The sequence below is a fragment of the Pseudomonas sp. Lb2C2 genome, from assembly GCF_052112205.1.
GTDB classification, from domain to species: domain Bacteria; phylum Pseudomonadota; class Gammaproteobacteria; order Pseudomonadales; family Pseudomonadaceae; genus Aquipseudomonas; species Aquipseudomonas kilonensis.
Window position 1 is genome coordinate 1 of the sequence record NZ_JAUTYW010000006.1, and the last position, 57,671, is coordinate 57,671.

General features: G+C 62.4%; 44 protein-coding genes. 21 read left to right on the plus strand and 23 right to left on the minus strand.

The genetic code is table 11. The annotated features are described in order from the left end of the window. Positions 1-333: 333 nt before the first annotated feature. The 3 genes from Q7F16_RS18690 to Q7F16_RS18700 form a co-directional block, all read right to left on the minus strand. Positions 334-498: a hypothetical protein gene (locus Q7F16_RS18690; protein WP_217870594.1), complete on the minus strand. Its 165-nt coding sequence runs from the start codon at positions 496-498 to the stop codon at positions 334-336. A gap of 228 nt (positions 499-726) precedes the next feature. Further along, positions 727-1,620 carry a PA4780 family RIO1-like protein kinase gene (locus Q7F16_RS18695; protein ID WP_095974543.1) on the minus strand — a complete coding sequence of 298 codons (894 nt, stop codon included), beginning with the start codon at positions 1,618-1,620 and terminating at the stop codon, positions 727-729. A 239-nt stretch (positions 1,621-1,859) separates the two neighbouring features. Further along, complete coding sequence (locus Q7F16_RS18700; RefSeq protein ID WP_046064410.1) at positions 1,860-2,651, minus strand: AraC family transcriptional regulator; 792 nt, start codon at positions 2,649-2,651, stop codon at positions 1,860-1,862. A gap of 79 nt (positions 2,652-2,730) precedes the next feature. Between Q7F16_RS18700 and Q7F16_RS18705 the strand changes: the two genes are divergently transcribed. Next, complete coding sequence (locus Q7F16_RS18705; protein WP_409556744.1) at positions 2,731-3,759, plus strand: bile acid:sodium symporter family protein; 1,029 nt, start codon at positions 2,731-2,733, stop codon at positions 3,757-3,759. Here the strand turns inward: Q7F16_RS18705 and Q7F16_RS18710 are convergent. Further along, positions 3,746-5,023 carry an acetyl-CoA C-acetyltransferase gene (locus Q7F16_RS18710; RefSeq protein ID WP_014336403.1) on the minus strand — a complete coding sequence of 426 codons (1,278 nt, stop codon included), beginning with the start codon at positions 5,021-5,023 and terminating at the stop codon, positions 3,746-3,748. The genes Q7F16_RS18705 and Q7F16_RS18710 overlap by 14 nt on opposite strands. A 258-nt stretch (positions 5,024-5,281) precedes the next feature. On the opposite strand from Q7F16_RS18710, the gene Q7F16_RS18715 reads away from it, so the two are divergent. Both Q7F16_RS18715 and Q7F16_RS18720 read left to right on the plus strand, forming a co-directional pair. Then, entirely contained in the window at positions 5,282-6,634 is a 1,353-nt protein-coding gene (locus tag Q7F16_RS18715; protein WP_409556743.1) for a 3-oxoacyl-ACP reductase, read from the plus strand. Positions 6,635-6,636: 2 nt separating this feature from the next. Next, complete coding sequence (locus Q7F16_RS18720) at positions 6,637-7,491, plus strand: MaoC family dehydratase (protein ID WP_046064407.1); 855 nt, start codon at positions 6,637-6,639, stop codon at positions 7,489-7,491. 94 nt (positions 7,492-7,585) lie between these two features. Here Q7F16_RS18720 and Q7F16_RS18725 read toward each other — a convergent pair whose 3' ends face one another. From Q7F16_RS18725 to Q7F16_RS18740, 4 genes are read right to left on the minus strand one after another with little or no spacing between them, the layout of a single operon-like run. Further along, positions 7,586-8,143, minus strand: coding sequence for a DUF4136 domain-containing protein (locus Q7F16_RS18725; RefSeq protein WP_014336400.1), 558 nt, complete (start codon positions 8,141-8,143; stop codon positions 7,586-7,588). Between the two features lie 20 nt (positions 8,144-8,163). Beyond that, positions 8,164-8,781, minus strand: a complete 618-nt coding sequence (locus Q7F16_RS18730; protein WP_014336399.1) for a DUF4136 domain-containing protein — start codon at positions 8,779-8,781, stop codon at positions 8,164-8,166. A gap of 12 nt (positions 8,782-8,793) precedes the next feature. After that, positions 8,794-9,543: a methyltransferase gene (locus tag Q7F16_RS18735; protein ID WP_014336398.1), complete on the minus strand. Its 750-nt coding sequence runs from the start codon at positions 9,541-9,543 to the stop codon at positions 8,794-8,796. Then, on the minus strand, positions 9,540-9,845 hold the full coding sequence (locus Q7F16_RS18740) for a MazG-like family protein (RefSeq protein WP_003186192.1): 306 nt from the start codon (positions 9,843-9,845) through the stop codon (positions 9,540-9,542). The genes Q7F16_RS18735 and Q7F16_RS18740 overlap by 4 nt, the downstream gene beginning before the upstream one ends. Positions 9,846-10,009: 164 nt before the next feature. Here Q7F16_RS18740 and Q7F16_RS18745 point away from each other — a divergent pair, with 164 nt between their 5' ends. Beyond that, positions 10,010-10,303, plus strand: a complete 294-nt coding sequence (locus Q7F16_RS18745) for a hypothetical protein (RefSeq protein ID WP_003197447.1) — start codon at positions 10,010-10,012, stop codon at positions 10,301-10,303. A 213-nt stretch (positions 10,304-10,516) separates the two neighbouring features. Then, a complete protein-coding gene (locus tag Q7F16_RS18750; protein ID WP_409556742.1) occupies positions 10,517-11,866 on the plus strand; it encodes an MATE family efflux transporter in 1,350 nt (449 codons plus the stop codon). 3 nt (positions 11,867-11,869) lie between these two features. Here Q7F16_RS18750 and Q7F16_RS18755 read toward each other — a convergent pair whose 3' ends face one another. The 6 genes from Q7F16_RS18755 to Q7F16_RS18780 form a co-directional block, all read right to left on the minus strand. Next, positions 11,870-12,667: a DUF4123 domain-containing protein gene (locus tag Q7F16_RS18755; protein WP_409556741.1), complete on the minus strand. Its 798-nt coding sequence runs from the start codon at positions 12,665-12,667 to the stop codon at positions 11,870-11,872. After that, entirely contained in the window at positions 12,664-13,971 is a 1,308-nt protein-coding gene (locus Q7F16_RS18760) for a type VI secretion system Vgr family protein (protein WP_409556740.1), read from the minus strand. Before Q7F16_RS18760 ends, Q7F16_RS18755 begins: the two co-directional genes overlap by 4 nt. A gap of 428 nt (positions 13,972-14,399) precedes the next feature. Further along, positions 14,400-16,313, minus strand: coding sequence for an arginine decarboxylase (speA, locus tag Q7F16_RS18765; protein WP_014336393.1), 1,914 nt, complete (start codon positions 16,311-16,313; stop codon positions 14,400-14,402). 211 nt (positions 16,314-16,524) lie between these two features. Next, complete coding sequence (locus Q7F16_RS18770; RefSeq protein ID WP_003197435.1) at positions 16,525-16,896, minus strand: translation initiation factor Sui1; 372 nt, start codon at positions 16,894-16,896, stop codon at positions 16,525-16,527. 168 nt (positions 16,897-17,064) lie between these two features. Further along, positions 17,065-17,622 carry an NUDIX hydrolase gene (locus tag Q7F16_RS18775; RefSeq protein ID WP_024617882.1) on the minus strand — a complete coding sequence of 186 codons (558 nt, stop codon included), beginning with the start codon at positions 17,620-17,622 and terminating at the stop codon, positions 17,065-17,067. 3 nt (positions 17,623-17,625) lie between these two features. Continuing rightward, a complete protein-coding gene (locus Q7F16_RS18780; RefSeq protein WP_046064399.1) occupies positions 17,626-18,693 on the minus strand; it encodes a DUF2333 family protein in 1,068 nt (355 codons plus the stop codon). Positions 18,694-18,977: 284 nt separating this feature from the next. Here Q7F16_RS18780 and Q7F16_RS18785 point away from each other — a divergent pair, with 284 nt between their 5' ends. The 5 genes from Q7F16_RS18785 to accC all read left to right on the plus strand — a co-directional run bounded on the left by Q7F16_RS18785 (position 18,978) and on the right by accC (position 25,293). Further along, positions 18,978-20,648, plus strand: a complete 1,671-nt coding sequence (locus tag Q7F16_RS18785; protein ID WP_014336390.1) for a GGDEF domain-containing response regulator — start codon at positions 18,978-18,980, stop codon at positions 20,646-20,648. 955 nt (positions 20,649-21,603) lie between these two features. Further along, the gene (locus tag Q7F16_RS18790) at positions 21,604-22,647 is read left to right on the plus strand and encodes a methyl-accepting chemotaxis protein (protein WP_413211833.1); all 1,044 of its coding nucleotides are present in this window, start codon (positions 21,604-21,606) and stop codon (positions 22,645-22,647) included. A 308-nt stretch (positions 22,648-22,955) separates the two neighbouring features. Next, complete coding sequence (aroQ, locus tag Q7F16_RS18795; RefSeq protein ID WP_014336388.1) at positions 22,956-23,408, plus strand: type II 3-dehydroquinate dehydratase; 453 nt, start codon at positions 22,956-22,958, stop codon at positions 23,406-23,408. A gap of 47 nt (positions 23,409-23,455) precedes the next feature. Then, positions 23,456-23,920, plus strand: coding sequence for an acetyl-CoA carboxylase biotin carboxyl carrier protein (accB, locus tag Q7F16_RS18800; RefSeq protein WP_003197423.1), 465 nt, complete (start codon positions 23,456-23,458; stop codon positions 23,918-23,920). Positions 23,921-23,937: 17 nt separating this feature from the next. Further along, positions 23,938-25,293 (plus strand): acetyl-CoA carboxylase biotin carboxylase subunit, encoded by a 1,356-nt coding sequence (gene accC / locus Q7F16_RS18805; protein ID WP_003197421.1) that lies wholly within the window; start codon positions 23,938-23,940, stop codon positions 25,291-25,293. A gap of 81 nt (positions 25,294-25,374) precedes the next feature. Here the strand turns inward: accC and Q7F16_RS18810 are convergent, their stop codons facing one another. Then, positions 25,375-29,346, minus strand: coding sequence for a dermonecrotic toxin domain-containing protein (locus Q7F16_RS18810; RefSeq protein ID WP_409556738.1), 3,972 nt, complete (start codon positions 29,344-29,346; stop codon positions 25,375-25,377). 193 nt (positions 29,347-29,539) lie between these two features. Here Q7F16_RS18810 and prmA point away from each other — a divergent pair, with 193 nt between their 5' ends. The 7 genes from prmA (at position 29,540) to Q7F16_RS18845 (ending at position 39,268) form a co-directional block, all read left to right on the plus strand. Beyond that, positions 29,540-30,418 (plus strand): 50S ribosomal protein L11 methyltransferase, encoded by an 879-nt coding sequence (gene prmA, locus Q7F16_RS18815; RefSeq protein ID WP_409556737.1) that lies wholly within the window; start codon positions 29,540-29,542, stop codon positions 30,416-30,418. A gap of 30 nt (positions 30,419-30,448) precedes the next feature. Then, positions 30,449-31,675, plus strand: a complete 1,227-nt coding sequence (locus Q7F16_RS18820) for a DUF3426 domain-containing protein (protein ID WP_079301697.1) — start codon at positions 30,449-30,451, stop codon at positions 31,673-31,675. Between the two features lie 185 nt (positions 31,676-31,860). Continuing rightward, a complete protein-coding gene (dusB, locus tag Q7F16_RS18825) occupies positions 31,861-32,868 on the plus strand; it encodes a tRNA dihydrouridine synthase DusB (protein ID WP_014336385.1) in 1,008 nt (335 codons plus the stop codon). Then, positions 32,865-33,185 (plus strand): DNA-binding transcriptional regulator Fis, encoded by a 321-nt coding sequence (gene fis / locus Q7F16_RS18830; RefSeq protein ID WP_003186237.1) that lies wholly within the window; start codon positions 32,865-32,867, stop codon positions 33,183-33,185. The genes dusB and fis overlap by 4 nt, the downstream gene beginning before the upstream one ends. 83 nt (positions 33,186-33,268) lie before the next feature. Continuing rightward, positions 33,269-34,876 (plus strand): bifunctional phosphoribosylaminoimidazolecarboxamide formyltransferase/IMP cyclohydrolase, encoded by a 1,608-nt coding sequence (purH, locus tag Q7F16_RS18835; protein ID WP_116643254.1) that lies wholly within the window; start codon positions 33,269-33,271, stop codon positions 34,874-34,876. A 222-nt stretch (positions 34,877-35,098) separates the two neighbouring features. After that, entirely contained in the window at positions 35,099-36,394 is a 1,296-nt protein-coding gene (purD, locus tag Q7F16_RS18840) for a phosphoribosylamine--glycine ligase (protein WP_409556736.1), read from the plus strand. 99 nt (positions 36,395-36,493) lie between these two features. Further along, positions 36,494-39,268, plus strand: coding sequence for a hybrid sensor histidine kinase/response regulator (locus Q7F16_RS18845; RefSeq protein WP_409556735.1), 2,775 nt, complete (start codon positions 36,494-36,496; stop codon positions 39,266-39,268). Between the two features lie 29 nt (positions 39,269-39,297). Here Q7F16_RS18845 and Q7F16_RS18850 read toward each other — a convergent pair whose 3' ends face one another. The 3 genes from Q7F16_RS18850 to Q7F16_RS18860 are packed head-to-tail and all read right to left on the minus strand — an operon-like array spanning position 39,298 to position 41,494. Further along, positions 39,298-39,933 carry a hypothetical protein gene (locus Q7F16_RS18850; RefSeq protein WP_409556734.1) on the minus strand — a complete coding sequence of 212 codons (636 nt, stop codon included), beginning with the start codon at positions 39,931-39,933 and terminating at the stop codon, positions 39,298-39,300. Further along, entirely contained in the window at positions 39,930-40,658 is a 729-nt protein-coding gene (locus Q7F16_RS18855; RefSeq protein ID WP_046064391.1) for a hypothetical protein, read from the minus strand. The genes Q7F16_RS18850 and Q7F16_RS18855 overlap by 4 nt, the downstream gene beginning before the upstream one ends. Positions 40,659-40,717: 59 nt before the next feature. Further along, positions 40,718-41,494 carry a hypothetical protein gene (locus tag Q7F16_RS18860; protein WP_046064390.1) on the minus strand — a complete coding sequence of 259 codons (777 nt, stop codon included), beginning with the start codon at positions 41,492-41,494 and terminating at the stop codon, positions 40,718-40,720. Between the two features lie 247 nt (positions 41,495-41,741). Here Q7F16_RS18860 and Q7F16_RS18865 point away from each other — a divergent pair, with 247 nt between their 5' ends. Continuing rightward, entirely contained in the window at positions 41,742-42,338 is a 597-nt protein-coding gene (locus Q7F16_RS18865) for a MarC family protein (RefSeq protein ID WP_014336378.1), read from the plus strand. A gap of 11 nt (positions 42,339-42,349) precedes the next feature. On the opposite strand, the gene Q7F16_RS18870 is transcribed toward Q7F16_RS18865, so the two are convergent. The 5 genes from Q7F16_RS18870 to cobG all read right to left on the minus strand — a co-directional run bounded on the left by Q7F16_RS18870 (position 42,350) and on the right by cobG (position 54,180). Next, positions 42,350-49,405, minus strand: a complete 7,056-nt coding sequence (locus Q7F16_RS18870) for a TcdA/TcdB catalytic glycosyltransferase domain-containing protein (protein WP_409556733.1) — start codon at positions 49,403-49,405, stop codon at positions 42,350-42,352. Between the two features lie 405 nt (positions 49,406-49,810). After that, the gene (cobJ, locus tag Q7F16_RS18875) at positions 49,811-51,511 is read right to left on the minus strand and encodes a precorrin-3B C(17)-methyltransferase (protein ID WP_409556732.1); all 1,701 of its coding nucleotides are present in this window, start codon (positions 51,509-51,511) and stop codon (positions 49,811-49,813) included. After that, positions 51,511-52,242, minus strand: a complete 732-nt coding sequence (locus Q7F16_RS18880) for a precorrin-2 C(20)-methyltransferase (RefSeq protein WP_018608198.1) — start codon at positions 52,240-52,242, stop codon at positions 51,511-51,513. The genes cobJ and Q7F16_RS18880 overlap by 1 nt, the downstream gene beginning before the upstream one ends. Beyond that, a complete protein-coding gene (locus Q7F16_RS18885) occupies positions 52,242-52,868 on the minus strand; it encodes a precorrin-8X methylmutase (RefSeq protein ID WP_014336374.1) in 627 nt (208 codons plus the stop codon). The genes Q7F16_RS18880 and Q7F16_RS18885 overlap by 1 nt, the downstream gene beginning before the upstream one ends. Then, a complete protein-coding gene (gene cobG, locus Q7F16_RS18890; protein WP_409556750.1) occupies positions 52,861-54,180 on the minus strand; it encodes a precorrin-3B synthase in 1,320 nt (439 codons plus the stop codon). The genes Q7F16_RS18885 and cobG overlap by 8 nt, the downstream gene beginning before the upstream one ends. A 417-nt stretch (positions 54,181-54,597) precedes the next feature. Between cobG and cbiE the strand changes: the two genes are divergently transcribed. Genes cbiE through Q7F16_RS18905 form a run of 3 tightly spaced genes read left to right on the plus strand, consistent with a single transcriptional unit; the run spans position 54,598 to position 57,618 of the window. After that, the gene (gene cbiE, locus Q7F16_RS18895; RefSeq protein WP_409556731.1) at positions 54,598-55,809 is read left to right on the plus strand and encodes a precorrin-6y C5,15-methyltransferase (decarboxylating) subunit CbiE; all 1,212 of its coding nucleotides are present in this window, start codon (positions 54,598-54,600) and stop codon (positions 55,807-55,809) included. Next, the gene (locus tag Q7F16_RS18900; RefSeq protein WP_409556730.1) at positions 55,802-56,899 is read left to right on the plus strand and encodes a cobalt-precorrin-5B (C(1))-methyltransferase; all 1,098 of its coding nucleotides are present in this window, start codon (positions 55,802-55,804) and stop codon (positions 56,897-56,899) included. The genes cbiE and Q7F16_RS18900 overlap by 8 nt, the downstream gene beginning before the upstream one ends. Continuing rightward, positions 56,896-57,618 (plus strand): cobalt-precorrin-6A reductase, encoded by a 723-nt coding sequence (locus tag Q7F16_RS18905; protein WP_409556729.1) that lies wholly within the window; start codon positions 56,896-56,898, stop codon positions 57,616-57,618. The genes Q7F16_RS18900 and Q7F16_RS18905 overlap by 4 nt, the downstream gene beginning before the upstream one ends. Positions 57,619-57,671: the final 53 nt, after the last annotated feature.

Here is a 57,671-nt window from a genome sequence, read left to right on the forward strand (position 1 = left end):
TCGGGGAGCAAGGTAGTTTGACCTCGGTGTTCACCTTGGATGAAGCGTTTCATGGGCAGCCCTTGCGATGAAATCCTGGGGGAATCATAGCAAGGGTTGGCTTCGGTGTTTTTACACACTCTGGGCCCAGCGCGGCTATCCCGGCATCCATGCCGGGATGCCCACTCCACAATGCCTGCGTTCGGCCATCGTGGTTAACGGGGCGTCCAGATCAAGATCCAAAGCAAAGCAAAAGCGGGGGGCATGTCCAGCATCTATGTGGCTGAGCCACCGCATTCGCGAGCAAGCTCGCTCCCACAGGAGAAACGCAATCACCCAGAACCAGGTCGGCTATCAGGCCGCCTCGCGGTGGACGTTGATCTCGGGCGCCCCGTTAACCACGATGGCTGAACGAAGGTGTTGCGCAGTGGGCACCTCGGCATGGATGCCGAGGTAGCCGCGCTGGGCCATGGATGGCCCTTCGCGGCGGCCCACGGAGCAACGCCTTCGTTCAGGCATGCCGAGCCTAGGCGAGGCACCGAGTGGTGGGGCAGAAGCGTTTTGGTTACTTTTGCGCTTCTCAAAAGTGACCCGCCGTAAGGGCGGAACCCTAAGCCGCCGTTACCGCAGAAATGGATATACACACTCCCCCCCAAAAAAAACGGCGCCTTTCCATTTCTGAAAGAAGCGCCGTTTTTTCTAAGTTGAGCAGCATTACGGCCATTGGCCGGGTTTCTGTTCAACCGATCATTGCATCCATGGCGGAGGCGGTTCTTCGGCCTTGCCGGGCGGGGCATCGTCGGCGGCGCGGACAGCCTGGCGGCGTTCTTCGTCCAGGCGAGCAGCCTCGATTTCACGCATGATCCCGCCGACATCCGCCATTTCTTCCGGCTCGTCGAACTCGCCGGTCAGCATGCTGGCCGGGTGCAGGGTGCCGGCTTCGTACAGCGCCCACATTTCCTTCGCGTACTTGGTGCGCTTGAGCTCCGGGGCAAACCGACCGAAGTAGGACGCCATGTTGCCCACGTCCCGCTCCAGCATGCTGAAGGCATGGTTGTTACCCGCGGCATCCACGGCCTGTGGCAGGTCGATGATCACCGGCCCGGTTGGCGTGAGCAGGACGTTGAACTCCGACAGGTCGCCGTGCACCAGACCGGTACACAACATCAGCACGATCTGGGAAATCAGATAGGCGTGATATTCACGGGCCTGGTCCGGCTCCAGCACCACATCGTTCAGACGCGGTGCTGCATCGCCGTACTCGTCGGCCACCAGTTCCATCAGCAGCACGCCTTCAAGGAAGTCGTACGGCTTGGGCACGCGCACACCCGCGCTAGCCAAGCGGAACAAAGCCGCCACTTCAGCATTCTGCCAGGCGTCCTCGGTTTCCTTGCGCCCGAACTTCGAGCCCTTGGCCATGGCCCGGGCCTGACGGCTGTTGCGGACCTTGCGGCCTTCCTGATATTCGGCCGCCTGACGAAAGCTTCGCTTGTTCGCCTCCTTGTAGACCTTCGCGCAACGTAGCTCGTTACCGCAGCGCACCACATAAACAGCTGCTTCTTTACCACTCATGAGTGGGCGCAGCACCTCGTCGACCAGACCGTCCTCGATCAGGGGTTCAATGCGTTTTGGAGTCTTCATCAGCTTTTATTGTGGGTCCTTTATTACCAAACACGCGAATGACAGTCGTTATACGGCAATCCTTCCTCCACGGGGAGGGGTTGCCGACCTATGAACCTGTGATGCACACAATGTGCCGGATCAATCGACCGAACCGAATCATAGCCGAGACCGAACCTGGCATTGCTAACTGAATGCCCAGGCATTTGCGACAAGAGCTGACAGCCATGTCTATCATCGGCTGTAGGAAGTGCGACGACTCAATGCTTGAACAGTTCCCCCGGCGTAAACCCGAACATCCCCTTGAACGCCGCAATGAACGCGGACGTTGAATCATACCCACAGGACAACGCGGCACTGGTGACGCTGTCGCCCTGCTCCAGCGAACCCAGGGACGACAACAAGCGCATGCGCTGGCGCCAGGCGCGAAAGCTCAGGCCGGTCTCGCGCTGGAACAGGCGCATCAAGGTTTTTTCCGACGTGCCCAGGCGCTCAGCCCAGGCGTGCAAGGTGACGCTCTGCTCAGGCTGTTCGATCAACTCGTTACACAGCCCCAGCAGACGGGCATGTCGCGGCAGCGGCAGGGAGAATCCCACCTCCGGCAAAGTCGCCAACTGGTCCAGCAACACCTGCACCAACCGTTGTTCCTGGGTGTCGCCTTGCGGGTAATCGACCGGAAGCTGACAGAACACCTTGATCAACTCACGGGCCAGTGGCGTGACTTCCAGCACCCGACAGCGCTCATCGGCCCAGGGGCAGGCGTGACGATGCACATACAGGCTGCGCATTTCCGCTCGGGTGGAGGTCACCACATGGTGTTCCAGGTCGGCCGGGATCCAGATGCCCCGTTGTGGCGGGGCAAAGAAGCTGCCCGCTGCGGTGTGTACGCCGAGAACGCCACTGATGGCGTAGGAAAATTGCACCCAGTCATGACGATGGGCTTGCGTCCAGGAGCCGGCGCTCAAGCTTTCGACACGGGCGTACAGCGGCCTTGGCAATTGCGCCAGGTCGGGGATGCGGCGTTCGAGCTGTTGGTGTCCGTTAGGCGGCATTGATTGGCCTTATGTCGCAAGACGACTAGTAGGGACGACGTTAGGCTATGTCGACTTTTCTTACAACTTGCGGTGCCCTATGCATATCCTCAGACACCTCAAACGCATGGTGACCGACTGGTTCCTGTGCGGCATGTTGCTCGCCACGCTGCTGGCGTACTTCTTTCCAACCTTTGGCGCCACGGGCGGTGCCATGCATGCCGAATGGGTGGTCAACATCGGCATCTTCGTGGTGTTCTTCCTGCACGGGGTCAACCTGTCCGGCGAACAGATCCGCCACGGTTTGAAGAACATCCGCCTGCACGTGATGGTGCAGGGTTTCACCTTTGGCGTGTTTCCGTTGCTCTGGCTGATCAGCCACTGGCTAGTCGGCAGCCATGTGCCGGCGCTGCTGATGCTGGGCTTCTTCTACCTGTGCGCCCTGCCCTCGACCATTTCGTCCTCGGTGGCGCTGACCGGCAGTGCCGGCGGTAACGTGCCGGCGGCGATTCTCAACGCGAGCCTGTCCAGCGTACTGGGGATTTTCCTGACACCGCTGCTGGTCAGTTTCGTGGTCGGCAGCGGCGCCGGTGGCATCGACCTGGGGTCCACCTTGCTCGACCTGTGCATGATGTTGCTGCTGCCACTGGTGCTGGGGCAGTTCCTGCGGCGTTGGTTGGCTGGCTTTTTCGGCAGGTACAAGCGCTACACCAGCATCATCGACAAACTGGTGATCCTGCTGCTGGTCTATGCGGCGTTCTGCAACTCGATGGTGTCCGGCATCTGGCAACAGCAAGGCCACGGCGTGCTATTGAGTGCAGTGCTTGGCAGTGCCGTGCTGCTGGCGATCATCTTGTGGGCGACCACCCGCACCGCCCGCGCCCTGAAATTCAGCAGCGCCGATGAAGTTGCCGCGGTGTTCTGTGCCAGCAAGAAATCCCTCGCCGCCGGCGTGCCCATGGCGGCGTTGATTTTCAGCAACCATCCCGGCCTGGGACTGATCCTGCTGCCGATCATGATCTATCACCCGCTGCAGTTGATCGTCTGCTCGATCCTCGCCGAGCGCTACGCCAGCCATCACCGGGAACTGGCGTCCCGCCAGGACGGCGCCGTCCTCAGCGCTCGATAATCGCCGTCACGCCCTGGCCAGCGGCGGCGCAGATGGAAATCAACCCGCGACCTCGCCCGGCCGCATCGAGCAACTTGGCGAGGTTGGCGACAATGCGCCCGCCCGTGGCGGCAAACGGGTGCCCGGCGGCCAGGGAACTGCCCTTGACGTTCAACCGGCTGCGGTCGATGGCCCCCAGCGGCGCGTCGAGGCCCAGGCGGGTCTTGCAGTAGTCCGGGTCTTCCCAGGCCTTCAGTGTGCACAACACCTGGGCGGCGAACGCTTCGTGGATCTCGTAGTAATCAAAGTCCTGCAAGGTCAAGCCGTTGCGCGCCAGCAATCGCGGCACGGCGTACACCGGGGCCATCAACAGCCCTTCGGCGCCATTGACGAAATCCACCGCCGCCGTTTCGCCATCGCGCAGGTACGCCAGGATTGGCAGGCCTCGGGCCTTGGCCCACTCTTCGCTGCCCAGCAGCACCAACGAAGCGCCATCGGTCAGTGGCGTGGAATTGCCCGCGGTCATCGTGCCCTTGGCGCTTTTCTCGAAGGCCGGCTTGAGGGAGGCGAGTTTTTCCGGGGTCAGGTCCGGGCGCAGGTTGTTGTCCCGGGTCAGGCCAAGAAACGGTGTCATCAAGTCGTTCTGCCAACCTTCGGCATAGGACGCGGCCATTTTCTGATGGCTTTCCAGGGCCAACTGGTCTTGCGCCTCCCGGGGGATCTGCCAGGTCTGGGCCATCAATTCGCAATGCTCACCCATGTTCAGGCCGGTGCGCGGTTCGTTGATGCGCGGCAGGTCGGGGACGAGGTGCTGGGGACGCAGTTGCAGGAAGGTCTTGATCTTGTCGGCGGTGGTCTTGGCGCGATTGGCTTGCAGCAGGATCCTGCGCAGCCCTTCATTGACCGCGATCGGCGCGTCCGACGTGGTGTCCACGCCGCCGGCAATGCCGCTGTCGATCTGGCCTAGGGCAATCTTGTTGGCCACCAGCAGCACTGTCTCCAACCCGGTGCCACAGGCCTGTTGTACGTCATAGGCCGGCGTCATCGGTGACAGCCGCGAACCGAGCACGCATTCGCGGGTCATGTTCATATCCCGGGAGTGCTTGAGCACCGCACCGGCAGCCACCTCGCCAATGTGCAGGCCATGCAGGTTGTAGCGTTCGATCAGCCCCTCGAGGGCAGCCGTCAACATCGCCTGGTTGCTGGCAGTGGCATAGGGCCCGTTGGAGCGGGCGAACGGAATGCGGTTACCACCGATGATCGCGACGCGGCGTAGTTGTGTCATGAAGAACTCCCCTGTGTAGGTCTAGTGCCCTATGAAGACTCAACCGAACCCTGTGGGAGCAAAGCTTGCTCGCGATGAACGATGACGCGACCTACCTGAAAAACGCGGTGTCTGCATCGCGAGCAAGCTTTGCTCCCACAGGGATTCGGTGCCCTGGAAAAAGCGCTCCCGCTCAAGCTTAGGCTTTATCTCGCCGATCGAACGACTGATTGCCAATCATGGTCCACACTTGGAACCTCATCAGCCGGAGTGTGTTCCATGTCTGACCGTTATATCGACTTCGCCAATTCGCCCATTGGCCGGCGCATGGTCGGGTCCCTCGGCCTGCCATCGCCGGTGCGCCTGGAACGCTGGCAGGCCGGGCGCCTGCGGCCGATCGAAGGCGCACTGCTGCTGGGCGGCGGGCCGTTGACCGAACAGATCGGCACGTTTGCCAAGCGCCTGACCGACACCATCTTCATCTACGGCGGCGAGCCGACCCTGGCCACCGAGTGGATCCCCGGCCATGGCCCGAAAATCAAGGCGGTGGTGTACGACGCCAGCCATTTGGCGCAGGCCGACCAGCTCAAGCAGCTGCGGGAATTTTTCCAGCCGCTGATGAAAAACCTCGACCACAGCGCCCATGTCGTCATTCTCGGTCGCGCGCCGGAAAGTCTTGCCGACCCGTTCGCCGCCAGTGTCCAGCGAGCGTTGGAGGGTTTCAGCCGTTCCCTGGCCAAAGAACTGCGCCACGGTGGGACGCTGCAACTGTTGTACGTCGGCGACGGCGCCGAAGGCCAGCTGGAAGGTGCGCTGCGGTTTTTCCTGTCGCCCAAGAGTGCCTTCATCTCCGGGCAGGTCATTCGCCTCAACGCCTGTGACACTCAGGTCCAGGACTGGACCCGACCGCTCACGGGGCTCAAGGCGCTGGTCACTGGCGCAGCCCGCGGCATCGGCGCCTCCATCGCCGAAACCCTGGCCCGCGATGGCGCCGACGTGATCCTGCTGGACGTCCCGCAAGCCAAGACCGACCTCGACGCCCTGGCGGCACGCCTGAGCGGACGCAGCGTCACGCTGGATATCTGCGCCGAAGACGCCGCCACCCAGTTGATCGAACACCTTCCCGACGGCGTCGACATCGTGGTGCATAACGCCGGCATCACCCGGGACAAGACCCTCGCCAACATGACCCCGGAGCTCTGGGACGCGGTACTGGCCGTCAACCTCAACGCCCCGCAAGTGCTGACCAAGGCCCTGCTCGACAGCGGCACCCTGCGCGACAATGGCCGGGTGGTTCTGCTGGCGTCCATCAGCGGCATTGCCGGCAACCGTGGGCAGACCAACTATGCGGCGAGCAAGGCCGGGCTGATCGGCCTGGCCCAGGCCTGGGCGCCGCTGCTGCAGCCACGGGGCATCAGTATCAACGCCGTGGCGCCGGGCTTCATTGAAACCCGCATGACCGCCGACATCCCCTTCGCCTTGCGCGAAGCCGGGCGGCGCATGAGCTCCCTGGGCCAGGGCGGTCTGCCCCAGGATGTCGCCGAAGCCGTGGCCTGGCTCGCACAACCGGGCACGGGTGCCGTGACCGGGCAGGCGCTGCGGGTATGCGGGCAAAGCCTTCTGGGAGCGTGACCATGACGATCCAATGGCACGAAGTCAGCAGCCCGCCATCGATGTCCGGGCTTTATTCGAAAGCGGCGACACGGCGCAAGGTCACCGGAACAACCTTGCCCGAGGAAGGCCTGCGCCAGGTGCTTCAGGTCGACCCGCAACGCCTGGCGGCCTATCGCAAAGTCTGCGGTTTCGTCGATAACGGACTGCTGCCGCCGACCTATCCCCACGTCTTGGCGTTCGCCCTGCAAATGCAATTGCTCACCGCGCGGAATTTTCCGTTCCCGCTGCTGGGGCTGATCCACTTGAGCAACCGCATTCGTGTATTGCGGCCCATGGGCGGGGTTGGCCAGGTTCGGGCCAGCGTCAACGTCGAGAACCTGCAAGCCCACCCCAAGGGCGCGGTATTCGACCTGGTGACACGCCTCGATGATCAATTGGGGACGCTGTGGGAGGCCCAAAGCCAGATGCTTTGCAAAGGTGTCCAGCTCGACGGGGCACTCGTGGAGGACTCGCCGCAGACCAGCCAGCCCTTGATTGAAGTCGCGCACTGGACCGCACCGGCAGACATCGGTCGGCAATACGCCAAGGTGTCTGGCGACTACAACCCGATTCACCTGAGCGGCATCAGCGCCCGGTTGTTCGGCTTCCCCACCGCCATCGCCCATGGCCTGTGGAACAAGGCCCGGACCCTGGCGGCGCTGGATGACCACTTGCCCGACGCCAACGTCGAGATCGATGTGACCTTCAAGAAACCGGTGCGCCTGCCCAGTGAAGTCACGCTGCTGGCGAGTGCGGCAGGCTCCAGTGGGCAACTGCAACTGATGGGGGCTGGGGAGTTGGAGCATATGGTGGGAGAGTGGCGGCCGGTGGCCTGAGCAGAATAAATGGCCTCTACACCCATCCCCTGTGGGAGCGAGCTTGCTCGCGATGGCGGTGGGTCAGATTGCATCCATCTTGAATGCGCCGTGGTCAGTGCGGCGGGTAGTTGGACAGAATCCGCCCCACCGTCTCGCGCACGGCCGTGTTGCGATCAGTCGGGTTGGGCGAGTTGCTGAGCATTCGTTCATCACTGCCACGCCACACCAGCTTGCCGTCCTTGCCATCGAGCAGATCGATCTGCACGGTGGCGACCTTGTAGCTGATGTTGCGGGTTTCGTTGTACATCGGCCCGCCCCAATAGCCATTCCAAGGGCTGCCCCAACCGCCGCCATAGTTGGTGGTGACCTGCTGCTGGCGGTCCTCGACGATCAGATAGGCCTGGACCAGTACATCGCCGCGCCCGCCAGCCGGGGCCTGGCGCAGGCCGCGTTGGTCGAGTTGATCGGCCACCGCCTGGCGGATCCGCTGTTCGGTCAGGTCGCTCTTGATGCGAGGGTCATCAGGGCGATATTGCAGCGCCGGGTCTTTCCAGCTCCAACTGCGATACGCCGCGAAATCGCGGCTGGTGTCGAAATCATGGTTGACCTGGTTAGAGGTACAAGCGCCCAACAACAGGGTGAAGGCCAGTAGAGCAAGACGGCGAAACATGGTTTTTCTCCGTTGCGTAATCAACTTGGAGGATACGCCGACATGGCTTTTTCCACCGCTGCACGAATGGCATCGGTGCGCTCGCTCTGACTGCCCCGCTGGCCGGTCTCGGCGCTGGCGCTCCACACCGGTTGCCCCGTGCGGGCATCGAACAGATCCACCCGCACCACCACGACCTGCTCCTGATACGTGCGCACCATCGGCACCGGATGGTACATGCCATAACCCGGACCATAGCGGTCATAACGGTTATAGCCACCGTAGTAGCCGGCATCATAGTCGTCCCGGACCTGGCGCACGCGGGTCTCCAGGCGCAGGTCGGCGCTGACGAACAGGTCGGCGGGCCGGTTGTCATGCAGCGGGCGCAGGCCACGCTGGTCCAGGGCATTGCTCACCGCTTCGGCCACCTGGGCCGAATCCGCCCAGGCGGTACCCGACGGCAGGCGCCCGTCGCGCCAGGCCCAACTGCGGTAGCGCCCGTAGTCACGGGGCGGCGCAGGGTAAGCGCTGCGGTCGAACACCGTGGCGGCCTCGGGCGGCGCCGGCGGCAGCGGATTGGACGTGGCGACATAGGGGTTGCTGCCCTGGCAGGCCGCCAGTCCCAGGCACAGCATCAACAACCCTGAACGACCTTTCATTTCGCTCTCCGGTCACACTGGACGGCAGATCCAGTGCAGATAACGTCCCAACCCGGCAAACGCCGGATGGCGACGGTGGGCCAGTTCCATTTCCAGCAACTGCGCAAGCTCCACGCGGCCCTGGAACTCCACCGGCATGTAGTCATGGAAAACCCGCACGCCACTCTGGCTTTCGACCTGCCACAGGCCTTCAAGTTGCGCCGCCAATTCTCGCGGATCAAGGGGTTGTTGCGGTGTCAGGCTCTGTTTTTCACCGGCCATGTCGTTTTTGCGCAACTTGCGAAAATGCCCCTTGAGCAGGTTGCGATAGACCAGCGCGTCGCGGTTGTAGAACGCCAGGGACAGCCAACCGCCCGGGACCGTGAGCTGGTGCAACACCGGCAGGATCGCGTGGGGCTCGGCCAGCCATTCCAGCACCGCGTGACACAGCACCAAATCGTAGGGTTCAGTGAGCTGGCCGAGCAGGTCCTGCCAAGGCGCCTGGATGAACGTGGCGCTCTGGTCCGCCTCGGCAAAGCGCTGGCGGGCGCCTTCGAGCATGGGCTCGGCCGGCTCGGCCAGGGTCACCTGGTGGCCGCGCTCGGCCAGCCACAACGACATGTGGCCCAGCCCGGCTCCGATGTCCAGCACGCGCAGCGGACGCTGTGGCAAGCTTTCCAGCAAATCGGCCTGAAGCACCGCCAGGCGGATCGCGCCCTTGGCCCCGCCGTAGATTTTTTCCGCGAAGCGCGTGGCGAGCTGATCGAAATGACGGTCGCTCATTGGCCGAACCGCCGTTCACTGTCGGCCAGTTTGCTGCGCACCACGGCGTCCATGTCCAGACCCAGTTCGCTGCAAAGCAGCAACAGGTACAACACGATGTCACCGACCTCCTGCCCGGCGTGGGCCAGTTTGTCCGCCGGCAACTGGCGCGACTGGTCCTCGGTCAGCCACTGGAAAATCTCCACCAGTTCGGCCATTTCCACACTGGCGGCCATGGCGAGGTTTTTCGGGCTGTGGAATTGCCGCCAGTCGTTACGGTCACGAATGGCATGCAGGCGTTCGGTCAGTTCAACAAGGTTCATCGGGTTCTCCTGAATGCGCATAGCTTCAGGGGGATGACCAGGGAAGGCAAGAGTCTCGGTACGCAGCGACGGTTTGCCCCATAATCGAACCAACTCGGCCGCCACAGCTCCTACAATCAGGAGCCAACGGCTCAGCGCAGATTCCCTCCCATCAGGATGCACTTATGCAGGTAGAAAGCTTTTTCGAATGGCTCGGCCAGGCGCTCGGTTCGGTGATCCGTTTCATCGTCGACCTGCTCAGCGGTCTCTTCAACACCCTGGCCAATGCCGGCGGCAATTTTGTCGATGGGCTGTCACGCACCCTGGGCATGGACACCTCGATCATCAGCATCATCGCGCTGATCCTCGGGCTGATGCTGCTCTACTCGGCGATCCGCGCGTTCATGCGGGCCTCGATCGTCATGGGCATCATCTGGCTGGTGCTGGGGTTGTGGTTGTTGAGTTGGATCATTCACTAGTCTAGCCATCGCTCCAGCACCACAGGGCCCGCGCCGGACACGGCACCTGTGGCGAGGGAGCTTGCTCCCGCTGGACTGCGCAGCAGGCCCCGAAAAAACAGGGCCGCTACGCGACCCAACGGGAGCAAGCTCCCTCGCCACAAACAGGTCCGACTTACGCAAAGAACGATCAGGCGAGAACCCGCTACAATCGCGCTCCATCAAGGAGCCCGCATGTCCAACCTGACCACCGACTGGCGCGACCGCCTTACCCATCGCCGGGTCTGGGCGCTGGCTGCGCCAATGATTCTCTCGAACATTTCCGTACCGCTGGTGGCCTTGGTGGACAGCACCGTCATTGGCCATTTGCCCCATGCTCATCAGTTGGGCGCGGTGGCGGTCGGGGCGAGTTTGTATACGGTGCTGGCGTGGGCCATGGGTTTCCTGCGCATGGGTACCACCGGGTTCGCCGCCCAGGCTGCCGGGCGTGGTGATGGGGCGGCGTTGCGACAAGTGTTGCTGCAAGGACTGTTGTTGGCGATGGGGTTGGCGGTGCTGCTCGGTGCCATCGGCGTGCCGTTGAGCGACGTGGCGTTGCACTTCATGCAACCGTCCGCCGAGCTCAACCAGTTGACCCGGGACTTCTTCCACACCCGGCTCTTCGGCTTGCCGGCGGCGCTGGCCAGCTATGCGCTGGTAGGCTGGTTCCTCGGCGCCCAGAATGCCCGGGCCCCGCTGGCGATCCTGCTGGTGACCAACCTGATAAACATCGCCCTGAACCTGTGGTTCGTGATCGGCCTGGACTGGGGCGTGACCGGGTCGGCCCGGGCGTCGGTAATCGCCGAGTGGACCGGCGCGCTGGTCGGCCTGGCCCTGGCCCGCAACACACTGCGCGCCTGGCCCGGGCAGATCGCCTGGGCCGCCCTGGGGCTGTGGCACAGTTGGCGCCCGCTGCTGGCGGTGAACCGAGACATTTTCATCCGCAGCCTGGTGCTGCAAGCGGTGTTTTTCCTGATCACCGTGCAAGGCGCACGCCTGGGGGATGCGACCGTGGCGGCCAATGCTTTGCTGCTCAACGGCCTGCTGCTGACGGCCCACGCTCTGGACGGCCTGGCCCATGCCGTCGAAGCGCTGTGCGGCCATGCCATTGGCGCCCGCGATCGCCTGGCACTGCGCCGCTCATTGGTGGTGGCGTGCGGCTGGTCGTTGATTGCAAGCCTCGGCTTTGCCCTGCTGTTCCTGCTCGCCGGCCACCTGTTCATCGACATGCAGACCGACATACCCGACGTGCGCGCCACCGCTTATCACTACCTGCCTTACCTCGCCGCCTTGCCACTGATTGCCGTCTGGAGTTACTTGCTCGACGGGCTGTTCATTGGCGCCACCCGTGCCCGGGAAATGCGCAACGGCATGCTGCTGACCCTGCTGCTGGTGTTGCCCATCGCCTGGGCGCTGCAAGGGCTGGGCAACCATGGGCTGTGGATAACCTTCCTGCTGTTCATGGCCCTGCGCAGCCTGACCCTCGGTGCTTTCGCCTGGCACTTGCAGCGACACGATCGCTGGCTCGGCGCATCTGCCCACTAACGCTCAATCCTGGCTGCCCTGCCAGCGCCGCCGCAGTTGATCGAGTCTCTCGCGCTGCGAACCACCCACCAGGCCAGGCACTGGCCGGGCATCGGGGTGTTGCAGGCGCAGCCACAGCCAGTCATCGAGCACCGCACGCTCGGTAAACCCCAGCGTCAGGCCCTGTTGCAAATCCCCCCAGAGCCGCTGGTAATCACATCCGGTGGAACGGGACCATTGCCAAGCGTGACGCTCCAGCAGGCATCGTTGCAACTGGTCCTGCTGTCGGTCGCTGAGGCCGTGCTCTTTCTCCAGCGCCGCCACCGACAACCCCGGGTTGGACAATTGTTGCCAACCCTGGCTGCCGATCGCCCGATCAGCCCACGTGCCGCCAAACCAGCGCAACAGGCTGATCGGGCCCAGCCAGCAACTGAGTTCTTGAGGGTCGCAACCGTCGAAGAAATAGCTGGCGATGTGCGGGTTGTAGTAGCTCAACAAGGCTTTGTGATGCAGACCCAGGGTCACCGTCAGCATGCGTCGCAGATGCGCCAGCAATTGCGCAGCGGGCGATGGGCTGACCAACAACAACCCCGGCCACGAGCGTGGGTCCAGGCGACAGAGGCTGACCAGCGCAGGCGAATGGCGCAGATCCACCAGCAGCGGACCGTGCTCTCGCAGCCCATGCAGCTCGGTGTTTTCAAACAAGGCAAAGCATCGGGCCTTGGCGAACTGCGTGTGCACAAGCCACGCAGCACCAGGCGCACTCGGTACGTCGAGCAGCAGCCATTGCGGCGGTGATCCAGAGTGGGTCGCGGCGTTCATCGAGCAATGCCCGCGCCGCGCCGCATGAGCATACGGCAGGTGCATAGTGGCTGGGCGCAGGGGCTGAAAGGCCCGCCTTCGGGCAACAAGCACAACAAGACCAAAGGCTCCGCATCCCGGATTGCAGACAACAGGAGCGGATCGGCAACCGATGGCCCATGTGTTCCGCCTGTGGATAACTCATCCACAACCTCTACTGAGGCAGGCACATCCAGAAATGCACTGATCATTGGCCGATCCGGATCACCTTCGATAAAGCTCACCAGCACCTCGGTGCCGTCACTCAGGGCACCCGCCACGCCCGTGGCCAGTTCGGGCGCCAAGGGCAGCCAGCAATGACTGGGGCTGGAACCTTCGCCCTGGTAAAGCCAGTCAAACTGCACCGCTACGCGTCCCGCGCCCAGCTCCGACGGTTCGTCCACCGCCACGACCCAGCCACGTTGCCGGCTCACCATGCGCGGTTTTGCCGGGACCTCGTCTGGCATGAACAGCACGCCCCGGGGAATGGCCTTGAAATGATTGCCGTACACCCCCGCCTCTGCGCGGTGCTCGACCTTCGTCAGCAGCCAGCGCCGGTTCCAGCCGGCAAACGGATGGGCCGTCAACATCAACACCTGACCACCGTGCAGGTTCATCAAGTCGCTGCGGCCCTGGGCGACCTGCTCCCCCGACACATCGGTTTGCACACTGAAGGACCGCACCGCGGCAATCGGGTCGTCGTCCGCGTAGACCGCCTTACCGGCAGGGGGAAAACTGTGCGGATTGTCCGCGAACACCAGGCAATGCCCGTCCCGGGTATGTTCGAAATGAAAGTGGATACCCGCCTGGGCGCACACGCGCTGCAGGAACTGCAGGTCCGACTCTCGATACTGGGTACAGAAATCCTGCAGTGGATAATCGCCACTCAAATCCAGGCACAGGCTGCGACCGCTGATGCCATGAGCCTTGAGCACCTGGCGAATGATCTGCGGCACCGAACGGGCACTGAAGACCCGCTGACTGAAACGCTGCGCCAGACAGGCCAGCTTCGGCCCGATACGCACCCGGCAGCCGGCGCCATGACGGTGTTGGACCAACTCATGAAGCTGCCCATGAACGCCTCGGCCTGGGACCCCGAAACTCAACCAGACGCTGCGGTACAACAGGCCCGCCAGGTCCAGGTTCGCGTCGCGCAACAACAGCTGCGCTTCATAGACGAAGGGTTCGCTGATCGCTTCGCTACCCGTGAAGGCCACGACGTCTAAAGGCTCGGGCAGACCGGCTATCTCCAGACGAAAGGCTGGCGCGCTGGCTGGATCGGACATCGGCGTTTCTCTACAGGAGGGACGGTCGGGGATTCTCGCCGAGAGCCATGGCCGAGTAGAGGGGCCAAGTACAAGTTAGGAAAGGGACTACACGAAATAAGGACATCGCCGGTTAAATGCACCGACGTTCAGAAATAACGACGGCACAAATAAAAACGCCCTCCGGGACTGTCCGAAAAAAACCGCAACACGCGGTGCATTTTCTGACAGCCCGGGAGGGCATTGCCGATCAGTTAAAAGGGTGAGCCCCGCTGTAATCCTGTGGCGAGGGGATTTATCCCCGCTGGGCTGCGCAGCAGCCCCTAAGCAGTCAACTCGAGCTGCCTGACACACCGGTTGTCGGCATTTAGGGCCGCTTCGCGCCCCAGCGGGGATAAATCCCCTCGCCACAAAGGGAGTTCTTTACTCAGCGAATACTCATGACCCCATCAAGAAGACAGATAAGACGAACGCGTCAGCCCCAGGCGCAAGGCATCGAGGAACTGGGTACGTTCGGCGGCGCTAATGCGGGCGCTGGCGCACTTGTCGCGGTAGTGAGTCATCAACTCCTCCGGCGACAGGTGCACGTAGCGCAGCATGTCCTCGATGGTGTCGTGGGTTTCGATACCGGCGTGGTACACGCTGCCATCGGCGTTCTGGTAGATGTTCACCGAGTCGGTGTCACCGAACAGGTTGTGCATGTCACCGAGGATTTCCTGGTAGGCGCCCACCAGGAAGATGCCCAGCAGATAGTCTTCATCCGGCTTGAGAGCGTGAACCGGCAGGCTGGTCTCGATGCTCTGCTCGTCGACGTATTGCTTGATCTTGCCGTCGGAGTCGCAGGTCAGGTCTTGCAGCACGGCGCGGCGCAGCGGCTCTTCGTCCAGGCGATGCAGTGGCAGGATCGGCAACACCTGGCCGATGGCCCAGGTGTCCGGCAGGCTCTGGAACACCGAGAAGTTGCAAATGTATTTGTCGGCCAACTTGTCGTTGAGCTCATCCAGCACCTGCCGGTGCGAGCGCTGGCGCGCCTTCAACGAGTTGTGCAGGCGACGGCACACGGCGAAGTAGCACTGCTCGGCCAAGGCTTTTTCGGCCAGGGTCAGCTTGCCGTCGGCATATTGGGTCGCCACGTCGCTCATGTAGTGGGTGGCGCGCCAGTAAGTCTCGGTGACCATCTCGATGTCGGTCGGGCCCAGCAGGTCAACCAGCCATTGCACGGTTTCCGGCAGTTCCTGCTTGTTGTCGATCACCGGTACGTCGTCGTTGTGTTTCTCGACGTCGGTCACCTGCACCACCAGCATGGCGTGGTGAGCGGTCAGCGAGCGGCCGCTTTCGGAGAAGATGTTCGGATGCGGCAGGCTTTGGGCATCGCAGAACTCCTTGAGCATGCCGACCACGACACCGGCGTAATCGTCCATGTCGTAGTTGATCGAACTGGCATTGCGCGAGTGCGTGCCGTCGTAGTCCACGCCCAGACCACCGCCGACGTCGATGTGATCCACCGGCAGGCCGAGGTTGCGCAGCTCACCGTAGTAACGGATCGCTTCCTTGAAGCCGTGCTGGTAGTCCGCCAGGTTGGCGATCTGCGAGCCCATGTGGAAGTGCAGCAGGCGGATGCCCTGGTCCAGGCCGGCCGCGCGGAAGCGCTCGACCACCGACAGCAGTTGCGCGGCAGACAAGCCGAACTTGGACTTTTCGCCACCGGTATCGGCCCACTTGCTCGACGCCAGGGACGACAGGCGCACGCGCAAGCCGACCTGGGGCTTGACCTTGAGCGTTGCGGCCTCTTCGATCACCAGGCCGACTTCGGACTCTTTCTCGATGACGATGAAGACGTTGTGACCGAGCTTCTGGCCCATCAGCGCCAGGCGGATGAATTCGCGGTCCTTGTAGCCGTTGCAGACGATGGTGCCGCCCTTCGGCGCCAGGGCCAGGACCGCCAGCAGCTCCGGCTTGGAACCGGCTTCCAGGCCGATGGAGACGTTCTGGGTGGCGATGATGTTCTCGATCACCGCTTCCTGCTGGTTGACCTTGATCGGATAGAGCGCGGTGTACTTGCTCTGGTATTCCAGGCGCGCGATGTTGCTGTCGAAGGCGCCGGTGAGCTGGCGCACACGGTCTTGCAGGATGTCGGGGAAGCGCACCAGCAAGGGCAGCGACAGCCCGCTCTGGCGCAACTGGTCGACTTGCTCGAACAGGTCGATGGGCGAGCTGTCGGGACCGTTCGGACGGACTTCGACGCGACCGGCTTCATTGATCGCGAAATACCCGGCCCCCCAATGGCGAATCCCGTAAACACTGCGGCTGTCCGCAACTGTCCATTGGCTGCCATCGTCTTTGCGTGTGCGTCGTACGGACATCGAAGTCCCCTATAAAGAAGTCAAAATGCACCATCCGGTCGGAGGCTGGGGCAGTCTAGAGAGTGAAAATGACGAATTGCCTGTTAGCAAGGTAGACCCTGCTCCCAGCGATGAGTTTAGAAACCCGTTCAGAACAGGCTCTGTGAAAACCATGCGGGCGACCTCGAACGTCGGGTTCGGGTCAAGCCGAGGGTGGTTTTCACAGAAGCTGCTAGCCGCCGGATTTCTTTGCCTTGAAGCCGTGCTTGACCAGTTCCGCCAGCAGCAGCTCGACGTGATCGCCCTGGATCTCGATGATGCCGTCTTTCAACGCACCACCGGTGCCACAGCGTTTCTTCAACGTGGTGGCCAGTTCCTTGAGCGCGTCTTCGGCCAACGGCACGCCGGTGATCGTGGTCACCGTCTTGCCGCCGCGACCTTTGCTTTCACGGCGCACGCGCGCAATGCCATCACCGGCAGGGATGGCGGTCTGCTTGCAGATACAGGCATCCACCGGCTGACGGCAATCAGGGCAATGACGACCGGCGTCGGTAGAAAATACCAAGCCGCCCAGGGCGGCGAAGGATGCGGCTTTTTTGGCCACCGGCAATCCTCTTGGGAGGACAAAGACTGGTCGAGGGGGAACATGCCTCGACCGCGAAACCCCACTCAGGCAGGGGCAGCGCTACTGGACCGCAGACACGGTTCAGCTTGAAAAGTCGCGCAGTGTAACGGCAAAAAGCCGACTTGCTAAGGGCCAATCAGCGCCAATTTATAGCTTCTTTGCGACGCTGCCGCCATGGACGCGCAAATAGCGTTCAAGCGCCGCCAGGGAGTCCGGGCAGTAAGGCTTGCGCTGGATTTCATCGAGCACCTGCTCGAGGGGCAGGAAACGCGCTTCGAGGACTTCTTCGGGCTGCAGGACCAACGGGCCGTCCCACACCGCCGAGAACGCCGAGCACCAGAGGCGACTGCCAGGGTCTTCGAAATAGAAATGGTCATGGGCGGTCAGTTCCACGCCGCTCACGCCCAACTCTTCCGCCAGCTCACGGGCAGCCGATTCGGCGTAGGTCTCATCGGCCTGCACCATGCCGCCCGCCGCCACGTCCCAGAAACCAGGGTAGATAGCCTTGCTCAGGGTGCGCCGATGGACACACAGCTCACCGGACGAATTGAACAGCATGATGTAGGTGCCGCGTCCGATCAGGCCACGCTCACGCAGCTCTGAACGCACCAGGCTGCCGAGCAGGTTGTCGTGCTCATCGACCCACGCAATCAGCTCGGCATCCGAGGCCACTCGATGAGCGACCTCCCGGGGGCTTTCGCTCATGAATCAACCCTGGTTCAGCAGTTGTCGCAAGTCGATGACCGCTGCGTTGGCTCGGGAAATGTAGTTGGCCATGACCAGCGAGTGGTTCGCCAATACACCGAAGCCGCTGCCGTTGAGGATCATCGGGCTCCAGACCGGTTCCTGGGACGCTTCCAGTTCACGAATGATCTGCCGCACGCTGACCGTGGCGTTCTTTTTCGCCAGGACATCGGCGAAGTCCACTTCGATGGCACGCAGCAGGTGCGACAACGCCCACGCCTGGCCACGGGCCTCATAGAACACGTTATCGATTTGCAGCCACGGGGTCTCGACCACCTCTTCGTCCACCTGCGGCACCTGGCCCGGGGCCGGGACTTCGGTTTTCAGCGAGGTGTTGAGCTTGACCCGGCCAACGCTGGCCGACAGACGCTGGGACAACGAACCCAGGCGAGTGCCGACATCCCCCAGCCAGTTGTTCAGGTTGTCGGCGCGGGCGTAGAACAGTGCGCTTTTCTGGCTTGGGTCGGACAGGCGCGCCTGGTAGCGGCTCAGGGAATTGATGCCTTCCTGGTATTCCGACTCGCTGGAGGGCAGCACCCAACTGCGGTTGTCGAAGTTGAAGCGCGGCTCGGCCTTGGCCAGGTCGGCGTCCTCGGCGGACTGGGACTGGGAACGGGCGAAGTCCTTGCGCAAGGCGCGGCTCAGGTCGCGGACCTGCACCAGCACGCCGTATTCCCAGCTCGGCATGTTGTCCATCCACAGGCCAGGCGGGAAGCGGTCATTGGAGATGTAGCCGCCTTGCTTGGTCAGCAGGGTCCCGGCCACCGTCTTGAGCGTTTCGACCGTGGTGTAGCCCACCACCATCTGCCGGCCATCTTTCTCGGCCGCGGCCTGGGCGTTCTGCTGCACAGGGAACAGCGCAGGCTCCTGGCTCCAATACCAGCCGACGGCAATGGTCACCAGCAGGTAAAGGCCGATCAGCGTCGCCAGTGCGCGGCTGAAAAAAAGCCCACCCAGGTAGCTGCGGGTGGCCGATTTCGGCTCGGCGGCACGTTCAGGCGCGCTGCCCGCGCGGTTTTTCCAGTCCAGCATGGCGATATCCCTTCAATCACTTGAGTTCTCGGTTCGACCACAACCCTACGCCATCGTGCCTGATTTGAAACGCGATAATGCGGCGCCAATCATGCCGGGCGCGACAGGGCAATCGAACAGCACTATAAAGGAAGCGGTGCCATCGGCCTACGAGACTGGCCAGTCACGAACTGAATTTCGCGACTGGACAGAATATTGACGTATGACACTCATGCGAAGGAAAAGAGGTGCTAGCATAGAGCCACCAGTCGATCTCAGCATGCACCCTAACTAGTAGTCAGGATATGACCGAGCCAGAAGACCCCAGCCGTGAGCGCCTCAAGCACCACTTTGCCCAGCGGGTAATTCATCAGGCTCGTCAGATCCTGGAGATTTGGCAGCGCCTGCAACGCAGTGAGTGGTCCAGCACCGACCTTTCAGAGCTCAGTGAAGCCAATCTGCGCCTGCTGCGCTTTGCCGAGCGCTTCGAACAGCCCGAGCATTCCCAACTGGCCCAGGGCATCAGCCAGTCGCTGCAAGCGGTGGACGCCAATCGCGGGCGCCTGAGCAGCCACCTGATCACCGAAATCAACCGTTTGATGCAGCGTTTGTCTCGTACCGGCCTGCGCCACGGCGACCAGCTGGAACAAACCTTCCTGCCGCCGCTGCGCAAACCCATCTACGTGTTGCTGCAGGACCATGACCGCGCCGAGCGCCTGGCCAAGCAGTTGGAGTTCTTCGGCCTCAGCGCCCAGGCGCTGGACAGCGTCGCGGCGTTCCGCGCCTCGATGGTCGAGCGCCTGCCGGCGGCGATTGTCATGGATGTGGATTTCAGCGCCCCCGGCGCCGGCCTGAAACTGGCCGCCGAAGCCCAGGAAGGCCTGGAGCAACCGCTGCCGCTGTTGTTCTTCAGCTTGTTGGAAACCGACACGCCCACACGCCTGGCCGCGGTGCGCGCCGGTGGGCAGGAATTTCTCACCGGCACCCTCGAAGCCTCGAGCCTGCTGGAAAAGATCGAAGTGCTGACCTGCGTCGCCCAGTACGATCCGTACAAAGTGCTGATCATCGATGACTCCCGCGCCCAAGCCATGCACACCGAACGCCTGCTCAACAGCGCCGGCATCATCACCCGCACGCTGATCGAGCCGATCCAGGCCATGGCCGAGCTGGCGGACTTCCAGCCCGACCTGATCATCCTCGACATGTACATGCCGGCCTGCACCGGCACGGAACTGGCCAAGGTGATCCGCCACAACGACCGCTACGTGAGCGTGCCGATCATCTACCTGTCCGCCGAAGACGACCTGGACAAGCAACTCGACGCCATGAGCGAAGGCGGCGACGACTTCCTGACCAAACCGATCAAGCCCCGGCACCTGATCACCACGGTGCGCAACCGTGCCGCCCGGGCACGCAACCTCAAGGCGCGGATGGTGCGCGACAGCCTCACCGGCCTGTACAACCACACCCATATCCTGCAACTGCTCGAGGATTGCAGCTTTCGCGCTCGTCGCGAAGGCAAGCCCCTGAGCTTTGCCATGCTCGACATCGACCATTTCAAACGGGTCAATGACAGCCACGGCCATCCCATGGGCGACCGCGTGATCAAGAGCCTGGCGCTGTTTCTCAAGCAGCGCCTGCGCAAGACCGACTTCATCGGTCGTTACGGCGGCGAAGAGTTCGCCATCGTCATGCCCGACACCGATATCGACGCCGCCTGCAAAGTGCTGGATGAAATTCGCCAGCGCTTTGCCGAAATCCACTACCCGGCCCAGCCCCATGATTTGTGGTGCACCTTCAGCGCCGGCGTGGTGGAGATGAGCGATGACTCCGACAGCCTGATGATGGCCAGCCAGGCGGACGAAGCGCTGTACCGCGCCAAGCATGCCGGGCGCAACCGGGTACAGAGCGCCCGCCAATCAAAGCAAAGTGCCACCTTTTCATCGGAATCGACCGATTCGGTCATAAACCTGTAACGCAAACGCAATAACTTCAGGCACTTACGATTCTGCCCCTGGTAGACCTTTAATGCGCCTGAAGCTGCTGACCAATCTCAACACCCTTCTTTTAGTTGCCGTGTGCCTGGGCCTTGGGGCCACGCTGTGGTGGTCGCAGATCGCCCTGGAACGACCCTATCTGCTGATGGAGCGCTACCTGGGCCTGTCACGGCAATTCCAGGGCGAAGTGGCGCGCAACATCGAGGACTACCTGGCCAGCGGCGACGCCTTGCGCCTGAGTGCGGCCACCCAGGCCCTGGAGGCCCTGCAAAAGGACCTCGATCAGTTTCCCCCGGCACTGGCCACCCCCCTGCGCCCGAGCCTGTCGAACCTCGACGGCTTCAGCAAGACCGATCTGCTGGCCGCCGGCAAACTGGCCGGCGATCCGCAGGCCTTGCTGCTGCAGGCCGAGCGTGAACTGAGCGCCAGCCTCGACCAACTGGCCCAATACGCCAATGGCGCCCCAGCCTACTTGCCGGCGTTGTTTGCCGCTTCTCAGCACCTGGGCCGGTTGTCCCTCACGCGGGACAAACTGGTCAGCAGTGGCCGTAGCGAATTGGCCGCCGATGTCGAACGGGAACTGGCGAGCATCCGTGTCGAGGCCGAACGCCTCGACAGCCTGCCGCTGCTGGGCGTCACCGCCAGCAGCGAATCAGGCAGCGATGATTTCGCCGCGCTGATGGGTTTGGAAACCCAGGAAAAAACCGCCGCCGAAGATGCTGGCATCGCCCTCAAGCGCGAACTCAACAGCCTGCTCGGCCGTTACCCGGCGGAATTGGCCCGCACCCGTGAACTGATCCAGAAACGCACCGAACTGAGCAGCGCCACGCACCTGAAAATCGCCGATGTGCAACAGGCGATCGATGCCATGGAGCCGGCGGTGCGCGCCCAGCATGGGCAGATCCAGGGAGAGGTTCGCTTGATCCAAGGGGTAATGATTGGCCTGATCCTGCTGATCGCGCTGCTCATCGACACCTTGCAACGGCGCCTGGCCCGCACCTTGACGCACTTGGCTCCGGCCCTGTCGATCTGGGCCGAGGGCGACTTCAGCCGTGATATCCACGTGGGCGCCAGCAACCGCGAATTGCAAGACATCGAGGCCTCGCTCAATCGTCTGCGTGCTTATCTGGTGGACCTGGTGGGCACCATTCGGGTGAACGCCGAACAGGTCGCGGGTAGCAGCCGGACCCTGGCCGAGCTGAGCGGCGAGCTGCACAGTGGGGCCGAGCACCAGGCTGGCGACACGGCGCTGATCCGCGATTCCCTCAGCGAACTGGAAGCAACGATCCAGCAAGTGGCCGGCGATGCCAGCCAGGCCGCAGACGCCAGCCGCAGCGCCGGGCAGGCGGTGGAGCAAGGGCAGAAAGTCATCGGCCTGAGCCTCACAGGCCTGCATGCGCTGGTGGGAGAAGTGCAAGGCAACGCGCAAATGATCGAACAACTGGCCGAGGAGTCAGCCACCATCGGCGGCGTGCTGACGGTGATTCGCTCGATTGCCGACCAGACCAACCTGCTGGCCCTCAACGCCGCCATCGAAGCCGCCCGCGCCGGGGAAATGGGCCGGGGCTTCGCGGTAGTGGCCGAGGAAGTCCGCTCCCTGGCCCAACGCACGGCCGGCGCCACCGCCGAAATCCAGACGCTGATCGCCCGCCTGCAACAGGCTGCGCGCCAGTCAGTGGACGGCATGCGCGCCCAGGTCGAACACGCCGAAGCCACCGCCAACCAGGCGCAAGCGGCCGACGGCGCGCTGGATGAAATCGTCGGTGCCATCCAGACCATCTCCGACACGGCAGTACGCATCGCCGACGTCACCGCCCAACAAAGCGGCGCCGTCAGCGAAATACGCGATCACAGCGAGCGGATTCACCAACTGGGCGGCGACAACCTGCTGCGCATCGGCCAGGGGCGCGAACAAGGCGACCATCTCCTGGTACTCGGCGGACGCTTGCACACCGCCGTGCAGGCCTTTCGGGTTTAGCACCACCGACTGCATGAATCCCTGTGGGAGCGAACTTGTGGGAGCAAGGCTTGCCCGCGATGCAGACACCTCGGTGTAACTAATAGACCGAGGCGATGCCATCGCGGGCAAGCCTTGCTCCCACAAGCTCCCACAAGGTCCAGTGCAGGTTTTCCGAACGCGGGTGACCGGATCTTGGGGCATGGTCACAAATTTCGCGCAAACATCGGTCATCGTGCTGGCTATTGCAGAGAACTGGACAGTCACAAAGGCTTTGCGGCATAGTCTCCAGGTTCTGATACCTGCTCACAGATAACAAGGAACAGCAGATGGCGACCCTATTGGTCCTGCACGGACCCAACCTGAACCTGCTGGGCACCCGTGAACCGGGCGTCTACGGCGCCGTGACACTGGCGCAGATCAACCAGGACCTGGAGCAGCGGGCCCGCACCGCCGGCCATCATTTGCTCTATCTGCAAAGCAACGCCGAATATGAATTGATCGACCGTATCCATGCCGCGCGCGGCGAAGGCGTGGACTTCATTTTGATCAATCCAGCAGCTTTTACACACACAAGCGTCGCATTACGTGACGCGCTGCTGGCGGTGAGCATCCCATTCATCGAAGTGCATTTGTCCAACGTGCACAAACGCGAACCTTTCCGCCATCACTCCTACTTCTCGGATGTAGCAGTGGGAGTGATCTGCGGCCTTGGCGCCAGCGGTTACCGACTGGCCCTGGAGGCCGCCCTAGAGCAGCTTGATAAACAGGCACCAGCTTGAAAACAAGCGTTAAACGCCCCTGACCGACCCTTGGGAGTTGATGATTCATGGATATCCGTAAAGTTAAGAAATTGATCGAATTGCTGGAAGAGTCCGGCATCGACGAGCTTGAGATCAAGGAAGGCGAAGAGTCCGTACGCATCAGCCGCCACAGCAAGACCCCGGCCCAGCAGTTCTATGCACCGGCACCGATGCACGCTCCAGCCGCCGCGCCTGCTCCAGCAGCAGCGCCGGTTGCCGCAGCAGCGCCAGCCGCACCGGCTGCGCCAGCGCTCAACGGCACTGTCGCCCGTTCGCCAATGGTGGGCACGTTCTATCGCAAGTCTTCGCCATCCTCGCCGTCCTTCGTTGAAGTCGGCCAGACCGTGAAGAAAGGCGACACCCTGTGCATCGTCGAAGCCATGAAGATGATGAACCACATCGAAGCTGAAACCAGCGGCGTGATCGAATCCATCCTCGTCGAAGACGGCCAGCCGGTTGAGTACGACCAACCGCTGTTCACCATCGTTTGAACCGCGGAGAGCCTTTGATGACTGCGAAGTTGGAAAAAGTTCTGATCGCTAACCGCGGTGAGATCGCCCTGCGGATTCTGCGTGCCTGCAAAGAGATGGGCATCAAGACCGTCGCCGTTTACTCCAAGGCCGACAAAGAACTGATGCACCTGGGCCTGGCGGACGAATCCGTCTGCATCGGTCCGGCGTCGGCTGCGCACTCCTACCTGCACATCCCGGCGATCATCGCCGCTGCCGAAGTGACCGGCGCCACCGCCATTCACCCTGGCTACGGCTTCCTGGCAGAAAACGCCGACTTCGCCGAACAGGTCGAAAATTCCGGTTTTGCCTTCATTGGCCCGAAAGCCGACACCATCCGCCTGATGGGCGACAAGGTCTCGGCCAAGCACGCCATGATTGCTGCCGGTGTGCCGACCGTTCCGGGTTCCGACGGCCCGTTGCCTGAAGACGAAGAAACCGCTTTGCGCATCGGTCGCGAAGTCGGTTATCCGGTGATCATCAAGGCCGCTGGCGGCGGCGGTGGTCGCGGCATGCGCGTGGTACACAAGGAAGAAGACCTGATTTCCTCGGCGAAACTGACCCGTTCCGAAGCTGGCGCGGCGTTCGGCAACCCGATGGTCTACCTGGAAAAATTCCTGACCAACCCACGTCACGTCGAAGTCCAGGTGCTGTCCGACGGCCAGGGCCATGCGATCCATCTGGGCGACCGCGATTGCTCGCTGCAACGTCGTCACCAGAAAGTCCTCGAAGAAGCGCCGGCACCGGGCATCGACGAGCAGGCTCGCGAGGAAGTCCTGGCGCGTTGCGTCAAGGCCTGCATCGACATCGGCTATCGCGGCGCCGGTACCTTCGAGTTCCTGTACGAGAACGGTCGTTTCTACTTCATCGAAATGAACACCCGTGTTCAGGTGGAGCACCCGGTTTCGGAAATGGTCACCGGTATCGACATCGTCAAGGAGATGCTCAGCATCGCCGCCGGCAACAAGCTGTCGTTCACCCAGGATGACGTGGTCATCCGCGGTCACGCGCTGGAATGCCGGATCAACGCCGAAGACCCGAAAACCTTCATGCCAAGCCCAGGCACGGTCAAGCATTTCCATGCCCCGGGCGGCAATGGCGTTCGCGTCGATTCGCACCTGTACAGCGGTTATGCCGTTCCGCCGAACTACGATTCGTTGATCGGCAAGCTGATCACCTACGGGGCGACCCGTGACGAAGCCATGGCGCGCATGCGCAATGCGCTGGACGAAATCGTGGTAGACGGGATCAAGACCAACATCCCGCTGCACCGCGACCTCGTACGTGACGAAGGCTTCTGCAAAGGTGGCGTCAACATCCACTACCTGGAACACAAGCTGGGCAACCAGCACTGATGTTTCAAGCGGTGTAGAAAAGACCCCGGTCCATTGGCCGGGGTCTTTTTTTGCCTGTCGCTCAGGATGCAGGCAAGGGCATCAACTCAGCAGCACCGTAGAGAATTCCTGCAAGGCAAGTTGCCCCGCAGTCGCCGACCGGCCCTGATGGGTGCGAACGGCACCGTTGGCATTGGCCACCAGCGGTTCGCTGCGCAAGCGCGTCATGAACCCGCGCGCACGTACCGATACCGGATCAGAGCCCTGCTTCGCCCTCGCCAGTACCGGTATGTAATAGCGCTCGACTTGACCGCGGGAGGTCTTGAACACCGAAGTGACCCCATTGCGCAGATCCAGTGACACGCCATAGGTATTGCCGAGGCAGGAAGAATACGACCAGTGATCCCAGGTCGGTTGCAGCCCGTGTTGCCTCATCACCCTCCTGACCGGCTCGCCGATGTCGGCCCCCGTCAGCCAATCCCCGCCGACCAAGGTGGCGCGGATATCCTTGGCCGCGCCCCCCAGGCGCCGCGTCACATCTCGGACACTGCGCTCGATCAGCGTGCGGATGTTGTGATCGAAATGAATGACCGCCCCGACTTTGGTGGTCGGGTTGTACAACGAAGCAATCACGCACGTCTGCGCATTCAGCGAGAACAGATAGTTGTCCGCCGTCTCGCTGAACCTTGCCAGCACAGCCTCGCCCTGCAACGCCCCCCTGGTCGCGTCCGGGAAAACATGCCCGGGAAACGCCTCCCGCAACTCCCCCACTCGCCCAAGGTTGCGCACATGGTCATTACCGCCTCTCAAGCCGACCTTGTTATGGGTCCATTTACCATTCGCCAGCCTGCGGATGGGCAGCTTGTACAACGCACCGGGACGCCTGGCATCCACCAGGCACAACCCGCCGAAGTAGGGATCCTCCATCACCTGGTAGTACCGGCCCTTGCTCCGGATGTAGTGGGCGCCTAGCGGTTGCGTTGCGCTGGGCGGGCTGCGATAGGTGCCCAAAAAAATCCCCTCCTCAATCACCGGCTGCAAGTGCTCCGGTGTTCCGCTGACCGCCTGCTGCGGCTTCAGGCGTATGGGCGGGATCACCGGCCCAGCCTCTTTGGCGATGCCTGATGTCGCGCGCCTCAAGCGTTGAGCGGACAACGACAGAGGTTTCACCGCGAACTTCAGGTTCCTGGCCGCGCGCCCCAGCAGCGTGGCCATGCTTGCGGCACCGAGCGTGGCGAACAGCGTCCCCCAGGTCGCGGCCAGCCAGTGGCCAAGCGCGCCTTCCGTGTCGCCCTGCCCATGCGCCTCGACCGCCTGCCCGGCGCTGACAGCCACCAAGCCAATGTCCAGCAACAAGGCAAACGGGGGGTAGACCATGCACACAGGAGCCGCCGCGAAGATCAGGCCCTTGAACACCTGATCCCTGATCATTTCGGCACGACTTGTGGTGATGTCCTCCACATCGGTGACAGCGCGCTCGATGCAGGCATCGAATTCAGCGCTGATGTCCATGACCCGATTGAATTCGCGCACTGTATCGACGCGCGTGCTCCCGGTCGCCAGCGCCACCAGCGAACGCCCTGCAGCGGCACGCGCGCTCAGTGCGACCCGCTCCAGTACGTAATGATGCAGTTGCACGGCGATGCTCCCGGAGAAATCCAGGTACTTGCGAAACAGGATTCCGTCCGGAGCATCGGGTGTGTACAACCAGTAAAAAACCTTAGGATCGAAGTAAGTGAAAACGTAGACCCCTTGCACGACATGACCGCCGACGGTCAACTTGATCACGCCTTCACGCGTCACGGCAGCACTAGGATGCGTGGCGCTGTTCATCGGCCGCCCATCGCTCAGCAGCGTGACTTGCCGGGTGAGCCACTGGAATTCGTCGGTGCTCAACATCGACTTGCCATGGGCCACACGCAGGTCGCGATCCATCCGGGCCAACAGCATGTAGCGGTAGGCCTCGCGGCGTTTCGAATACTCAGGGCCCTTGGCATCGAGAAAGCTGGCGCGGATGTGCTTGGCATATCGTTCCCCCAGGTAAGCCACGCGAATGTATGACGCCAGTTCGGCGCTGCGAACCTGCTTCAAATCCTGGCCGACGGAAGAGCGCACGCCTCTTGTGGGATCGTCGATATCCGAGTTGTGCTCATATCCGAAGATGGCAAGGTCCAGCAGGCTGGCGGTTTTTTTCTCGGCTGCCAGCCCTGGGCTGTAGTCGATGAGCACAGTGGCCGGATCGACCGCTTCAAGCACCCCCTTGCTACGCAGGTACGGCGCAATCAAATGGGCGAAGGTACGCTTGGCGAAGTCGATGAAGACTTCATAGTCGGCCATCTGTTCATCGAACACCTGCCGCTGAACCAGAAACTCCTGGTTCAAGCCACTGATGTTGCGCCGGGACTCCAGCGGCAACGCCGAGTACCAGCGAGGCGACTCGTTCAGCTCCACTTGCGTCAGGTTATTGGCCAGGCCGGTCAAGACGGCGTTCTGAAGACAGGCCCTGAACCCCGTCACCGGGCCCCTGAGGTCTTTGCCCAAGTCCCATGAAGCCGGTTTCTCCGCCACGCTGGCAAAATACTCCCGGGCCCGTCCATGATCGGTCGCAGGGAGTTGCTGCAGCAGATACTCGCGACCGGCTTCGTTTTGGGTCCAGGCACCGACCTCCCCGCTCAGCGCCCGAAGCGAGGTCAACTCGACCCACTCCTGACCATCGGGTTTGCCGGGGGCATACAGCAGCAGGCCACTGACGTCGTCGCCCACGTCCTCGCGGTAGAACAGAAGAGAATCGGCACACTTCAGGCCATTGGGAAGCACAAGACCGGCGACACGCCACACGCTAGCGGTTGGCGTCGCAACGTCGCTCCCCCACAGAGCACTGAGCGAGTCATGGCCGGTCGCCGACAACTGGCCCGCACAACGCGCGATAAACGCACTGTGCTGCAGGCGCGCCAAAAACCAATCGAGCATGGCCGCTTTCAGGTCCGCCCGCTCATATCGATCGGCCAGTGCTTGCAGGTACCCGGCAGGCGCATCGACGTTTGCCAACAATCGGCCAATGAAGTCCGGCGAAAGGGACTGGTTACGCAGCATGCCGCCATTTTCCACCAGGAACACCGACACCGCGTCCGGCCGTACCGGGCCTGCCGCCACCAGCTCACTCAGGTTGTAGGTGTGCACCGGCTGCCCCATCACCGTTCGCCACTGTAACTGCACGCGAATGCTGTCAGGCTCGACCACCATGTCCAATTCATCCCTGGCATAGTCCCTGGCCAATTGCCGAGCGAAGGCCCGCAGCGAACCCAGGCCATCGACCAGCTCATCGACTTGTACCTGCGCCAGCGCGGCCTGGTTTTCAAACGCTCGCAGCCGTTCACGATCAGGATTGCTCAAACCCCGCAGCCAATGCGGCAATTGCAATCGCGCGACCGCTCCCAGATCCCGCCGCTCACGGTTTGTGGCCAACGCCGTCAAGCGACTCGTCTGGCGCCAGGCGTCCTGGAGTTCTTCGATCTGTTCTCGCAATTCATCGACGTCCAGGCCGGCCAGATGGTCAGGCTGGAAAAGCCCGTCGACCGCGACCCGATGCTCATCAAGTTTTTGCCTGACCAACGCCTCGAGCGAGGCATCCTGCGAAACGATTCGCCAATGCCGCCGCAGATAGTCCTTGTAGTGACCGACAAACCTCACCGCCGCGCTTTCCACCGCCCGGGCAACGAACTCACGACGCTCGGGGGCGAACCCCAGGTCTACCCCCTCGGGCCAGCGGTAGGGCAAGTCCTGCTCTTCGTCATAAACCACAGGCGCCTGGTCGATCATGCGCTGCAACACCGTGTCGAGCAGGGTGTCGATGAAGTGTGGATCGATGTTGCCTTGGTGATAATGGGTGCGCAGTTCGACCAGCAGGTACTCTTCCAGCACCTCCAGCAAGCTCATCTGGGTTTGCAGTCGCGCGTCGATAGCCACTTGCCAACGCGTCAATTTCTCCAGGGTCACGTGTGCAGTCGCCGCCTGCGGGGAAGAGACCAGCCCCGTGCGCGCCATGTTGCTGTGCCGTTCGGCAGTGATGTCCATACACATTCCTCCCTGCTGTGTGGACCGGCACCTTATCCGCCCGGCGATACGCCCATGGCATACATATATATATCGAAACACCCACCCTGACGGCGCAAGACTCGCTTATCCACTTTGCCCGCGACCTGGCGTACACTGCGCGCCTTTGCAGCCCAGCGCTGCCCCCTGTAGATTTTTTTCAAAGGTGCCCGCCATGCCTTGGCTGCAAGTACGTCTGGCCATCAGCCCGGAACAAGCCGAAACCTATGAAGACGCGTTTCTTGAAGTAGGCGCTGTATCGGTGACTTTCATGGACGCCGAAGACCAGCCGATCTTCGAGCCGGAGCTCAATACCACCCCACTGTGGTCCCACACCCACCTGCTGGCCCTGTTCGAAGGCGGCACCGAGGCGGCCAGCGTACTGGCCCATCTCGAGCTGCTGACCGGCAGCCCGCTGCCCGAGCATCACAGCGAAGTGATCGAGGACCAGGACTGGGAACGCAGCTGGATGGATAATTTCCAGCCGATGCGTTTCGGCCAGCGCCTGTGGATCGTCCCAAGCTGGCATGCCGCGCCAGAGCCGGACGCGGTCAACCTGCTGCTGGACCCGGGCCTGGCGTTCGGCACCGGCACCCACCCGACCACCGCACTGTGCCTGGAATGGCTCGACGGCCAGGACCTGAAGGGTTGCAACGTGCTCGACTTCGGCTGCGGCTCGGGGATCCTGGCGATTGCCGCGCTCCTGCTGGGCGCCCGGGAAGCAGTCGGCACCGACATCGACGTCCAGGCCCTGGAAGCCTCCCGCGACAACGCCGGGCGCAACAACATTGCCGAAGCCCTGTTCCCGCTGTACTTGCCGCAGGACTTGCCACAGGTCCAGGCCGACGTGCTGGTGGCCAACATCCTTGCCGGCCCGCTGGTGTCCCTGTCGCCGCAACTGTCGAGCCTGGTCAAGCCGGGCGGACGCCTGGCGCTGTCGGGCATCCTCGCCGAACAAGGTGAAGAAGTCGCCGCCGCTTATGCCGCGGACTTTGACCTGGACCCCATCGCCAATCGCGATGGCTGGGTGCGCATCACCGGACGTCGGCGCTAGAATGACCGCCTGTATCCACCGGATTGCCGCATGACTGACAGCTTCGTCACCCAGTGCCCGCATTGCCACACCCGTTTTCGCGTCAGCCATGCTCAATTGAGCGTGGCCCGCGGAGTGGTTCGTTGCGGCTCGTGCCTGCAAGTGTTCAATGCCGCACGACAGTTGCTGGAACAACGCACTGCCAAGCAAGCGGAGCCTGTCGTCGTGCCACCCTCCAAGCCTGCCGTCGAAGCACCGCCCCGGGCCATCAGCCAGAAACAATGGAGCGCCGCCGAGCTGGATCTGGATGACCTGGACAAGGAACTGGCGCGTCTGGAGCGGCGCGACAATCGCGCGCCGGGAAACACCGGCCGGCGCCGGGAAGACAATCTGAGCGCGCAACGCGACTCGCTCTCTGGCGAACAGCAGGCCTGGCCCGACAGCCTGTACAGCGAAACCTTGAGCGAACGCGCCGAAGCCATCCTCGATACCCCTGTCGAACCGTTCGAGCCCCACGAACCGGCCCGGCCGCCACGCACCGAGCCGTCCCTGTCCCTGGCCCTTGAACCCCTGGAACCGGACGACGAGCCTGTCGCCCCCCTCCACCTGGCGCCGGACGACGAGCCCGACGAACACCTCGAACGCCTGTCCGCCACCGACGACCACGACGACGAACCCGAGCCACCGGTGCCACTGCGCAAGTCACGGGAACGCCAGGAGCCCGGAATACGCGCCGAAGCCCTCCACGACCTGGACGACGACCCGCTGCAACTGGACTGGCGCAAACGCCGCTCGCCCTGGGGGCGACGCATGTTATGGGGCCTGCTGATATTGCTCGCCGCCGCGGCCTTGGGCGGCCAGTACATCGCCTACCATTTCGAGGAGCTGGCCCGTCAGGACCAGTACCGGCCATGGTTCCTGCAAATCTGCCCGACCATCGGCTGCGACGTACCGTCCAAGGTCGACATCGCCAAGATCAAGAGCAGCAACCTGGTGGTGCGCAGCCATCCGGAGTTCAGCGGTGCCCTGGTGGTGGACGCGATCATCTATAACCGTGCGCCCTTCTCCCAACCTTTTCCGCTGCTGGAACTGCGCTTTGCCGACCTCAACGGGCACCTGATCGCCAGCCGCCGCTTCAAGGCCGGGGAGTACCTGGGTGGCGACCTCCAGGACCGCGGCGAAATGCCGCCCCAGACGCCCATTCACATCGCACTGGATATCCTGGACCCTGGGCCCAAGGCGGTGAACTACAGCCTGAGCTTCCATTCCCCCGAATGAAACCGGCCAGGGTCGGCCGATTGACGGCAGCTTTCTGACTGACCCCACCCAGACCAAACCGCTGGCGATAACAAAATAGCTGTTCAGATTTTATCCAATTCGATCTTTATCCAGTCATCGAGAGCGGGTATCATGCCAACCCTTTTTCGAAGTCTCATGATCCGGCCCCACTTCAGGGAAGTCCTATGTCGGCGGTACGCATCGGCCCATATACATTGCAGAACGGCCTGGTTCTCGCCCCTATGGCGGGCGTCACCGACCAGCCCTTTCGTCAGCTGTGCAAGCGCTTGGGCGCAGGATTGGTGGTTTCGGAAATGGTCACCAGCGACATGAGTTTGTGGAACACCCGCAAATCGCGTCTGCGCATGATCCACGAAGGCGATCCCGAGCCCCGCTCGGTACAGATCGCCGGTGGCGACGCACAGATGCTGGCGGAGGCGGCCCGGGCGAACGTCGAGCTGGGGGCGCAGATCATCGACATCAACATGGGCTGCCCGGCGAAGAAGGTCTGCAACAAGGCCGCAGGCTCGGCACTGTTGAAAGATGAAGCGCTGGTCACCGAGATCCTGCAGGCGGTCGTCGCCGCGGTCGATGTGCCGGTGACCCTGAAGATCCGCACCGGGTGGGACCGGGAGAACAAGAATGGCCTGGTAGTGGCGAAGATCGCCGAACAGGCGGGCATCACGGCGCTGGCGGTCCACGGCCGCACCCGTGCCGACCTGTACACCGGTGAAGCCGAGTACGACACCATCGCCGCGATCAAGCAGGCGGTGTCGATTCCGGTCTTTGCCAACGGCGACGTCGATTCGCCCGAGAAGGCCCGGTACGTGCTGGACGCGACCGGTGCCGATGGCCTGTTGATCGGCCGGGCCGCCCAGGGGCGGCCATGGATTTTTCGTGAGATCGAACACTTCCTGCGCACGGGCGAAAAGCTCGCGGCGCCGCAGTTGTCCGAGGTGGAACGTATTCTGCTAGAGCATCTGGCCGCGCTACATGCCTTCTACGGAGAAGTCATGGGTGTACGCATCGCTCGCAAGCATGTGGGCTGGTATCTCGCAACCCTGCCGGGCGCCAGGGAGTTTCGCGCCCGTTTCAATCGTTTGGATGGTACACAAGCACAATGCGCCGACGTTCAGGCGTTCTTCGCTGAGCGTTACAAGAGCCTGACAGGGGACGAAGGGGTGGCCGCATGACGATGATGACCGAGACTTTAGTGAGTGGAACAACACCCGTGAGCGACAACGTGAATTTGAAACAGCACCTCAATACGCCCAGCGAAGAAGGCCAGACCCTTCGCGGGAGTGTCGAGAAGGCGCTGCACAATTATTTCGCCCACCTTGAGGGCGCTGCCGTCACGGATGTGTACAACCTGGTGCTTTCCGAAGTCGAGGCGCCGCTGCTCGAAAGCGTGATGAACTACGTCAAGGGTAACCAGACCAAGGCCAGTGAGCTGCTGGGCCTGAACCGCGGCACCCTGCGCAAGAAACTCAAGCAGTACGATCTGCTGTAAGCATTCAATCAAACCAGAAAGGCGCCCGCGTAAAAAACGGTCGCCTTTTTTGCTGACTTCCCTTGCTTTTGATGGAAATTGAAATGACCGACCAGACCACCCGCCTGCCGATCCGCCGCGCCTTGATCAGCGTCTCCGACAAGACCGGGATCCTCGAATTCGCCCGCGAGCTGCAACAGCTGGGCGTCGAGATTCTCTCCACCGGCGGGACCTTCAAGCTGCTGCAGGACAACGGCGTCGCCGCAGTGGAAGTCGCGGACTACACCGGTTTTGCAGAAATGATGGACGGTCGGGTCAAGACCCTGCACCCGAAAATCCACGGCGGGATCCTGGGTCGTCGCGGCATCGACGACGCCATCATGAACGAACACGGCATCAAGCCGATCGACCTGGTAGCGGTCAACCTCTACCCGTTCGAAGCCACCATCAACAAGCCCGGCTGCGACCTGCCGACTGCCATCGAGAACATCGACATCGGCGGCCCGACCATGGTCCGCTCGGCGGCCAAGAACCACAAAGACGTAGCCATCGTGGTCAACGCCAGCGACTACGCCAGCGTGCTGGAAAACCTCAAGGCCGGTGGCCTGACCTACGCCCAGCGTTTCGACCTGATGCTCAAGGCCTTCGAACACACCGCCGCCTACGACGGCATGATCGCCAACTACATGGGCACCGTGAACCAGGCAGCTGAAACCCTGTCGACCGAAGGCCGCAGCGAATTCCCGCGCACCTTCAACACCCAGTTCGTCAAGGCCCAGGAAATGCGCTACGGCGAGAACCCGCACCAGAGCGCGGCGTTCTACGTGGAAGCCAAGCCCGCCGAAGTCGGCATTGCCACCGCCACCCAGCTGCAAGGCAAGGAACTGTCGTTCAACAACGTGGCCGACACCGACGCCGCCCTGGAATGCGTGAAGAGCTTCGTCAAGCCTGCCTGCGTGATCGTCAAGCACGCCAACCCGTGCGGCGTGGCGGTGAGCCCGGACGCCGAGGGTGGCATCCGCCAGGCCTACGAACTGGCCTACGCCACCGACACCGAGTCGGCTTTCGGCGGCATCATCGCCTTCAACCGTGAACTGGACGCCGAGACCGCCAAGGCCATCGTCGAGCGTCAGTTCGTCGAAGTGATCATCGCCCCGTCGGTCACCGAAGAAGCCCGCGCCATCGTTGCCGCCAAGGCCAACGTCCGCCTGCTGGCCTGCGGCCAATGGTCGGCCGATCGTGCACCGGCCTGGGACTACAAGCGCGTCAATGGCGGCCTGCTGGTCCAGAGCCGCGACATCGGCATGATCGGCAGCGAAGACCTCAAGGTCGTGACCAAGCGCGCCCCGAGCGAGCAGGAAATCAACGACCTGATCTTCGCCTGGAAAGTCGCCAAGTACGTCAAGTCCAACGCCATCGTCTACGCCAAGAACCGCCAGACCATCGGTGTCGGCGCTGGCCAGATGAGCCGCGTGAACTCCGCCCGCATCGCCGCCATCAAGGCTGAACACGCCGGTTTGCAGGTACAAGGCGCGGTCATGGCTTCCGATGCGTTCTTCCCGTTCCGCGACGGCATCGACAACGCCGCCAAGGTCGGCATCACGGCCGTGATCCAGCCGGGTGGTTCGATGCGTGACAATGAAGTGATTGCGGCTGCCGATGAGGCTGGTATCGCAATGGTCTTTACGGGCATGCGCCACTTCCGTCACTGATACACCGACCCACTGTGGGAGCTGGGTTGGTGTGGGAGCAAGGCTCTGTGGGAGCAAGGCTTGCCCGCGATGCAGGCAACTCGGTCCATCAGGCAAACCGAGGTGATGCTATCGCGGGCAAGCCTTGCTCCCACACAAGACCAGCTCCCACACAAGCTCGCTCCCACAGAAAAGCATCTCTGCGATGCTCAACAGAATCAGCGTCATCCGAGGTTTTTTGAAATGAATGTTTTGATCATTGGCAGCGGTGGCCGCGAACACGCCCTGGCCTGGAAAGTGGCCCAGGATCCCCGTGTGCAGAAGGTTTTCGTGGCACCGGGCAATGCCGGCACCGCCATCGAAGCCAAATGCGAAAACGTCGCCATCGACGTGCTGGCCCTGGAGCAACTGGCCGACTTCGCCGAAAAGAACGTCTCGCTGACCATCGTCGGCCCGGAAGTGCCGCTGGTCGCCGGTGTGGTCGATCTGTTCCGCGCCCGTGGCCTGGACTGCTTCGGCCCGACTGCTGGTGCCGCGCAGTTGGAAGGCTCGAAAGCGTTCACCAAGGATTTCCTGGCGCGTCACAAGATCCCGACCGCCGACTACCAGAACTTCACCGAAATCGAACCAGCCCTGGCGTACCTGCGCGAGAAAGGCGCACCGATCGTGATCAAGGCCGACGGCCTCGCTGCCGGTAAAGGCGTGATCGTTGCCATGACCCTGGCCGAAGCCGAAGACGCCGTGCGCGACATGCTCGCCGGCAATGCCTTCGGTGACGCCGGTTCCCGCGTGGTGATCGAAGAGTTCCTCGACGGCGAGGAAGCCAGTTTCATCGTCATGGTCGATGGCAAGAACGTCCTGCCAATGGCCACCAGCCAGGACCACAAGCGTGTCGGCGACGGCGACAGCGGCCCGAACACCGGCGGCATGGGTGCCTACTCCCCAGCCCCGGTGGTGACCGCCCAGGTACACCAACGCGTCATGGACCTGGTGATCTGGCCGACCGTGCGCGGCATGGCCGAGGAAGGCAATGTCTACACCGGTTTCCTCTATGCTGGCCTGATGATCGACAAGGCTGGTAACCCAAAAGTCATCGAATTCAACTGCCGTTTCGGCGATCCTGAGACCCAACCGGTGATGCTGCGCCTGCAATCGAGCCTGGTCCTGCTGGTCGAGGCCGCACTGGCCCAGGCACTGGACAAGGTCGAAGCCCAGTGGGATCCGCGCCCAAGCGTCGGTGTCGTACTGGCGGCTGGCGGTTACCCGGGCGACTACGCCAAAGGTAGCGCGATCCAGGGCCTGGACGCCGCGGCCCGCCTGGAAGGCAAGGTCTTCCAGGCAGGCACGGCGTTGAAGGATGGGCAAGTGGTCACCGCTGGCGGTCGCGTGCTTTGCGCCACCGCCATGGGAGCCAGTGTCGACGAAGCTCAGCAGCAGGCCTACAAGCTTGCCGCCGAGATCGACTGGGAAGGTTGCTTCTACCGCAAGGACATTGGCTACCGTGCCATTGCCCGCGAGCGTGGCGAAAATCTGGAATAACCCAGCCATTCAGCCAGGCAAGGGTCTGCGGCCCTTGCCTGACTGTTCCGGCGCCGCGCATAGTTATAATCTGGCATCAACCTACGAAGGGATTTCGCCGTGCGCTGGCTCAGGATTGCCATAGGCCTTACCGTCACCCTGCTGACGCTGCTCTGCATGCTCCCGGCCCAGGCCGCGCCAGGCAGTGGCTGGGCGGTATTGCTCGACGAACAGGGCGACCTGACGCTGAGCGACATCCGTTCTGCCCGCTACACCAATCAATTCAGCCCCATCGACCTCGACCGCCTCAAGGCCGCCGAGCCCGGCGGGGCATTGTGGTTGCGTTTCCGCCTGGCCCCCGACCGGCATGAACAGATCCTGCGCATCTTCGCCCCCGACCTGTCACGCCTGAACCTCTATGTGCTGGACGGCGACGCCCTGGTTGACCAACAGGTCAACGGCAATGCCACGCCGCACACCGAACCGGTGGTACCGAGCAGCGATTTCATGCTGCCCCTGCCACGCAGCGATAAATCGCTGGATGTCTACCTGCGACTGGCCTCGCGCCACGAACTGCGCCCCTACGTCACCTTGCAATCGGCCGTCGTGGCGGCGGCCGATCAGAACCAGACGCTGATCTATGGGTTGCTGTTCGGCTGCATCGCCATGCTGATCCTGCACAACCTCACCCGCTATGCCTACACCCGCTCACGCAGTTGCCTGTGGCTGGCAGCCTGTGAAGGGCTGCTGATGCTCAGCCTCGCACTGTTGCTGAACCTGGCCGGGCCCTGGCTGCCCGACTGGCCTGCCGTCCAGACGCCCGGGGCCTACCTGGCCTTGCTGCTGACCGCGCCCTGCGGCCTGATGTTCGCCTACCGTTTCTTCGCGCCCCTGGGACCGCACCCGTTGAACCGGCTGCTGCTGGGGGACATCGTGTTCGTCATGCTGTGCAGCCTGTTGCTATTGTTCGTCAACACGCTGCCGCTCAATATCATGACCTATGCCCTGGTGGCCCTGGCCGGCCTGAGCATGCTGTTCGTCAGCGCCTGGCACTGGCAAAAGGGCTACCGCCCGGCCCGGTTGTTCGTCGCAGCCATGGTGGTCTTCAACCTTGGCACGCTGATCATCCTTCCGGCCCTGCAAGGGCTCACGGAAGTCCCTCCCCAGGGCTTGATCATCACCCTGCTGATCTTCATCTGCATCAGCGGCCTGTTGATGAGTGTCGCCCTGGGCGAGCGCCAGCGCTCGATCAACGAAAGCCGGTTCAGCATCAGCCGCGACCTGGCGGCGAGCAATGCCGAGATCAATGCCAAGGCCGAGTTCCTGGCCAAGATCAGCCACGAGATCCGCACCCCAATGAACGGTGTGCTGGGCATGACTGAGCTGCTGCTGGGTACCCCGTTGTCGGTCAAGCAGCGCGACTACGTGCAGACGATCCACAGCGCCGGCAATGAACTGCTGACCCTGATCAACGAGATCCTCGACATTTCCCGGCTCGAATCCGGGCAGATCGAACTGGACGACGTGCAGTTCGACCTCAATGCACTGATCGAGGATTGCCTGAGTATCTTCCGGGCCAAAGCCGAACAGCAGAATGTCGAGCTGATCAGTTTCATCCAGCCCCAGGTGCCACGAGTGATCAGCGGTGACCCGACGCGGCTGCGCCAGGCGCTGCTGAGCCTGCTGGAAAACGCCCTGAAGAAGACCGATGAGGGCGAAGTGCTGATCGTCGTCGCCCTCGACGAGCGCAGCAATCAGCCACGCCTGCGCATCGCCGTGCAGGACAGCGGGACGCCGATGGACGCCGAAGAGCGCGATACGCTGATGCACGCCGAGCTGCACAGCAAGAATTTCCTGTCGGCCACGCGCCTTGGGGGCAACCTGGGCCTGGTCATCGCCCGTCAGTTGATCGTGCTGATGCACGGGGAATTCGGTATCAAAAGCGGCAGCAACCAGGGCAGTACCCTGTGGCTGACCCTGCCGCTGGACCCGGATCGCCTCGAACATCCAACTTCCGACCTCGATGGCCCGCTGCAAGGGGCGCGGGTATTGATCGTCGACGACAACGACACCTGCCGCAAAGTACTGGTGCAACAGTGCAGCGCCTGGGGCCTGAACGTCAGTGCGGTGCCATCGGGCAAGGAAGCCCTGGCGCTGCTGCGCACCAAGGCCCACCTGCGCGACTATTTCGACGTGGTGTTGCTGGACCAGAACATGCCAGGCATGACCGGCATGCAACTGGCGGCCAAGATCAAGGAAGACCCGAGCCTGAACCACGACATCCTGTTGATCATGCTCACCGGTATCAGCAACGCGCCGAGCAAGATCGTGGCACGCAACAGCGGGGTCAAGCGCATCCTCGCCAAACCGGTGGCCGGCTATACCCTCAAGACCACCCTGGCGGACGAACTGAACCAGCGCAATCGGGGCCTGGCGACGAATGTGCAGGTGAACGCCGGCCCTCCCCTTCCGGTGAAGGTGCCGAGCGATTTCCGCATTCTGGTGGCCGAGGACAACAGCATTTCCACCAAGGTCATCCGCGGCATGCTCGGCAAGCTCAACCTGCAACCCGACACTGCCAGCAACGGCGAAGAAGCCCTCAAGGCCATGAAGGAGCAGCGCTACGACCTGGTCCTGATGGACTGCGAGATGCCAATCCTCGACGGGTTTTCCGCCACTCAGCAACTGCGCGCCTGGGAAATGGGCAACCAGAGGACTCGTACTCCCGTGGTGGCGCTCACCGCGCATATCCTGGCCGAGCACAAGGAGCGCGCGCGCCAGGCCGGGATGGACGGGCATATGGCCAAGCCGGTGGAGCTGTCGCAGTTGCGTGAGCTGATCGAACACTGGGTGGCCCAGCGCGATCAGCAAAAACCGACTGCATCGACTTATTGAACCAATCCAAGCCAGCGAGAGAGCACGCCTCAGAGTTCCAAGGCACTGAGGTAGGTGGATGTTTGGGACATCACCGAACGTTTTACCTTTTCCCTGAAGGTGGCGTAGTACAGCGTATTGAAGTTGATGACAATCATTTGCTCGACACTGCTGCGCACCCAGTCGCCGCGCTCGATGAACAAGAATCGAGACATCTGTCGACGCAGTTGGAACTGGCAGTGATACACGCCCATTGCAATTCTATGGGTGCCGTTCGGCACGCAGGGAATCATCTGGAAAATGCCGGTGTCGCGCGACAGGCTGGTTGATTCGAACAGCTCTAGCGCTTTGGGATTGCTCTCCAATGCCACCAACGCACCACTGGCCGGGGCGTGAAAAGCTTCGCCAAGACCGGCCTCGATATGTTGTGTCGCTCCCACCCCCATCGGACTTTCAATGGCTGGCAGCGTCTGCGGGCGCGGTACGTCCCATCCCAGGAATTTGAGTTGGTTGCAGTAATAGTCAAACCAGTTCCCTGACAGCCCGGCACGGTAGGCCGCCCAGGTGGCCCGTTGCGCATACAGCGTGCTCAAGTACACGTCTTCGCGCTGGGACGCGGGCAAACCGGCCGCGAACGAAACGACACTGCCGCCAACGACCGCAGCGGATGGAATCGGCCCGGTCATCGCCCGACCTCCTCGGCAGGACGAACAACCGAATCCTCGATAACCCCGGTGATATCCACCACGTTGTCGTCCACGACAGTCCCTACCTTACGAGCGATAACCTCGCGGGCCGGCGCGAACAATGTTTCGCTCAGTTGCATGCGCAAATAACGCGCCGACACACAACCGTCGATGTCCTTGCCATCAAAGCATTGCCCCCAAGGGTTGGCATTGATCGCTTTCCCTGTGCTGAATTGCAAACAGATACCGGTCATCGAAACGGGGCTGTGCGCCACGATCACCAACAAGCGCACGGGGCTGGACGTTGAAGGGCTCTGCGTCGGCTCAGGTTCGTTTGGTTTTTGCATATGCTTGCGCAGGATACTCAGCGCCGGCAGCGAGCCGGGTAATGCGGCGACACGGTCCAACACCGCCATGATCTGCTGTTGCTGGTCCGGCCGATCGTCCAAGGGTATTGCTGTAACCCACTCCAATGGCGAGCTGGCAGCGTCTTGTTTCGGTAGCAGGTCCTTTCGGCGTTTGGCACCCGCTATCCAGGCGACACTCAGGACGTCCATATAACTAGCGTACCAATCAGCGCTTGGTATGCGCTGCAGGTTCTTGTTAGCCACCAATTGCGCGAGCAAGACCGAATTCATCAAGTCTTCAACCCCTGTTCCTCGAACAGTGGAGGAAACTAAAACAATCGCCGCCGCGTTAACAAAAACCGAATATTCCTTATCCATGCTTTATTCTTCCTAAAAATAAGGCAACCGATCATCCGGCTGCCTTATTGAAATGAAACTTAGATTTCGTACTCTTCGATCTTGCTGACGGCATGATTACCCAGTCGACCAATAATGATGCCTCGGGTTCGCTCGACAATACTCGGCACTTTCCTGAAAACCGACTCACCTTTATACAACTTCACTTCACGACTGTTCCAATCTGCAAACAAGACCTGGGTCGCGCTGTTGCGCCGGATAAAGCGCACAGTGCCAAGCAGCATGCTGACTTCACCGTCGATTTCGACACAGGTACCGGCCGCCATTCCGCCCACCCCATGTTCCAGCAGGTTTCGCTCGAAAAGGGTCAGGGTCTTTTCCTTTTTCTGCAAGGCAGTGATTGCACTGTCGGCAACCCTCAACAGCAACGCCGAAGTCGCGCTTCCGAGGGCAATACCCGACACTACGGAAGCGAGGATGTCCAACACCAGTTTGTCCATCCGCACGGTGTTACCGGCGACGCTCAGGTCATCATAGAAGCGCTGCGTGGCGACCCAACCGGCGTTCGTCATGACTTCTACAAACTTGTAGTACCACTCTCGCCCCTGGGATTCGAGAGGGTATTGCCTGTTGGCGACCAGAGACGCAAAGAGAAAGGCATGCTGCGCATCTTCCTGGTGTTGCGAAGAAAGACCACCGGCGAAGGCCAGGATACCTTCACCGACAACCGATCCCTTCGCCGGAGGCTCGATATCACCCGAATACAACGAGCGGGGACTGATATCTGGATAGATATCATAACTTTCCAGACGCGCCACACAGGCGGCCACGCTGCTGTCACACACTTCAAAACTCATAAGTTACTCCTTAAGTTATCAAGCAAGTCACTCCATGACCTGCAGCCCCACACTAATCAACTTAACCAAATACAACAACTCTCAACTTGTAACCTCAAAATAAAAGCCTCCCAACTAATATTATTCAAACAAAAGCAGACACACCCCATCGAATAAAAAACACCCTTTCACTACATCCAATCAAATGCCGACAGTCGATTCAGAGGCTGATAGACTCCGGCGATGTCTTTCGCAATGAGTCCGAACCATGCTCCACGTACTATTCAGCGTGTACCTGAAGATGCTGGTGCTCTATAGCCCCTTCTTCGTGCTGTCGTGTTTTATCGGGTTGACTCGCGGCTATTCGCGCAAGGAACAACGCCGCCTGGCCTGGAAGGTCGCGACCGCGACGCTGGTCTCCAGCGTGTTGCTGTATTTGTTCGGGCGGGTGATTTTCAGCGTGTTCGGCATCACCGTGGATGCCTTCCGTATCGGCGCCGGCAGTGTGCTGTTCATTTCGGCACTGGGCATGGCCCAGGGCAAGTCGGCCGTACAGACCGACAACGTGCAGCAGGACGTGACCATCGTCCCGCTGACCATTCCGTTGACCGTCGGCCCCGGCACCATCGGCGCCCTGCTGGTGATGGGCGTGAGCCAGCCGCACTGGGATGACAAACTCATGGCCATCATCAGCATCGCCCTGGCGAGTTTCACCGTCGGTGTCGTGCTCTACCTGTCCAGCCGTATCGAACGAATCCTGGGCGACCAGGGCTTGCAGATCGTCAGCCGCCTGATGGGGCTGTTTGTCTGCGCCTTGGCGGCGCAGATCATTTTTACCGGGGTGAGGGGCTACCTGGTCCCCTGAAGGTGGACCGCCTAGCCTTCGACCGGCGCCGGCGCCAGCAGCTCCTTCAGGGTTGCACTGCCGACCCCACCCAGGTCCCGTAACCGTGCCACGAACGTCGACACCGGGCGGGCCTGCGCAGCGTTGAAGCCCAGGCATAGTTCACCGCGCAAGTCCGGGTCGGCGGAACACACATCACGCAAGATCAGGCAGTGTTCACTGTCCGGATCGACAATGACCAGATGCGCCTGGACGATCTCGAACACGAGTTTTCCAGGCTCATCGAATGCCCAGATCAATGTGCTTGCCGTGGCGGGTGGTTCACCCAGGGCATGTCGACAGTCGACAATGACCGAGTCCAGTTTCAGCCACTCCGTCTTCGTCAAATGACACGTCACCGCGCCTTGGCCCAAGCGCAGGATCAACGTGTTGACCTCATCGGGAATCAGCGGCAAGAGATCGCGGCCGACCTTCGCCCCTTCGACGACCAGCACCTGGGCGTTGCGCTGGACATAATCGAACGGCCCGATGCTGCGCTTGTCCGGATAGATGAGCACTCGTCCATCCTGATGCTTGTGCAGCAGCACGTTAACCTGAGCCTGAGTGCCGAGCAGGGTAAAGTTCCTGGGCAGGTTTTTGCCGGTCACCCGCAGCAGCCGGGCACTTTGCACGTCATACCATTGCAGGCTTCCAGGCTCCGATTCCACCGACACGAACTCCGCATGCTGCGCTTGCTCCAGCAGGCGCTGGAGGGCTTCGACCAGGTGTTCGCCCTGGGCGCTCACCCAGTCGTGGTTGACCCCGGTGATGGTCCCCGCTTCCTGATAACGCAGCGCCAGCGCCACGCCGTCCACGCTGGTCCCGCGCAAGCCGCTGCCCTCAAGCGTGACCTCGGCAAACCGCCAGCTCGCCCACTCCCGTTGATACGCCGGCAGGCTGTCGCCCGGCAACAATTGCGAGCCAGTGCCGAATGCCTGGTCAAGCCGCTGCGGGTCGAAGAATGCCTGGTTCAATACTTCACCGCTCGACTGATCGAACAGCCAGACCGACTGATTGTCGGGCGTCACGCCAAGCAAACGAACTTCCTTGTCGAGTCCCGGATCGCACAACAACAATCGGCTGTTCACATACCAGGCACACAGGTTGCCGTCACCGGCGACGTTGCGCAGACCGGCAATGGCAAAATCCTTGCCCGGGTAGCGCGTGGCCAACGGCTCCAGAGCCTGCCACCATCGGGCGCGCCCCTTGAGCCACTGTTCGCTCACGCCAGCAAACTGCAATGTTTCTTGCGCGCCCAGGTTGAAAAACAACCCGTTTTCATCGAGCGCCACATACCCCCCGTCGACGGCCAGGATTTGCTTGAGCCCCTCAGGCTGCACCCATTGCAGGGTCCACATCGCCCGACCGTCATACACGCTGCGTTGCAGTCGGCAGAGCGTCTGGTTGGGGGTGATGCGCTGGTAAACGAAGAACACATCGCTGTCGTCGGCCATCGGCAATAACATCAGCCCGTCCAGGTTCTTGATCGAGTCATCCCAGCCACGGGGATGAGGCCTGGCGGGTTGCGCAAGGATCAGCCGTCGATCGCTGCTGCGTACCCACGCCAGGTCTCGGGAATCGGGCGCAATCGTCCAGCAGATCGAAACGTACGAAGCCGGCTGCCAATCGACAGTCGTCGCCCCGTTATTCGAAGGCCCGGGGGGCAGCCGCAGAAAGTTGCCGAGTACGGACGACCACTCGGTCAGGGTATCGCTGGTCAACAGCAGTGCCTGCAGTTGCGGCGCCGTGTCGTAAGTAACAGAACTCAACAGCAATTGCCCGTCATGAATCAGGTAGCGGTATTGCCGGACGGTTTGATCATCGAGGAGGTATTCCTGCACCACATGAATCACCCCTTGCGCATCCGCTTCCAGGCTGCGAATGGTGCTTTGCCCCTCCTGGAGCAACAACAGGTAGCGACACTTGAGCAAACCCGTGGCGCAATCCGTCTGCCAGATCTGGAACCCGTCGGGATCGTAGAAATACGCCGACGTGCCCATGACGACTGACAGCTGAGGGTCGCCGAGCACCGCCATGTCGTCGCGAATATAGAGAAAGCGGTCTTCGCCTGCGTCATACCAGGCCGTGGTGTAGCGCGGTTGCCGGGGATCCTCGAACGGGATCAGATAGTGATGGACCGGCGTATAGGGCAGCGTCAATCGATGCTCGCGCGCCAGGCCCTTGTAGTGGTCAAGCAGCGCCTGTTCATCGAGCCCTTCAGGCACCGTCTGCTCGAGGAGGTCCAGTTGACGTTTACCCTGGGTGACACTGAACAGTTGGTCGGCCGTGCGAATCAGCACTTCCTGCCGGCCGATTCGGGTGACACGGACGTTGCCGATGTACAGCTCGTCGGAAGACGAAACCTGGATATCTCGGTCATTGGCCCAGGTGGCCTGCAATACCCAGCGGCAATACGTCTGGTTCGGTGCGACAAGGCTGATATCGACCCCGGGATTGAGCGTCACGGTACAGCGCGCACCCGCGCCCCTGAGCCGATAGGACAACTTTCCGTGCCAGGCTTCTGGCAGCACGGGAATCACCAGTGTCCGCTCCAGCGCATCCAGGTTCACCCGGATGACCGTTTCGCCATACACCGGACTCAGGCGATTGAGAATGTAGTCGGACGGAAACGAATAGAACGAGAACAAGAACAGCCAGGTGCCGTCCGCTTGCTTCTTCTCCAGCCGCCGGGCCGTGTCGAAGCCAGGATCATGGCGCCAGCGGGCGAAGGGCAGCGCCTTGTATTCATAGCCGTAAGTGGTTTGCGGCGTACAGGGCAACACGATGGGTTGTCCTGCGGGCGGGGCGAACCCGATCCGTCCGGGCAGCCCCAGTTCTCGACGGATGTCGATCGCCCGCGCCTCATCGGGATCGAAGCCCGGCACCCCGAAATGATCATGCAGGGGATACAGCTTCGGACTGTCGAGCTGTAATGTCCCCTCCGTCAAGTCGATGCTTCTGACGATCAGTGAAGGCCGTGCCACCCACGCGGACAGCGTGTGATCGTAGTGGTAGGCGTCACCGCGATAGGCCTGTTCCAGGTCGTCGAAAAACTGACCGACTTGCCGTGCCTCGCGAGCGATGGTGGCAAAGCCCTGGGCCAGGGCGGCCACCCCTACCGCCACCCCACCCAGAATCACGCCCGCACCACCGAGCACCGCCGCAGCGGTCGATGCCCCGGCCAACCCCGCCCCGACACCGCCCGCCGTCAAGGCCAGGCTGGCAGAGTCGAATGTCAGTTGGGTACCGAATTGCGCTTTTTCGATGCCGGTTTGCGCCGTCTTCAGTTGATAGATATCAAAGCCGACATTGGCCAGCCCCAACACCGCGCCGACGCCTTCGTTGGCCGCATGCCCCAGCGCCTGGCCAACGACCGGCGCACACGTGCCGGCAATGAGCCGTTCTTCCGCCAGGGCGGTGCGAGCCAACTGCACCAGGCCCGCCACGTCCATGACATTGCCATGCACCAACTGCGCATAGTTGACGTAGGCATGCAGGCGCACGGCAGTGGTCAACGTTCGGTCATTCCCTTCCCGCCCGCGCAAGGCGTTCATCAAGGCCTGGATGGTGAAGCCTGCGTTGAGGGTATGGACACTGCCGGCCTCGGTCGGATCCACGACGCCACCGGTCTGCACAGGTTGGCGCGCCAGGGTCGAGAACTGTTCCGACAGCCAGGTCTTGATCCGCAGCAGGCGCTGATCGTCACTGAGCACGCGGACCTGCTGTTGCGGTTGCGCGGGATCGATCAAGCTCACTCGGTATTGGCCTTCGGGCGTGATCTCCAGCGTTTCGAACAAGGGCACCAGCGGCGTCGGCGAGTCATGCAGCGCCTGCAAACCAACCGTTGCCTGGGCGATCTGCTGTCCCCACCAATGGCTGTCCAGCGCCAGCAAACTGCTGCCCAGGTGCGAATTGTCGACCAGGGATTTTCCATAGGCCCTGTTCAAGCGCTGGCGAATCTCAAGCGCCGGTTTTCCTGGCAAGGGATCGGGCTTGAGCAGGTGTTCCACCGTGAAACCGTCAGACAGCTCCAAGGCCGAGATCTTTGCGCTGTGCAGGTCGATCAGATCGAATTGCGGTCGAGTTTCAGAACCATAGGCGGCGTAATAGCGAGCCATGCCCTCGGTCTGGAAAAAGTGTTCCAGCGCACGTTGCAGCCCGTCCACATGGTCGAATTTGCACAGGCCAAAATTGGGGTCGAAAAAATGATAGCTGGCGCGTTCTCCGCTGGCGGTCTTGGCCACCAGCATCGAATGGTTGTCCGAGTTGAGCATCAGCGTACGGGGCGCGACGTGTCTTTCGAGTGCGGCAGTGACCTGGTCCAGGTCGGCCTGGCCAAGCCGCGTGCCCACCTCGCCCAGCGACACGTCCCGCAGGGCTTCCAGGCTTTGCACAAAGGCCTGGGAGTCGGCTTGTCCGGGTTCGAGTACTGCCAGGAAGAAGCGCTCGCGCAAGTGCCCGGAGGCGACGTCACCCTGGGCAAGCGCCGCGCTCATCACCAACGCCAGGGGATAGCAACGCCCACCAATCGTCTCGCCATCGCTGCCGAGCAGCAAATCCTGGGGGACCATCTGGACGCCGTTGTGGCCGAAGCCGTCCAGCACCTGCGCCGAGCGTTCGACGACCTGGATACGATGTTCAAGGGTCGCCGTTTTCTGGATCCGTGCGATATGACGCCCCCACTGGAACAGCGTCTTTGCCTCTTTCAAGGCGGTTTTCTTCAGGTCCAGCGCGCTGTCGGAAGGCAACGGCGCATACGCCGGTTCGCTCGACATGCCGTCCATGAATCCGGCCGCCTTGCGCTTGAACAATTGCCGCTCGATAACCGCATAACGGCCAGACACGCCCTGTTCAACAACGCTGTTGGCGAGGTTCTCCAGCTCACTGGTGGCCGCGCTGAAACGCTGGTTATCCAGGGCATCCAAGCCAAGCAACACGCCCAGCGACAGCCTTTGCACAGGGCTGGCCTCAATGAGACGACGGGCGCCACTGGCGATATCGCCCAGCACCTCATCGATCCCCAGGCTTTGCATGTGCGCGTCGCTGAGGAACACCGGAACCAGCGCATCGGCCGGCTGGCGCCGGATGAGTTGGCGATCATCGAAACTCAGCGGCAGCGGTTTCTCGAAGCGGATTTCACCGTCATGTCCCTGGCTCATCGCCTCGATGAACGGTTCGCCAAGCCCCTCGACCAGTCGCTCCAGCACATCGGTCAGCAGTACCGCGCGCCCTTCGATCAGCGGCCAGCCCTGTTGGAACTCGATGGTCGAGTGCCTGAGCAACTGCGCCATATCACCGCTGTAACGGGTGCTGTACAGCCCCTCACGCCAACTCGTCTGCTCGTTGCTGACCCATTTCTCGTGATCGGTTTCATTTTCTTTCCAGGAGTGATCCTGCTCCTCTTCGGTGGCACCATTCACCGTCCAGTTGGGCGCAATGGCCGCCTCTTTGCGCAGGGTCTCGGCCACGGCGGCGCTCAAGTGCGCTTTCGCATAGTCGACCATGCCATCGCGCATGGCGCCGGGCCCCGTCAGGTAGATGGTGCCCTCGCTGTCGAACCGAATGCCATCGCCGAAGTGGGTCGCGATGGCCGAGATCAGCGCTATCGCGCTCGGCACGTCTGCCATCGACAGTCCGGTCAGCGGTCCATTGGTTTTTTCGAACACCTCCTCCACCAGCCTCAACATGCCAGCAACATCACTCAATGGGATATCGCGCTGAGTGGCCAATTGGGTCGAGGCATCGATCAACGCGTAGTTGGCGCGCAAACGCTCGATCACACTATTGAGGACCGCAGAACCCGGATGGGCCATCAGAAACGCATTGGATAACGATTGCTCCATGGCCAAGGCCCGCAGCGCGAAGGGACGGGCAAGCCGATCCGTCGGTTGCCCGAAGACCTGGCTCAGGCCTGGCCGGCTCTGCGCGAAGGCTTGCAGCGCCGGAAAATGCTCGTTGCCAATGTGCGTGTAATAGCGGGAAGACGCCTGGCGACCCGGCATCCATTCGGGGTTGTTGTTCAGCAGCAGTTGCAGGACACCGAGGCGGGCATCACGGTCAAAACCGCTGATATCGACTGGGCCCAGGGTTTGCGACAGCGGCGGAAGATGATCGACATCGGTATAACTGCCGCCTTCGGCATACAGGACCTCAACGCGCACCACATCAGAGGCCGCCGCCATATTGCCGCGCAAACACATCTCCCGGTCATAGACATCCTGCAACTGCAGCGAAACTTCGCCCGTGGCAAGATCACGCAACTTGAAGCCGTTCATGTCCAGGACACTGCGACGATTGTGTTCCAACTGTTTGCGCAGTACTTGCATATCCTGGCCGTAGGCGCGGGACAGTAGGTCTATCCGGGCCTCGTCGGCTGATCCGCCGTTAGCCACGGCTGCACTGATATGGGCATGCATCTGGTGTCTTAGAACAATAGCCCGCTCGTTGTACAAGGCACCGAGTTCAACTTCGGAAATACGTTCATCCACCCCTTGTAGAAAAACATCGGCCTTGGCCGCTTCGACAATCAGTTTGTTGGTTTGCCAGGCCAGCAGCGCATCGCTGTCATACCAAAGATTCAGGGTATAGCCCTGCTTGGCCAAAACCTCTCTCCACACATTTAGATAATCGCGCTGAATGTTGCCAAGTCCGCCGCCGAGCCAGACAAAGTGCAACGTCTTGGGAACCTCCGTTGGCACCTGTTTCATCTGCTCGGTACTGAACTGAAGGCGCGCTTCATGACGTTCGACTTTGTCGTAGATGCGCGGCAAGTCCACCGCGGCTCCGACCGGGCCCGACGCACGCGCGCCCTGGCTGCGCTTGACCCTGCGATTGCCCAGGAGCTGGGCGAGGGTCTGCTTCAAGAGCCCCAGTGGCTCGAGCAGCCGATGGGAATCCGGCATACCGATACAGGCAAAGTAATAACGAATGACCGCATCGTATTGTTCAGTGTTTTTGTAGGGCAACAGTGCCCTTTCGAGGTCGGCCAATTTGAAAAGGCTGATGAAACCGAGCGCACTGTCACCCGTATTGATGTTTGCTTCCTGCATGAAAAAGACACTCCCTGGCCTGTCCGCTAGAAAAAGAACAGGCGTATAAAAGCATTGTCGCCAGATAGTGCTCTGGCGAACGTTCACTCCATTGATATTTTTTAACTTGGCGACAACTAAACCTATGCCAAGCACTGACAAGTGCACACCGAAAACCTATCAGGCACGCAAACTAACGCTTAAAACCCAGCAGTTCAAACGGGAAGGCTTTCAATGCATTTCAAAGAAGCATCAGGACAACAACTTGCTCTTTTATTTATACGGGCGACAAATAAAAAAAAGCCCCGTTCAGGAAGTGAATGCCGTTCACTTCAAGTCTGCATGACTTCTGTGGCGAGGGGCGGCTTCGCAACCCAACGGGGATAAATCCCCTCGCCACAAAAAACATGCCCTCAATGTCACGGTTCAGGCCGGCTTGATCCCATACCAACGTGGCGTATACACCCAGTTTCCACCCGACGCGCGTGGGAACACACAGGTCGTGGAGGAGCCGATCAGGACCATGGTGCGCATATCCACCTGCTCGGCCGTGAGTTGCCCCAACGTGGTGACACGCAGGGTCTGGCCCGGACGACCGATGTCGCGCCCCAACACCACCGGCGTCTCTGGCGTGCGGTGCTGGGCGACGATCTCCAGTGCTCGCCCCAATTGCCACGGTCGCGCACGGGAAATCGGGTTGTAGAAAGCCAACGCCAGATCAGCTTCGGCCGCCAGGTCCAGGCGTTTTTCGATGATCGACCAGGGCTTGAGATTGTCCGACAGCGACATCACGCAGAAGTCATGCCCCAACGGCGCACCAGCCTGGGCCGCGGTGGCGAGGGAGGCGGACACACCGGGCAGGATCTCCAGGTCCACCTGATGCCAGGCCGGATCGCTGGACTCGTGCAACGCTTCGAGCACCGCCGCCGCCATGGCGAATACCCCCGGGTCGCCGGACGACACCACGATCACCGAACGGCCTTGCGCGGCCAATTCAAAGGCGTGTCGGGCGCGCTGCATTTCTTCGCGGTTGTCGGTGCAGTGCAGCACTTGATCGTCGCGAAACGGGCCAGCCATGCGCACATAGGTTTCGTAACCAAGTACATCGGTGGCCCGAGCCAGTTCGGCCTTCACAGCCGGCACCATCAGTTCGGCCGCGCCCGGCCCCAGGCCGATCACTGCCAGGCGTCCCCGCGGGCGACCGATTTGGGCCACCTCCAAGGGTTGCGCGGTAACGGCGATGGCCAGGTTGTCCGTCGCCGAAAGGATGTTCGCCGCCGGCACCGAACTGCGCGCCAAGCTGGCTGCATCGCCCGTCGTCGCCACAAAGCGCAGCGCCACCCCGAGTTCCAGCGCCGCTTCACGCAAGGCAGCACTGGCCATCAGCGTATCCGCCGCCACCAGGCACGCCAGGCTCTGAAGCGCCACTTTCGCTTGCTGCAAAGCCGCACGAACGGCACCCGGCAGGTCAGCCATCTCGGCGCTCACCACCACCGCGACACTGCGCGGATAAATCAGCAGTTCATGGGCGCTCGCCTCACGCTCGGCATGGCCGACGTGAATCGTGCGCCGCGCCTGCGGGTCTTGCGGCAACTGCGCCTGATCCAACCACGGCGCCGCACCTTCGATGCGCACCGGTTCACCGGCCAACAAGTCGGAGACGAAGCGCTTGCCCTGCTCCAGGTCGCCAAGGCTGTAGCCACTTGGCGGATTGAGCAGGCAGGTGCCGAAACGCAATTCGCCGCTGGTGGTAATCGCCGGCGCCACCTGCAGCATTGCCGCGATCTCCCGGGCCATGACGTTGACCCCACCCAGACCGCCCAGCAGCGGCACCACGGCGCTGCCATCCTCGGCCACCGCCAGCACCGGCGGCTCGACGCCTTTTTCCAGCAACAGCGGCGCCAGGGTGCGGATGACGATGCCGGCCGCGCACAGGGCGATGATCGCCGTGTTCTGTTGGTAGAGCTCGCGCAACGTCGCGCCGAACTCGAGGTATTGGCGATCCGCGCCCTCGACTCGCCCGGCCAGGCCGTGGATCAAGGCGTCGGGATAGCGTTGCTGGATCCGCCGGGCCGTTGCGAGGCTGCCCGGGCCGAGGATGACGATGGCCGGCGCGGTAGAAGTCATCAACCCTGCCACCGTTCGCCCGGGACGATGATCAGCGAGAAGTACGGCGAAGACATCGGCTCGACTTCATCCAACGGCACGATTTTCTGGTTGGCCATGGTCGCCCGCTCGACATACAGCGCCCGTCCGTCCATGCCCAATTCCTGAAGCACTTGGCGAACCTTGGGGAAATTGCGCCCCAGCTTCATGATCACCGCCGCATCGGCGTCGGCCAGGCGACGCTTGAGATCATCGTGGGGCAAGACGCCGGAGAGCACCGACAGGCTCTGGTTGCGATAGACCAGCGGCGCACCGAGTACCGAGGCCCCGCCCAGCATCGAGCACACACCGGGAATGACTTGGGCCTCATAGCGCTCGGCCAGGCGATCGTGCAGGTACATGTAGGAGCCGTAGAAGAACGGATCGCCCTCACAGATCACGGCCACGTCGCGACCGGCATCCAGGTGCACGGCCAACTGCTCGGCGGCGGTGTCGTAGAAGTCGGCGATCACCTGTTCATAGGACAGCGGCGCCGGCAGCGCTTCGGTGGTGACCGGGTAGACCAGTGGCAGCAACGTCTGCGCGTCCTGCAAATGGGCCTCGATGATGCCGAAGGCATTGCCCTTCTTGCCCTTGGCGACGAAGTACGCCACCACCGGCGACTCGCGCAGCAGGCGCAGGGCCTTGACCGTAATCAGTTCCGGGTCACCGGGGCCCACGCCGAGGCCGATCAGACGTCCAGGCTGCTGCATCATTCAATCTCCGTAGCGAGGGCGTTGACAGCGGCGGCGGCCATGGCGCTACCGCCCAGGCGGCCTTGCATGATCACGAACGGCACGCCGCGGCTGTTGGCCGCCAGCATCGCCTTGGACTCGGCGGCGCCGACGAAGCCCACCGGAAAGCCGAGGATCAGTGCCGGTTTCGGCGCGCCGGCATCGAGCATCTCCAGCAGGTAGAACAGCGCGGTCGGCGCGTTGCCGATGACCACGACGCTGCCTTCCAGGTGCGGGCGCCACAACTCCAGCGCTGCCGCCGAACGGGTGTTGCCCAGTTCCAGGGCCAATGCCGGCACGCCCTCGTCGCGCAAGGTGCAGATCACCGGATTGTTGGCCGGCAGACGAGCCCGGGTCACGCCTTCGGAGACCATCCGCGCATCGCACAGGATCGGTGCACCGGCGGCCAGTGCCTGGCGCCCGGCCGTGCCCGCGCCCTCGGAAAACTGCAAGCCATCGATGGCCTCGACCATGCCGCAGGCGTGGATCACCCGCACCGCGAGTTTTTCCAGGTCGGCCGGAATGCGCGCCAGGTTGGCTTCGGCGCGGATGATCGCGAAGGAGTTGCGATAGATCTCCTGACCGTCGCGGATGTAATCAAGCATCAAGGGGGCTCCGGGGGCGAGCGTCGAGCCAGTGGCCGAGCGCTTCAATAGTCAGATTGTGTGCCTGCAACGCGCCGAAACCCGGCAGCGTGGCATCGCGAAAATACAGGTCATAACGACCGGGGGCGACCGCCAGCAAGGTGATGGGCGCGATATGGGCTGCCGCGCAGGAACGCGGGCAGCCCGACAGATGGACTTTCAGGGTCTGGCCCTGGCGTTGCAGCAGCTCGGCCAGTTGACGGGCGTCGGCCTTGGTGTCGGCCAGGGCCTTGGTGCAGCCACGGGAACCGGTGCAGGCGATAAGTTGTGCCAGGGGCTGATCGACCGAGCACAACAGGCCCAATCCTTCAAGCCGCGCCCGCACTTCGTCGGTGTCCTCGCGGCGCACGTTGGGCAGCAGCAGGCTTTGCCAAGGGGTGAAACGAAGGCTTGCGTCGCCCTTCTCCCGCGCCAATTGCGCCGCTCCCCGCAGCATGCCGGCGTCGAGTCGGCCAAGGGGCGCCGCCGCGCCGACGTAGACACGGTCGTCGTGCTGGGGATGAACGCCGATGTGCAGTCCGTCGATGGACACGCTCCGCTGCCAATCCAGGCAAGTTTGCAGCGGCACGCGGCGGGCCAATCGGGTCATGAATTCATCGCTGGGGATTTCAGCCAGCAAGTGACGCATGCGGATCTGGTCCGGGCGGGCCAGGTCGAGGAACAGCTCCAGCACCGCCACCACCAAGGCATGCCCCTGAGCCAGGGGCACCCTGCCTGCCGGTTTATCCAATGGGCAACCGGCCAAGCCGAAGGCCAGCCAAGGCTCGCCATCACGGACCAGGGCCGACAACCACAGGTCGTGGTGATGTTCGAGCATCGCCAACGCTTCGCCACCGTCCAGTTGCACGGCGAACTTGGCCGACAACTCAGGGAAGCGTTCATGGGTTTGCAGAGTGAAGAGGATCTGCGCCGCCAACGGCCGGGTGTCGAACAGCATCTGCCGGTCGATCCCGGCCGAAGGGCTGAGCATCAGGTTGCGCACGTCATCGCCGGCCGGCTTGCGCGGACCAAGCCCGGCGGCCAGCAATGGCTGGATCAGCGCGTCGTGCCCAGGACCGATCCCGCGGATTTGCAGGTTGGCCCGGTTGGTCGCCTCGATCACGCCTGCAGCGAACCGCTCGGCCACCGACACCACGACGTCGACCTGATCCGCCTGGATGGCACCGCCATCGAGCTTGATCCGACAGATCCCCCCGTCCAGCGCCTGGACGACACGCAGCAACCCCGGGCAACCGGAGGGGCGTACGACGTTGGAGGATGGACGTTCGTTCAAGGGAAAACCGACAAATAAGAAACGCCGCATCGGCGAAGGCCGCCATTATGCCTGCTTTGCCGGGGGTCATGAAAAGCTTGCCGGTCGGATTGCTGACGGCGGACACACAATTTCCGAACGCCCCCAACTCCAAACTGTGGGAGCGAGCCTGCTCGCGAAGGCGGTCTGCCTGAGACGGCAATGTGAATGGACCGCCGCTATCGCGAGCAAGCTCGCTCCCACAGAGGATTTGTGGCGGACCCAAGTTCTGTGAACACCCTCAATCAAAACTGTGGGAGCGAGCTTGCTCGCGATAGCAGTCTGGCGGTGAAGATGGTGTTGCGCCAGGCGCCTGATCCGCCGGGGCGCGGTATGATGGCGGCCCGGTTCGCGGCGGCAACGCGCCTGTCGATCAACCCAATTATTCGAGGAACAGAGATGACCCCCTGGCTGACCGTAGTGGGCATCGGTGAAGACGGCTTCAAGGGCCTGGGCCGAACGGCTCGCCATGCCTTGCTGCGGGCGTCACACATTGTCGGCAGCGACCGGCAACTGGCGCTGCTGCCGCTGTGCATCCGCGGCCAACGGGAGCTGTGGCCCAGCCCGTTCTCCCTGGAACCGCTGCTTGCTCGGCAGGGTGAGCCGGTGTGCGTGCTGGCCAGCGGCGATCCGATGTTCTACGGCGTGGGCGCCAGCCTGGCGAAACAGGTGCCGAGTGATCAGATGCTGGTCATCCCCGCGCCCTCCTCCTGTTCGCTGGCGGCGGCACGCATGGGTTGGCCGCTACAGGACGTAGTCACGCTGTCATTGGTGGCGCGGCCCCTGGCGGCGCTCAATGGGCATTTATCCACAGGTGTCAGGCTGTTGCTGCTGAGCAACGACCGCCACAGCCCCGCCGCCGTGGCAACGCTACTACGCGAGCGCGGCTTCGGCCCGAGCGCCATGACTGTGCTGGAGCATTTGGGCGGTGCGGCGGAACGACGGATCGACGGTTACGCCGCGCAATGGTCCGATGACACCGTCGCCGACCTGAACCTGATCGCCATCGAATGTCGCGCCGAACCGTCGACACCGCGCCTGTCGCGCCTGGCCGGTTTACCGGACACCGCCTTCGAACATGACGGCCAGTTGACCAAACGCGACGTGCGCGCCATCACCCTCGCCCGCCTCGCCCCGACCCCCGGCGAGCTGCTCTGGGATGTCGGCGCCGGCAGCGGCTCCATCGGCATCGAGTGGATGCGCGCCCACCCCAGTTGCCGGGCCCTGGCCATCGAAGCCGACGAAGGCCGCCAAGGCTTGATCGAACGCAACCGCGACACCCTCGGCGTGCCCGGCCTGCAACTGATTCGCGGCAAAGCCCCCCAGGCGCTGGAGAACCTGGAGCGGCCGGACGCGGTGTTCATCGGTGGCGGCGTCACCCGCGAAGGCGTGCTCGACGCCTGCTGGGCCCAACTCAAGCCCGGCGGTCGGCTCATCGCCAACGCCGTGACCCTGCAAAGCGAAATGACCCTGATGCACTGGCGCGAACGTCACGGCGGCGAACTGACCCGCATCCACATCGCCCAGGCCCAGCCGTTGGGCGAATTCGACACCTGGCGCCAGGCTCTGCCAATTACCTTGCTCGACCTGGTCAAGCCTCTCGATGCGTGACGAAACCGCCGAACAACCCGCCCCCTTGCGCAGCGGCCTGACCACCGGCAGTTGCGCCACGGCTACCAGCCTGGCGGCCGCTCGATTACTGCTGCGCGGCACCGAAGCCGATGCCGTGGTAATCGTACTGCCCAAGGGCAAGCAGGTGCAGATGCGCCTGGAGTTCTGCCGGCTGACCGAACAGGGCGCCGAAGCCGGGACGATCAAGGACGCGGGCGATGACCCGGACGTGACCCACGGCGCCCTGTTGTTTTCCCAGGTGCGCTTGATCACCGAGCCCGGTGTACGTTTTGTCGCCGGTCGCGGCGTCGGCACGGTGACGCGACCAGGGTTGGTGCTGAACGTCGGTGAACCGGCAATCAACCCGGTGCCGCGCAAAATGATCAACGACCACCTGGGTCGGCTGGCCGAGGAAAGCGGCTACGCCGGCGGCTTCGAAGTCACGGTCAATGTCGAGGGCGGCGAAGCCCTGGCGCTGAAAACCATGAATCCGCGCCTGGGCATCCTTGGCGGCCTGTCGATCCTCGGCACCAGCGGCATCGTCCGGCCGTTCTCCTGCGCGGCCTACATTGCCTCGATCCACCAGGGCATCGACGTGGCAAAAACCAACGGCTATCTGCACATCGCCGCCTGCACCGGCAACGCCAGCGAAGACACCATGCGCCGGGTCTACAACCTGCCGGAAATCGCCCTGATCGAAATGGGTGATTTCGTCGGTGCCGTGCTCAAACATGTGCGCAAGGTGCCGGTGGAAAAGCTCAGCCTCTGCGGCGGCTTTGGCAAAATCAGCAAACTCGCCGCCGGCCACATGGACCTGCATAGCCGTCACTCGAGCATCGACCTGCCACAACTGGCCGAGTGGGCCGCCGCCATCGGTGCCGATGAGGCGTTGCAGCAAGGCATCCGCGCGGCCAACACCAGCCAGCAAGCCTTGGCCATGGCCAGCGCCGCCGGCATCGCCCTCGGCGACGCGGTGTGTGAGCATGCGCTGGCTTTCGCTCGCAGTGTGGTGCCGCCCCAGGTCCAGGTCGAAGTCTTCGCCATCGACCGCCAAGGTGGAATTGTCGGCCACGCCGGAGCCTTGTTATGAAACGTATCCTGCTGCTCGGTGGCGTCACCGAAGCCCTGGCCATCGCCCGCACCCTCGGCCCCCAACACATCTACAGCCTGGCCGGCATCGGTCGCATCCCCACCGACCTGACCTGCCAGGTCCGCGTCGGCGGCTATGGCGGCGCCGAAGGGTTGGCGCAATTCATCCGCGCCGAGGGCATCGACCTGCTGCTGGACGCCACTCACCCCTACGCCGCCCAGATCAGCCACAACGCCGCCCACGCCGCCCGCGCCTGCGCCATCCCCTGCTGGGCCCTGCGCCGCCCGGCCTGGCAACCCCAGGCCGGCGATGACTGGCACGAAGTGGCCGACTGGGCTGAACTGATCCAGGCCCTGAAACCCTTCCATCGCCCCCTCTTCACCCTCGGTCGCGAACCCCTGCAACATCTGCATGAAATCCCACCAGAGCAATTCTGGACCCTGCGCGCCCTGGACGTTTACCCCGGCAACGAGCGCTGCGAAGTGATTGGTGCCCGTGGACCGTTTTACATTGACGGTGAACGCGAACTGTTCGAACAGCGGCAGATCGATGTGCTGGTGAGCAAGAACAGCGGCAGCACGGCCACCGAGCCGAAACTGGAGGTGGCGCGGGAGCGGGGGGTGCCGGTGTTGGTGTTGAAGCGGCCGGTGTTGGCGGGGGTGGATCGGGAGTTTGGGACGGTGGATGAGGTGTTGCGGGGGCTGCGGCAGTTGATCTGACAGAAAACTGCACCGTCCTACAAGCCTGTCCTGTCAGAACTACGTCAGCAGGC

Bases quoted from the DNA above. Each gene is read 5' to 3' on its own strand.
- Q7F16_RS18690 (WP_217870594.1), bottom strand. From the start codon at position 498: ATGCCTGAACGAAGGCGTTGCTCCGTGGGCCGCCGCGAAGGGCCATCC.
- Q7F16_RS18695 (WP_095974543.1), bottom strand. From the start codon at position 1,620: ATGAAGACTCCAAAACGCATTGAACCCCTGATCGAGGACGGTCTGGTC.
- Q7F16_RS18700 (WP_046064410.1), bottom strand. From the start codon at position 2,651: ATGCCGCCTAACGGACACCAACAGCTCGAACGCCGCATCCCCGACCTG.
- Q7F16_RS18705 (WP_409556744.1), top strand. From the start codon at position 2,731: ATGCATATCCTCAGACACCTCAAACGCATGGTGACCGACTGGTTCCTG.
- Q7F16_RS18710 (WP_014336403.1), bottom strand. From the start codon at position 5,023: ATGACACAACTACGCCGCGTCGCGATCATCGGTGGTAACCGCATTCCG.
- Q7F16_RS18715 (WP_409556743.1), top strand. From the start codon at position 5,282: ATGTCTGACCGTTATATCGACTTCGCCAATTCGCCCATTGGCCGGCGC.
- Q7F16_RS18720 (WP_046064407.1), top strand. From the start codon at position 6,637: ATGACGATCCAATGGCACGAAGTCAGCAGCCCGCCATCGATGTCCGGG.
- Q7F16_RS18725 (WP_014336400.1), bottom strand. From the start codon at position 8,143: ATGTTTCGCCGTCTTGCTCTACTGGCCTTCACCCTGTTGTTGGGCGCT.
- Q7F16_RS18730 (WP_014336399.1), bottom strand. From the start codon at position 8,781: ATGAAAGGTCGTTCAGGGTTGTTGATGCTGTGCCTGGGACTGGCGGCC.
- Q7F16_RS18735 (WP_014336398.1), bottom strand. From the start codon at position 9,543: ATGAGCGACCGTCATTTCGATCAGCTCGCCACGCGCTTCGCGGAAAAA.
- Q7F16_RS18740 (WP_003186192.1), bottom strand. From the start codon at position 9,845: ATGAACCTTGTTGAACTGACCGAACGCCTGCATGCCATTCGTGACCGT.
- Q7F16_RS18745 (WP_003197447.1), top strand. From the start codon at position 10,010: ATGCAGGTAGAAAGCTTTTTCGAATGGCTCGGCCAGGCGCTCGGTTCG.
- Q7F16_RS18750 (WP_409556742.1), top strand. From the start codon at position 10,517: ATGTCCAACCTGACCACCGACTGGCGCGACCGCCTTACCCATCGCCGG.
- Q7F16_RS18755 (WP_409556741.1), bottom strand. From the start codon at position 12,667: ATGAACGCCGCGACCCACTCTGGATCACCGCCGCAATGGCTGCTGCTC.
- Q7F16_RS18760 (WP_409556740.1), bottom strand. From the start codon at position 13,971: ATGTCCGATCCAGCCAGCGCGCCAGCCTTTCGTCTGGAGATAGCCGGT.
- speA (WP_014336393.1), bottom strand. From the start codon at position 16,313: ATGTCCGTACGACGCACACGCAAAGACGATGGCAGCCAATGGACAGTT.
- Q7F16_RS18775 (WP_024617882.1), bottom strand. From the start codon at position 17,622: ATGAGCGAAAGCCCCCGGGAGGTCGCTCATCGAGTGGCCTCGGATGCC.
- Q7F16_RS18780 (WP_046064399.1), bottom strand. From the start codon at position 18,693: ATGCTGGACTGGAAAAACCGCGCGGGCAGCGCGCCTGAACGTGCCGCC.
- Q7F16_RS18785 (WP_014336390.1), top strand. From the start codon at position 18,978: ATGACCGAGCCAGAAGACCCCAGCCGTGAGCGCCTCAAGCACCACTTT.
- Q7F16_RS18790 (WP_413211833.1), top strand. From the start codon at position 21,604: ATGATTGGCCTGATCCTGCTGATCGCGCTGCTCATCGACACCTTGCAA.
- aroQ (WP_014336388.1), top strand. From the start codon at position 22,956: ATGGCGACCCTATTGGTCCTGCACGGACCCAACCTGAACCTGCTGGGC.
- accB (WP_003197423.1), top strand. From the start codon at position 23,456: ATGGATATCCGTAAAGTTAAGAAATTGATCGAATTGCTGGAAGAGTCC.
- accC (WP_003197421.1), top strand. From the start codon at position 23,938: ATGACTGCGAAGTTGGAAAAAGTTCTGATCGCTAACCGCGGTGAGATC.
- Q7F16_RS18810 (WP_409556738.1), bottom strand. From the start codon at position 29,346: ATGGACATCACTGCCGAACGGCACAGCAACATGGCGCGCACGGGGCTG.
- prmA (WP_409556737.1), top strand. From the start codon at position 29,540: ATGCCTTGGCTGCAAGTACGTCTGGCCATCAGCCCGGAACAAGCCGAA.
- Q7F16_RS18820 (WP_079301697.1), top strand. From the start codon at position 30,449: ATGACTGACAGCTTCGTCACCCAGTGCCCGCATTGCCACACCCGTTTT.
- dusB (WP_014336385.1), top strand. From the start codon at position 31,861: ATGTCGGCGGTACGCATCGGCCCATATACATTGCAGAACGGCCTGGTT.
- fis (WP_003186237.1), top strand. From the start codon at position 32,865: ATGACGATGATGACCGAGACTTTAGTGAGTGGAACAACACCCGTGAGC.
- purH (WP_116643254.1), top strand. From the start codon at position 33,269: ATGACCGACCAGACCACCCGCCTGCCGATCCGCCGCGCCTTGATCAGC.
- purD (WP_409556736.1), top strand. From the start codon at position 35,099: ATGAATGTTTTGATCATTGGCAGCGGTGGCCGCGAACACGCCCTGGCC.
- Q7F16_RS18850 (WP_409556734.1), bottom strand. From the start codon at position 39,933: ATGACCGGGCCGATTCCATCCGCTGCGGTCGTTGGCGGCAGTGTCGTT.
- Q7F16_RS18855 (WP_046064391.1), bottom strand. From the start codon at position 40,658: ATGGATAAGGAATATTCGGTTTTTGTTAACGCGGCGGCGATTGTTTTA.
- Q7F16_RS18860 (WP_046064390.1), bottom strand. From the start codon at position 41,494: ATGAGTTTTGAAGTGTGTGACAGCAGCGTGGCCGCCTGTGTGGCGCGT.
- Q7F16_RS18865 (WP_014336378.1), top strand. From the start codon at position 41,742: ATGCTCCACGTACTATTCAGCGTGTACCTGAAGATGCTGGTGCTCTAT.
- Q7F16_RS18870 (WP_409556733.1), bottom strand. From the start codon at position 49,405: ATGCAGGAAGCAAACATCAATACGGGTGACAGTGCGCTCGGTTTCATC.
- cobJ (WP_409556732.1), bottom strand. From the start codon at position 51,511: ATGACTTCTACCGCGCCGGCCATCGTCATCCTCGGCCCGGGCAGCCTC.
- Q7F16_RS18880 (WP_018608198.1), bottom strand. From the start codon at position 52,242: ATGCAGCAGCCTGGACGTCTGATCGGCCTCGGCGTGGGCCCCGGTGAC.
- Q7F16_RS18885 (WP_014336374.1), bottom strand. From the start codon at position 52,868: ATGCTTGATTACATCCGCGACGGTCAGGAGATCTATCGCAACTCCTTC.
- cbiE (WP_409556731.1), top strand. From the start codon at position 54,598: ATGACCCCCTGGCTGACCGTAGTGGGCATCGGTGAAGACGGCTTCAAG.
- Q7F16_RS18900 (WP_409556730.1), top strand. From the start codon at position 55,802: ATGCGTGACGAAACCGCCGAACAACCCGCCCCCTTGCGCAGCGGCCTG.
- Q7F16_RS18905 (WP_409556729.1), top strand. From the start codon at position 56,896: ATGAAACGTATCCTGCTGCTCGGTGGCGTCACCGAAGCCCTGGCCATC.